Origin of the sequence: Dorea sp. BIOML-A1, assembly GCF_009875615.1 — a bacterium.
GTDB classification, from domain to species: Bacteria; Bacillota; Clostridia; order Lachnospirales; family Lachnospiraceae; genus Dorea_A; species Dorea_A amylophila.
In genome coordinates, this window is the sequence record NZ_WWSA01000001.1 from 1 (window position 1) to 57671 (window position 57671).

The following is a 57671-nucleotide window of genomic DNA, read 5'->3' on the forward strand; positions in this document are numbered from 1 at the left end:
GACGGAACCTGAACAGGAACGGCTTCCTACTTTTTATGCAGGTCCGGGTCGTCGTGCCTTTCTGAATTAAATCCCAAATCTCCCTCTTATCTCAAACCCATGATCCATCGGTCCGCTTCCTTTCCCCAGATCCAGCATGGCGGCAAGTGCACCGCTGATATACTCTTTCGCACGATGAATGGATTCTTCCAGGGAGTATCCTTTTGCAAGATTGGAGGCGATTGCGCTGGATAAAGTACAGCCTGTTCCATGGGTATTCGGATTATTGATTCTTTTTCCGCGGAACCATGTCGCTTTGCCATTCTGGTATAAGAGATCATTGGCATCGTTCAGACTGTGTCCGCCTTTGCACAAAACTGCACAATGATAGATTTCATTAATCTTCTTTGCTGCTTCCACCATATCTTTTTCTGACCGAATCTCCATCTCTGCAAGAACTTCTGCTTCCGGGATATTCGGCGTGATCACGGATGCCATCGGTAACAACTGTGTTTTTAAAGTCTCAATCGCATTTTCACTGATCAATCGGGATCCGCTTGTTGCCACCATAACCGGATCAACTACAATATTTTCTGTATGGTATTCTTTTAGTTTCTTTGATATTGTTTTTATTAACTTTTCAGATGATACCATACCAATCTTTACTGCATCCGGACGGATATCAGTGATGACCGCATCTAACTGATTTTCCAGGAATTCCGGAGATACTTCCATGATCCCGGTAACACCTGTCGTATTCTGTGCAGTCAATGCTGTGATCGCACTCATTGCATAGACTCCGTTTGCCTGCATGGTCTTAATGTCTGCCTGAATTCCCGCACCTCCGCTTGAATCGCTTCCGGCAATTGTAAGTGCTGTCTTTTTTTTCATCAGTTCCCTCCATTCTCTGCAATAGCAGTCTGCTTCTCTCTGAATCTCTTCCTGATCATCCTTACTTGCTTCATCATAGATTCCTATAACCTGGAATCCTGCCTTTTTTGCAGTGCGGACTGCATGGATAACATCCTCGAATACCAACGTCTCTTCCGGTCTGCTTCCAAGATATTCCGCTGCCTGCAGATAAATATCCGGCTTCGTCTTTCCTGCACCTGCTTCTTCACAGGTGAAGATCCGATCAAAATACTTTGCAATTTCCAGACGTTCAAACGCCATCTCTATTTCTTTCTTATTATTGGAAGATGCAATCGTCATTGGAATATTACTGTTACGAAGCTTCTCCAGAAGTTCTACCGCTCCGCTCTTCAGCGGTGCCGTTTCTTTATAATAATCGCTGATAATATCCAAAACGTTCTGTTCAATTTCATCTGTTTCCTGTGACAGATGATAATGCTCTTTTACATATTGCGCACCTTCCTGAATACTCATTGTAAATAATATAGTTCCCAGATCCGGTTCTGCCTCTACGCCGATGCTGTTCAGATAACGCACCCCTACATCTTTCCATATCCCCATGGAATCCAGCAAAGTTCCGTCTACATCGAATATCGCTCCCTTTATCATGCTTCCACCATTTCCTCTGTTAATTTTTTCAGTTTCTTCGTTGCGTTTTTTATATCTTTTTCTGCAAATATTGCACTGATCACTGCGATTCCGCAGATTCCGGTTCCAGAAAGCTCCGATACATTTTCTTTACTGATTCCTCCGATAGCAATCACAGGAATATCTACTGCTTCAGTAATTGCTTTCAATGTCTCATGACTTATATCAGCTGCATCTGCTTTTGAATCTGTATGAAAGACTGCTCCGACCCCAAGGTAATCTGCCCCTCTTTCCTGTGCGAGCAATGCCTGTCTGACCGTTTGTGCAGATACACCAATGATCTTGTCCGGTCCAAGTTTTGCTCTTACATCTCCGGCTTCCATATCACTCTGTCCGACATGTACTCCGTCAGCATCTATCTCCAATGCAATATCAACATTGTCATTGATCACAAATGGCACATGATATCTGTCGCAGAGTTCCTTAATTTTTTTTGCTTCTTCGAGGAAATGTGCTTCATCCAGTTCTTTTTCTCTCAGCTGCACAAATGTTGTACCACCTTCCAGCGTCTTCTCAACCTGACTGTATAACGTCTCACCATTTAACCAGTGACGGTCCGTCACGGCATACAGGAGTAAATCTTCTTTCTGCATCTTTTTGCATGTATGTCCTTCCGGCTTTTTTATCTGATCATTCTCAATATTTCTATCTGATCTCATATTTTGCTCCTTTCTCCAATGTTTCTTTATCCATATTGTAGATTGCATCAATAATACGGTTACGGTAAGTGGCATTACCATCACCTTTCTGCATATATCCCCATCCAATCTCTCCTGCCAGTCCCATCGTGCAGACAGCTGCCGCTGCCGCCTCCAGCTTCTGCTCCGGATTCGCTGCCAGGAATGCTGTCATCATTCCGGACAACTGACATCCCGTTCCGGTAATCTTTCCCATCTCCGGTCGTCCGTTGCGGATTATATAACAGCTGGCACCATCACTTACCAGATCAATTGCACCTGTAATCGCAACAATACATCCCGCTTTTTTCGCAAATGCTTTCGCAAATGCAATACCTTCTTCCAGATTCTCCTCTGTTACGGCATCTGCTACATCTGCATCCACCCCTTTTGTTGTTCCGCTTCCCTGTGCCAGTGTTTTTACTTCTGAGATATTTCCGCGTATAACATCGAATCGGACTTTCTCCATCAGTTCTACGGCGGTATTCGTCCGCAGTCCACTTGCGCCTGCTCCGACCGGATCTAATAACGTCACATGTCCCAATTCATTGGCACACGCTCCGGCTGCAAGCATTCCTTCAATCGTTCTTTTGTTCAAAGTACCAATGTTGATGTTCAGACCTTGACAGATAGATGTAATCTCCTTTACATCTTCTGGTTCATCTGACATAATCGGACTTCCGCCACAGGCTAACAATACATTTGCAACGTCATTTACCGTTACATAATTGGTAATATTATGTACCAGCGGCACACTCTTTCTTACATTTTCAATACAGTTTTCTAACATTATTCTTTCTCCTGTTATCCATATATTTCCGATTTCTTCTATTTAATATTTACGCAATGTATCGTGGCTGTCATCTGTTGTATTGTCAATATTTTTTATCACAACATAATACCCGTCATTTCCGTTTGTCCTGACAAGCACACGGTCTCCGACTTTATGTCCCTGTATTGCTTTTCCGAGCGGCGATTCGATACTGATCAGTCCCTGAAGAGAATTTCCGCGGATACTGGTCACGAGACGATATGTCTCTGTCTCGTCATCGTCTTCGAAGTATACTTCCACTGTATTATTAATTCCAACTTCATCTACCTTAGATGTATCAGACACAATCTTCGCATTCTTAAGCATTCGTTCCAGATAGCGGATACGGCTTTCGTTACGGTTCTTATCCTGTTTTGCTGCCTTATATTCAAAGTTCTCGCTTAAATCACCCTGTGCTCTTGCCTCTTTTACTGCTTCCAGTTCTTTCTTACGAACAACAATCTTACGGTATTCTATTTCTTCTTTAATTTTCTTAACATCGCTTTCAGTTAACTGTTCACCCATGAAAATGCACTTCCCTTCTTATCTTTGTATATTATAATACTCTGGTCTGTACGCTGCAAATTCTAAATCAACCCATAATGCTCCATTGCTTTATAAAGCCCGTCATTCTCTACCGTATCCGTGATATACTCGGCATACGGCTCCAGAACCGGATCATGATGCCCCATGATCACCCCGTGTCCTGCAGCTTTGATCATATCAAAATCATTGCTGCTGTCTCCGAAGGCATATATCTCATCATCCTGCAGAGCCAATTCTTTCTTTATGTACGCAATTGCAGTTGCCTTAGAATATTCTTTCTGTACACATTCATACACTCCACCCAGACGGTCGATATGTTTGAAAACATCTTCTGTTTCTTTAAAAAACCTTTCTTCGTCTGCAATTTTATCTATATAAATCAGTATCTTATCAAAATCATAACCTGTATCTTCCATTGACTGCTCTCTCCCAAGTCCCAGACCAGCCATATATCTTCTACTGCTTTCCACCGACTCCAGCCTTGAGATACGGTTGGAGTAATAGATATCCTCTGTTCCTTCCAGAAAGCCTTCTACCTTGCAGTCTTTCATAGACTTTATAATCCTGCGTCCTCTTTCATATGGGATAGAATGATGAAATACTACCCGTTCCTCATATACCAAATGTGTTCCACATCCACATAAAAAACCATCGAACGGAATTCTTTTTATCATAGGCGGTACGCTGCATATGGTGCGCCCGGTATTGATAAATGTCTTATGTCCGTTCTCCTGTGCTTTGCGTAATGCCACAAGTGCACTTTCCGGTATCTCATGCGTAATCTCACTTAAAATTGTTCCATCAATATCAAAAAACAATGCTGACATAACTTCCTCCATTTTTATACGAAAAAACTGACATCGTTTATTATAATTAAACGTGCCAGTCTTTTCAATAGATATAGCAATTTCATTTTATAATCTGTACGCAGGAACCCATTCCCGTATCATGATCTTACATTAATTTTCTGAACAGATCTTTCAGATCCTCTACACTGGCATCTTTCGGATTACCAGGTGCGCATGCATCTGCGTGAGCAGATTCTGCAAGGAACGAAAGGTCTTCTTCTTTCAAAGCTTCCAGTTTTGTAGGAATTCCTACGTCTACAGATAATTTACGTACCGCATCTACTGCTGCTTTTCTGTATTCTTCTACAGACATATCATCTACGCCTTCAACGCCCATCGCTTTTGCGATTTCTTTATATTTTTCTCCCGTGCATTCCGCGTTGTATTCCATAACGATTGGAAGCATCATTGCACATGCAACACCATGTGGTGTGTCATAGACAGCTCCAAGTGTATGTGCCATAGAATGTGCAATTCCAAGCCCTACATTAGAGAATCCCATTCCTGCGATATACTGTCCAAGAGCCATTCCCTCGCGTCCTTCTTTTTCATTTGCAACTGCGCTTCTTAAAGATTTTGAAATAAGTTCAATCGCTTTCAAGTGGAACATATCTGTCATTTCCCATGCTGCCTTTGTTGTATATCCTTCAATTGCATGTGTCAGGGCATCCATACCTGTCGAAGCAGTCAGTCCCTTTGGCATAGAAGACATCATCTCCGGATCTACGACTGCGATAACAGGCATGTCGTGCGGATCTACACAGACGAATTTTCTCTTCTTCTCGACATCAGTAATAACATAGTTGATCGTTACCTCTGCTGCTGTTCCTGCTGTTGTAGGCACTGCAATAATCGGAACACATGGATTTTTTGTCGGTGCTGTTCCTTCCAGACTTCTTACATCCTCGAATTCCGGATTTGCTATGATAATACCGATTGCTTTGGATGTATCCATAGAAGATCCACCGCCGATTGCGATGATATAATCAGCTGCGGCTTTTTTAAAGGCCTCAACTCCATGCTGTACATTCTGGATCGTCGGGTTTGGTTTGATATCAGAATATAATTCATATTCCAATCCTGCATCCTCAAGTACTTTTGTAACTTTCGTTGTTACATTGAATTTGATCAGATCCGGGTCTGAACATACCAAAGCTTTTTTCAATCCTCTTATTTTAACTTCTGCTGCAATCTCATTGATTGCTCCTGCTCCGTGAAATGATGTCTGGTTTAAATTAATTCTGTTTGCCATGATAACTGACACTCCTTCTATACATAATCTTTATTTGTGATGCGAAACATTTTCTTTTCCTCTTTTGTTTCGTATCTTGTTTCTTTATGTCTTAATTTTAACAATCATTTTCTTTGGATGTAAGTTACAAAGTATATATTTTGTAACATTTGCACGTTACACTTTTGTATTTTTGTAACTTTATATCTTTTATGCACAATATTTCCAAATGTATTGTGTTATTCAAATGACATTTCGCAGATACATATTTTGACATCAAAAAAAGAACTCCATCTTACAGGAGTTCTAATTTCTTAAATAATGTTTCCAGTTCTGCCGGCATCGCTTTTACCAGATTTTCTGCCATTTTTTCCGGACGTTTCTTCATATCCCCCAGTACCCACTGGGTTGTCATATACACCGAGCCCTGACAATACATCTCCAACTGGAAATGCAGATTCTCAGGAATTGGCTGTTTTGTTTTTGCCTGAATCTGATTCTCATAAAACCTCAGAATCAGCTGAAAATCATGATCTCTCAGACAATTCTGATCATCATTACGGAACGCTGCTTTGAAAAATAATTTCTCTTCCTCTATATAGTGGAACTTATTGACCAGTCCTTCATAAGCTGTCTTACCCTCTCCCATGTGCTGGAACGATTCTAACAGGATCCGGTCAAAATACCAGTTAATGAGATCGTATTTATCCTGGAAATTTCGGTAAAATGTCTGCCGCGTTGTTCCACATTCTGCCACAATTTCTTTTACTGTAATCTTTTCTACCGGCATCTTCTTCATACAGTTTTTCATGGCTTCCGCCAGACGATATTTCATCTTATCGTGTTTTATTCCTTCCACTTACATCATCCCCAGTTTATTTTTTCTGACTCTCTAGAATACTTTCGTCGTCCATTTGCTCATGTCCCAGACTTCATTTACCACATCCTGATAGAATTCCGGTTCGTGACAGATCAAAAGGATGCTCCCTCTGTATTCCTGCAAGGCTTTTTTCAGCGAATCCTTTGCATCCACATCCAGGTGGTTGGTCGGCTCATCCAGGAGTAAGATATTTGTATCCCGGTTGATCAGTTTACACAATCTGACTTTCGCCTGCTCTCCACCACTTAATACTCTGACCTGACTTTCGATATGTTTTGTTGTCAGTCCGCATTTTGCCAGTGCCGAACGTACTTCATACTGTGTAAACGACGGAAATTCCTGCCAGATCTCATCGATACAGGTAGTCTTGTTCTCGCCTTTGACTTCCTGTTCAAAGTAGCCGATCTCCAGATTCTCTCCCAGTTCACAACTTCCGGATAAGGATGGAATCAATCCTAAAATGCTTTTTAATAATGTAGTCTTTCCGATTCCGTTCGTTCCAACCAGTGCTATCTTCTGTCCACGCTCCATACTGAAATTTAATGGTTTTGATAACGGCTCATCATATCCCGTTACCAGATCATGTGTCTCAAATAACATCTTTCCAGGTGTACGGCCATAACGGAAATGAAATTCCGGCTTCGGTTTCTCTGCCGCCAGTTCGATCACATCCATCTTGTCCAGCTTCTTCTGTCTGGACATCGCCATATTTCTGGTAGATACACGTGCCTTATTACGTGCCACGAAATCTTTCAGCTCACTGATCTCCTGCTGCTGTCTTCTGTAAGCAGCTTCCAGCTGCGCTTTCTTCACAGCATAGACTTCCTGGAAGTGATCATAATCTCCCACATAACGGTTCAGTTCCTGATTCTCCATATGATAGATGATATTGACCACTTCGTTTAAGAATGGAATATCATGCGAGATCAGAATAAATGCATTCTCATAATCCAGAAGATAGCGCTTCAACCATGCGATATGTTCCTCATCCAGGTAGTTGGTCGGCTCATCCAGAAGCAGGATATCCGGCTTTTCCAATAACAGTTTTGCAAGAAGGACTTTCGTTCTCTGTCCCCCGCTTAAGTCTGTAACATCACGGTCCAGACCCAGATCCAGAAGTCCGAGTGCTCTTGCCACTTCCTCTACCTTTGCATCGATCGTATAGAAATCGTGCAGCGTAAGCTCATCCTGAATGGTTCCAAGTTCGTCCATCAGACGGTTCATCTCTTCTTCATCTGCCGTTCCAAGCAGATCACAGATTTCATTCATACGCTGTTCTTTCTGAAGCAGCGGATCGAATGCAGATTTTAACACGTCACGGATGGTCATTCCCTTTTCGAGGACCGCATGCTGATCCAGATATCCTGCATGTACATTCTTGGACCATTCTACTTTTCCTTCATCCGGCACAAGCTTTCCGGTCACAATATTCATAAAGGTAGATTTTCCCTCTCCGTTGGCTCCTACAAGACCGATGTGTTCTCCCTTTAAAAGTCGAAAAGAAACATCTGAGAATATGGCTCTGTCCCCGAAACCATGTGTCAGATGTTCAACATTTAATATACTCATAAATTTCTCCCTGATTATTCACTTTTTTAATTTGAAAAGATGCCAGCAAACTCTCTGCTGACATCTACATTATAACGTTTCAACCAGAACCTTGCAATCATAATATATTCCGGTTTGATTCGTACATTCTGTATTACATCTGCATTATATCGCTTTACAGAAAATACTCCTCTTCATCCCGCCATACTTTTCCTTCGTCATCACCTGTTCATACTGTAATTTCAGGAATGTATTCACACTTGCCACATTGTCCGGATGTGCCGTTCCAAGCAGATAATGATATCCCTGTTCTTTCAGAATCTGTTCTGACTCTTCCATCATCTTTCTCTGCAACCCCTGTCCGCGGTATTCTTTTCTTACCATGGCAATCTCCATATGTGCCGACTGCTTTCGCTGTTCTTCATCAAATTTCAGATCGTATCCGAGATTCTCATCCCCAAGATTCTTTGCCCGTGCGATAAAGACACCTGCCAGTCTGCCATCACACATTGCCTTTAATCCAAAGCCACCGGTCATCATATAGCTTGTTACTTCCTCATCGCTATCCAGACTGAACCATTCCTTATTCGGAAGTTCACTATAGATTTCATGGATCATTCGAAGAATATCCGGTATATCCTGCTCTGTTACAACTGCTATCTCATTCATATATCTTCTCCGTTCATTTTTGCTGTTTACAGTATCATACTGTAAATATGTTCATCTGTAAATAGATGAACTTTTATCGAATATGCAATGCAAAAAACCCCGTGGGACAGCTTCTTCTGCCTCACGGGGTTCTCCTTTTTCCACTAACCGTTCATTCTATCTACAAAATGCATGACGGTTCAAATGTTCCGGTAAACTTCCATGTCATATCTTCTTCTGCCGGAAGATACGTTACATTCGGTCTCCATGTTCCAACTACTACATTTTCCGAATTCACCCACAGACAATATTCTTCTCTGTATGATGTATTCAGAAGTCCCACAGAAAGATACAATGCATCTTCATCAAACGCATAAGATACCGCATGATATCTCTTCGTAAAATCATTCGGATACATATCATTACATTTCCAGTCCTTATATCCTGCAAAAAGAATCTTCTTTTCTCCTGCCACAGTAAGTTCCAGTTTTAATTCCTCTCCAACCGTTGAAATCACTGCCGACTCAATTTGTCTTGGATTCTCTGTAAACGCAATTCTTTTATTTAATAGTTTCTTTGTTGCTTCATTTGTGTCTTTTTTGTCACCTTCCGGCTTCGGAAGTGTCAGATGTACCAGTTTCTCTTCCAGTTTTTCCTGTGCCTCTTCCAGATTTTCTTTTTCACACGGGATCTGAACTGCTTCTTTTATGTATTTCAGACAGATATCTGCTGCCAGATATTCCGATGCCCCTGCCGTGATTCCGATTGCAACCGGATAATCACGAAAACAGATCAGATACTGTCCAAATGCTCCTTCTGCCGCAAAAATCTCTTTTCCGGCCTTGATATGATAAGCATAATGCGTCAGTGCTTTCTTCTCATCTTCCGGAATCACAACGCGCATCTTTCCTATCTCTTCGGTCCACCATGCCGGTATCAGCTGCTCTCCATTCCATTCACCTTTTTGAAGCAGAAGCTGTGCCAGTGCAGAGATCTTTCCTGCAGTCAGGTACATTCCCCATCCACCGGTGTTGTGTCCTTCCGGACTGGTCAGCCAGTTGATCTCACCAAATCCCATCTTGTCAAATACACGCTCCTGCATCAGTGCCAGACAGTTTTTTCCCATAACCTTTGTGACAATTCTTGAAAGTGTATAACTACATCCGGAATCATAATGGAATGCTTTTCCGATATCTTCTCTTATCTTCGGCTGTTTTAACCAGTTTGTCTCCCAGTCTCTTGTAAGCTTCGAAAACCATACATTATTGCAGCATTCTTTGGAACCTGCCTGCATGGTAAGCAGATGATAGATCGTCAGATCTTCCAGTGCCGGATCGTATTCTTCCGGAAGTTCATCTCTTACATAATCAAGCAGTTTATCTTCCAGATGAATCTTCCCCTCATCGAGTGCAAATCCCAGACAAATACTTGTTCCGATTTTTGAAAGTGAATGCATCATCTGCGGCTTCTCCAGTGAGAACGGCTCCCATGCACCCTCTAAGATAACTTTTCCATCAAACCGTACTGAGATACTGTGGATTTCCACTGTCTGTTCCAGTTCCGTTAACATCTCTGTCAATTTCTCCGGATTCAGTCCCAATTCACCTGGTTTTACATAAGTTGCCGCCATCTTACTTTTCCTCCTTTTTTACAGATGGATCCCAGAGTGAAGTCTCGATACGGATACCACCTTTCTTTGTCAAATAGATTCCGATCAGTATCAGTGCAAGCATAACAATAACCGCTGCTACTGCATAAGATACTTTAATACTGAAAATACCCTTTACAAAGATAACTGTATAAATGATGATACTTACAGTACAGAATGTATATAATGCCCCATTTGAAAAATGGAATTTATTCTTTACCCATGCTTCCGGATATCTTTTTGGAAGTCTTGAAATTGCATATACAACAGTCACATTCATGAAGAATGTAATTACCTGGAAAATGTTTGTGATTGTTACAATGCTCATATCCGAAACGATTGGGATCAGAACAACGATCAGTGTGTATGTATAAATCAGATACGGTGCTCCAAAACGATTCTCTTTTAAAATAAACTTTGGAAGCCATCCGTCTTTTGCAGCCTGTGCAAGAGGATATCTGACATCATTGAATACACCGTTCAGTGTAGTAATGATCGCCATGATTGGTCCGCCGATCATGAAAATCTTATATACTGCACCAGGAAGGATTGCCTGCGCTGCCGGTAAGATTGTCGGTGCTCCTGCAACTTCATCATGCGGAAGCACACCGCCTGTTACCATGGCAAGCCCCACATAGATGAACAGAAGACATGGCACACATGCCATACTTGCAAACGGTACATCCTTTGTCGCTTTCTTTGCATCTTTTCCGTACCAGAGGATATTGTAATATCCATTTGCTGAGTTGATCAGAAGTAATGCAGCAAGCATGAATCCTTTAAAGCCTCCGGTAAACATCTTATCCCCAGAGAACTGGAAGATCGGCTGCTTGATCTGTGTCAGTCCAAAGATAACATAAAGTACCATTGTGATCAGCAGGATCGTTGATAAGATCTTACTAACCTTTGCAAAAATATCCATTCCCAGAAGATTTAATACAAATAAGATGCAGATTCCCACAACAGCAATTGCTTTTACTGTAATTCCCGGAAGAAGATTATTTACATACAAGCCTAATGCCAGTGCAAAAGAGCTGTTCAGGATTGGAGTTACAAGCTTCGTATACGCTACCAGTCCTCCTGCACTTACACCGGATAAATTCGTTACAATCGAGTAAGGTCCTCCTGCCACTCTCATAGTTCCCCCAAGGATAATATACGGAAATACCATAAAAAATCCCATAACGATAGCTGTCAGATATGCCAGCCATACGGAATATCCTGTCATTGCCATCGCCGGTCCGATCAATGTTACCATTCCTGATCCAATTACCATTCCTACCGCAATAGCAAAGAGATCTCCTCGCTCCAATATACCAGGCTTTGGTTCCGGAGTGTTCACGATTAAGTTCTTGTTACTCATTTTTCTCTCTCCTTTGTTTTTACTCTTATCATTTATTTTTTATTATTTATAAATGATAATGTATCCATAATCAAATCATAATTAAAAACGCCAGACTTGTCAATCATTAATCACAAGTTCGACGTTTTACATAATTTTTACCTATTCTTTTTGTGCACTATTACTTCTAAAACTCCGATAATACATCTTCTAAGCTTCGTTCTATATGCTGGTGCATCCTTCTCCATGCCTCCATCGTATCATATTTTTTCATACTTTCAATGATATCTTCATGTTCTTTTATTGACTTTTTTGCATATTCTGCTTCTGTCATCTTAACTCCAAGAGATAATCCGCTCCAGAGTTCAGAAAGCATTTTCTTCAATTTTTCATTACCGGCTGCTGTCCAAATCTCCATATGCAGAGACTGATTGAGCTTCGAATAATTCTCATAATCTTCTTTTTTAATCATCTCTTTTGAGACCGTCAGAACCTGTTCAATCCGGCTCATATCGATGTGATTCCTGCAACACAGCGCACATGCTTCACTTTCCAGTGCTGCCCGGATCTGAAAATGTTCTCTGAGTGTTGTCTCATTGATTCCCAATACCGTTGCACCTTTATTCTGCTTCAGATCGATCAGCCCGTCTCTTTCCAGAATCTGAAAGGCTTCTCTGACCGGTGTGATCGATACGCCAAGTTCCTGAGCCGTATTCTCCAGTGTCAGGACTTCTCCCTCTGTGATCTGTCTTGAAATAATCGCCTTTCTAAGTGCTGCCGCTACTCGTTCCCTTGCTGGCAGCATTTTTATTGGTTTTAAACCAAGCATTTTTATTCTCCTTATCAAAGTTTTTCCATGTACTTATATTTTATATTGTATACATTATTATCTATAATGTAAACCCTTTTCTTTAATAAGTCTTCCTCTGATTTTTACTTATATTCTCGCGTTCTTTCTCTTTTTATGTTATAATTTTCTTAAAAACTTAAGGAGGTTTTACTATGAGCCATATTTCCTATGCCTTTAATCATTCTGACATAGAAGCAACCGCTTATGCTCTTACCGTTCTGCCTCGTCTTGGACTTGCAGAATCAGAAGCCCAGGCAGAAATTAATTATCAACTCTGTTGTTCTGCGGCGAAAAAATTGATTAATCACGCCACAGATATTACACCCGACGAATTTCGTACCATTATTGCAGCACTCCAGGCTGCCAAACTCATCATTCTTGGTGATATCGAAGTCGATGCAAAAACATGCAGCGAATGCAAGAGTTATTTCTTTACGATCAACAAATTATTATCCACCTTTGAAAAGCAATTATTGCAGGAATAAGATCAACTGAACTACAGATAAAGCTGCCGATGGCAGCTTTATCTGTATGCTTTGCTATGCAAAGAAAAACCCCGGAAACATTGCATTTCCGGGGCTGCTGTGTACTTCTTTTTTGTATATCTCGAATGATTCGTATAAATTATCTCTTTGAGAACTGTGGTGCTCTACGAGCTGCTTTGAGACCGTATTTCTTACGTTCTTTCATACGTGGATCACGTGTAAGGAATCCAGCTTTCTTAAGAACTGGTCTGTAATCAGCATCAGCCTCAAGAAGTGCTCTTGCAACACCGTGACGGATTGCTCCAGCCTGTCCTGTGTATCCACCACCCTTAACATTAACGATTACATCGAATTTTCCTTCTGTGTCTGTTGCAGCTAATGGCTGGCGAACAACAACCTTTAATGTCTCAAGTCCGAAATACTCATCGATATCTCTTTTATTGATAGTAATTTTACCTGTTCCTGGTACTAAATATACTCTAGCAACAGATTTTTTTCTTCTACCTGTTCCGTAAAATTTTGCAGTAGCCATTGTAAAATCCTCCTTTTAACCTTTCTTAGAATTTCAGTTCAACCGGTTTCTGAGCCTGCTGAGCGTGCTCTGGTCCAGCATATACGTGAAGTTTCTTGATCATAGATCTTCCTAAAGGTCCCTTTGGAAGCATTCCTTTAACAGCAAGTTCGATAACTTTCTCTGGTTTCTTAGCCATCATCTCTGCTAATGTAGTCTCTTTCATTCCACCTACATATTCAGAGTGATTGTAATAAATCTTCTGATTCAGTTTCTTACCTGTTACATTAATCTTTTCTGCATTAACAACGATTACATAATCGCCTGTATCAACGTGTGGTGTAAACTCCGGTTTGTTCTTTCCTCTTAAAACCTTAGCAACTTCTGATGCTAAACGTCCTAATGTATATTCCGAAGCGTCAACTACATACCATTTTCTTTCAATCTTATCTGGATTAGCCATATAAGTTTTCATTGTGGTTTACCTCCTGTGAATCATTAACATTTTCATGATAATATATCAGAATCAGCAAGATTCCGGGGCTTTGGCCTCTTACTGTTTCTCCTTTTGTCATACTTGCTTATTATATTATACTGTACCGTGTGTGTCAACTATTTTTTCATATGTTTTCACATGTTTTTCTTAAAATCTTGCTAAAATTTCAAATACTGCACACTGTATGGTTTCAGTTCAAGTGAACCATTCATTGTGACTTTTTGCGCTGTCACAAGGTCTGTTGCCGTTCCATTCAATTCTCCTGCATTTGCGGTATATGCATAATCAGCAGCATTAATTGCAACAATCACTCTTTCTTTCTCCGAGCACCGTTCAAATAAGAGCTGGTGATTCTGGATCACCACATTCTTATAAGCACCGTTACAAAGCGCATCACTTCCCTGACGTACACGGATCAGTTTCTTAATAAACTCCGTCAGTTCATTCGGCTTCGGCTCTTCAAAACAAGGACGAAGCGCATAATCATTATCCGGTGCTTTCTCGCCCGGCTCTGCCCATTCACTTCCATAATACAGACACGGAATTCCCGGCATCCCCATGAGCAGTCCGTATGCCAGCGGAATATGCTTTTTATTGGTCAGGATACTTGCCAGTCTGGTAACATCATGATTATCCACGAATGTCATCAGATGCTTTCCTCTGTAAATACACCACTGGTCGCTTCCGAACTGACGATGCAGGGAATGTGCAATCTCGAACATATTCATGCAATTAAAGCTGGAATATAATCCCTTGTAACACTCATAGTTCGTACAACTGTGAAGCATCTCATCATTGACAATGATATTATAATCTCCGAATAATACTTCACCAATCAGCGCAAAGTCCGGTTTTAATTCCTGTGTATAAGAGCGGAGCCGTCTCATAAAATTATGATCCAGACTGTACGCTACATCCAGACGCAGACCATCGATATCAAATTCATCGATCCAGTATTTTACACATTCCATCAGGTAATCAACGACTGCCGGATTCTGAAGATTTAATTTGACCAGTTCAAAATGACCTTCCCATCCTTCATACCAGAAACCGTCATCGTAACAGCTGTTTCCGTCAAAACTGATATGGAACCAGTCCTTGTATGGGGAATCCCATTTCTTCTCCTGCACATCCTTAAATGCCCAGAAGCCTCGTCCGACATGATTGAATACACCGTCCAGCACAATCTTTACATTATGTTTATGCAGATCTTCACAGACCTCTTTAAAATCTTCATTTGTACCGAGTCTGCAGTCGATCTTCTTAAAATCTCTTGTATCATATCCATGATTGTCCGATTCAAAGATCGGATTTAACAGAATTGAATCTACTCCTAATGTCTGAAGATACTCAGACCAGTCCATAAGTTTGCGGATACGAGGAACACACACACCGTCATTGTGCACCGGTGCCCCACAGAATCCGATCGGATAAATCTGATAAAAAATACTATTGTAAGCCCACATTACTCATCCATCCTTTCTGTGTCTGCCATAAACTATGCTCCGGCAGATCACTCACTGTTCTATTATACCACATTTCGTTCTTTAAAGACACAAAAGACACTGCCACTGGCAGTGCCTCTTGCATACTTCCCTATCTGAAAGACCTGCCGCTGGCAGGTTATTTCCTGTTATATATAATTTTCTCTCCCCGCATGAATATGTAGAACCATACAAACAGCAGCACACCTTTCAGAATACTCGAAATCGTAATACTCCACCAGATCCCGTTCAGCGCAAGTGTTGTATGAACCAGTATCAGCGCAAGCGGAATCCTGAGCGTCGTAAATACAATACTGATCACAGATGGCGGCACGGTCTTTCCATACCCCGAAAATGCACCTGCCGTCGTAATCTCAAGACTCATAAAAAGCTGCGATACACCAAGGATCCGAAGATAATCCACTCCAAGCGGAATTACATCTTTTTCTGTAATAAAAATCTGGAATACCGGAGCCGGACAGCATATTAATAATAGCGTACAGAAAATCCCCCATACAAATACTACTTTTAATGCGCTGACATATCCCTGATAGATCCGTCTCTTCTTACCTGCACCATGGTTCTGCGATGTAAATGAATTCACCGCTGCTGCAAAACCATCCGCTGTCATCCACGAAATTGATTCTATCTGTGAACCAACTTTCTGGACAGCCACCGCCGCATCTCCATATCCCGCGACCAGACGTGCAATGATCATCGATATTCCGGTAAACAGCATACTCTGAACAGACGTTGGAAAACCGATTCTGACAATTCCTTTCAGATGATGCAGATCCGGCTTCTTCAGATATCTTACATATTGAAAAAGTACGGTATCCTTCATCGCAAATATAAAAAACATAACTGTAACGATCATCTGCGCGATTACCGTAGCAATTGCTGCACCTGTCACTCGAAGAACCGGAAATGGTCCGATTCCAAAAATCAGAACCGGATCCAGGATGATATTAACAACCAGTCCGGTCGTTGTTGCCAGAAATACCGGCCTGCTGTTACCGATTGCCGTAAATAATCCGGTATACGTCTGATTTAAAAAGGAAAACAAGACAAGACCGCAAGTAATTTCAAGATAATATATGGCATCCCGGATCACCTGTGCCTGATTCAGATGGAAAAAATGAATCAGTGGTTTTGCCCCTAATATACAGACAAGTCCATAAATAATCCCCAAAGTCAACGTAAGCTGTAACGCGTTGGATGCATATTCTGCGGCCTCTTCACTATTAGATGCCCCAAGTGCATGTCCGACATTAACCTGCCCTCCCATTTTTGCAAGCGCGGCAAGTCCGTTGGAAAGCCACATATACATTCCTGCTGCCCCAACAGACGCTACCGCCGAACTTCCGATACGGCCGATCCAGATCATGTCGGTCATATTGTACGCCATCTGGATCAATGACGTCGCCATGATCGGGACAGCCAGTCTGGTAAGAGATGATAATACAGGTCCGTTTACCAAATCAATTTTCTTTTGCATGATTGGCTATACTCTTTTCAATACTTTCACGATCTCGCCCATATACATCGTATGATAATCCTTATCCGGATACCATTTCTCATCATTTTCCTTAACATCGAAACATTCCGGTTTCATATCCTGTGTATACTGAGTCTTGCATACGAAGATCAGATCTGCTTCTTCAACTGCAGTTGTTCCGTCTACCGCATATGGATGAAGACCTGCTTCTTTCCACTTGTCTTCTACGTCTTTTCCCGATACCGAACCACATACGTTTAATGCTTTTCTGTAATCTTCTGACAGGAAAGAAAGTGTGTACATACCCGTCTCATCCATGAATTTCTTTGTATATCTCTGCGGGCGGATATATGCGGTTGCGATATTCTTTCCCCACATGATTCCGACACCGCCCCAGCTTGCTGTCATAGTGTTACTCTTTTTCTCATCTCCTGCTGTTACCAGCATCCATTCTTTGGAAATCTTTTTAAACGGGTTGAATTCCAGGCTTTCAATTGCTACTTCTTCAAATGCCATTTTCATATTCTCCTTATCGTCTTTTTTTAGAATTACAGACAGTGAATATTCACTGCCTGCATTTTTACTATATTCTTTTATAATTATACTACTTTACTAACACTTTACGGAAGTTTTTCTTACCCTTTTTCAGGACTACGCCGTCTCCGCTTAATGCTTCTCCTGCAAATGTCTGGAATACATCTGTAACCTTCTCACCATCTACAGATACTCCGCCCTGCTGCACTGCACGGCGTGCTTCTGACTTGGAAGCTGTCAGTCCTGATTTTACTAACATCGTCAGGATATCGATATTGCCATCTGTAAGGTCTTCTTCTGTCAGTTCTGTCTTTGGCATATCTGCTGCTGCACCTGTTGAGAATAATGCTTTTGCTGCCTCCTGTGCTTTCTGAGCTTCTTCTTCGCCGTGAACCAGTTTTGTGAGTTCGAATGCAAGAATCTCTTTTGCTGTGTTAAGCTGTGCTCCTTCCCAGCTGTCCATCTTGTCGATCTCTTCTAACGGAAGGAATGTCAGCATACGGATACATTTTAATACATCTGCATCTGCGACATTTCTCCAGTACTGATAGAATTCGAATGGAGATGTCTTGTTCGGATCAAGCCATACAGCACCACTCTGTGTCTTACCCATCTTTTTACCTTCTGAGTTCAGAAGCAGTGTGATCGTCATGGCAGAAGCGTCTTTTCCGAGTTTACGACGGATCAGCTCTGTACCCGCAAGCATGTTGCTCCACTGGTCGTCCCCGCCAAACTCAAGGTTACATCCGTATTTCTGGTATAACTCATAGAAGTCATATGCCTGCATGATCATGTAGTTGAACTCAAGAAAGCTGAGTCCTTTTTCCATTCTCTGCTTGTAGCACTCTGCTGTCAGCATACGGTTAACGGAGAAATGTGCTCCGACTTCACGTAATACTTCGATGTAGTTCAGTCCCATCAGCCAGTCAGCATTATTAACCATCAGTGCTTTTCCATCTGAGAAATCGATAAATCGACTCATCTGTTTCTTAAAGCAGTCACAGTTGTGCTGGATTGTCTCCGGTGTCATCATCTGACGCATATCTGTTCTTCCGGATGGATCACCAATCATAGCTGTTCCTCCACCGATCAGTGCGATTGGTTTGTTTCCTGCTTCCTGCAGACGTTTCATCAGGCACAGTGCCATGAAATGTCCTACGTGAAGGCTGTCTGCTGTCGGGTCAAATCCGATGTAAAATGTAGCCTTTCCATTGTTGACCAAGTCTTTGATCCTGTCTTCGTCTGTTACCTGTGCGATCAGGCCTCTTGCAACGAGTTCTTCATAAATTCCCATTTTAAGATTCTCCTTTTATTTATCATAATTGATTGTTTACAGATTTCTTACACATAATAATACAAAAGTCCTTACCCAACATTACATTGGATAAGGACGATATTAACCGTGGTACCACCTTAATTCACTGATCACTTACGCTTTCAGCCTCATTCAGTCTGCGTGTTCACAGACCTTTGCACGATAACGTGTGCCTGACGTCACAGCCTACTTCCGGAAATACTTGTGAAATTAATATTCTACATTTTCATCCGTTTCGGTGTGCGGCTCCAAGATGTATTCGTTCTTCACTCTTTCATGCGCCTCTCATCAACCGGCAGCTTTCTGTATGGGTGTGTGGATCACTACTTCTTCTTTTCTAAGCCTTTGTGATATCTGTATATTATTTTTCTGTCTGTGTTAAAGACTAACTGATTTCGAGTATTTTGTCAATATGCTTTCGCTAATTATCTGCCAAAAACCGCATCAACTCTCCGGCAATAATTTCATTCCCACCTTCCGTCAGATGAATACCATCTGTCGTGATATTTTCATATCCGGCTCTTCCTGCTGCCGATATCATAAGATCCTGTAATTCCAGAAATTCCACATGATATCTTTCTGCAATTCTTTTCTCAATTGCTTCTGCCTGTCTGATTCCCGGAATCCAGTTCGCATACTTTCTTGGATAAGGAAAGATAAATGGTGCCATACAGATAATTCTTGCACGGGTTCTCTCCGTAAGTTCTCTTAGAACGGATTCATAGCCTGCTTCAAATTCCTGTTCTTCCAGACTTTTTCCTGTATTCATCATGACTCCGACATCATTACATCCGATCAGCAGGCTCACAATATCCGGCTGTCTTAAAATGCAGTCATGCTCTAACATACGCTTTACACCCTGGATTGTGAAACCGTCATGTCCACAATTCACAATGTCGTACTTTTTCCCTCCGCCGGTACTGTGATTCAGCTTTTTATCCACCATATCCACATAACCGTTCCCCAGTGGATTTTCAGAAAAGCAGTGCTCTGCGTCTGTAATGCTGTCACCTAAAAATATAATTTTCTTCATTTTTCCTATCTATTTTCCGTATTCGATTACATACGTTAATGCAAATCCACGAATTCTATTATAGCTCCCGGCCATCCTTAATTACCATCTTAAGCTCCAAATTCTCGTCTAATAATACGATATTCGCTTTCTTTCCCGGTGCGATCGAACCATATGTATCTTCAATTCCAAGGCTCTTAGCCGGATTGATCGTCGCACATGCTACAGCCGTCTCAAGCGGGATCTCCATCTTCTTAACTACCGTACGCATACAGTCTGCAAGGTTTGTAACAGATCCTGCAAGTGCTCCATCAGATACCAGTGTTGCATGATTACCGACTACTTTTACATCCAATCCACCAAGTGTATACTGTCCGTCCGGCATTCCGGTCGCACGCATACTGTCGCTGATCAGGATCATACGGTCTGTTCCCATCATCTTGAACGCTGCTCTCACCATCGATGGATGGATATGTACACCGTCACAGATAATCTCTGCCATTACATGTGCACTGTCGGACACTGCTCCTACAACACCCGGTTCACGGTGAGTGAATGCAGGCATCGCATTAAAGAGATGTACGGCATGATTTGCTCCGGCATCGAATGCTGCTTTCGCATGTGCATAATCCGCATTGGTATGTGCAAGCGAAATGTTCACTTTATCTTTCATTGCTTCTACAAATGCAACTGCGTCCTCGCTTTCTTCCGGCGCAAGTCCTACAAACTTCACAAGTCCTTCCGAAGCATCAAGGAATCTCTGACAAATAGCCGTATCACAAGGCATGATATTTCTTTCATCCTGCGCTCCTTTTTTCACCGGGCTGATGAACGGGCCTTCCATGTTCACGCCTACAAGATCCGCTCCCTTCGGATTCTGTTCTTTTTTGTATTCTGCTGCTGTTCTTAAGATATCTTCCAGTTCTTCTACCGGAAGTGTCATCGTTGCCGGTGCGATTGTTGTAACACCCACAGAAGCCTCATATTTTGCAATATTTTCAATAGCCTCTTTACTGTTATCACAGAAGTCATCTCCCATACACCCGTGGAAATGCAGATCGATCAGTCCAGGAATTGCGTATGCCCCCTGTCCGTCAATGACTTCTTCCCCCAGCATATCCGGTACGTTTTCTGTCGTGTAAATGCTTTCGATTTTGTCATCGTGAACAACAATGCCGCCTGCTGTAAATTTTTTGTCTTCTGTATAGACAATTACATTTTTGATTATCATTTTATATATCCTCCATTTTATTTTAACATTCTAAAAACTCCTGTGCATCCCTTCTCCTTCTTCCAGTGCACGCAGTGTATTATCATGCAGAACTTCTTTTTCATATTTATCCTGTTCCAAATAGTAAGAATAGATAATATCAAGCATGACCAGAATCGGGAACTGCGGTGAGATTACATTCCCATGATTCAGGTGTCTGAGTGATGGAATCAGAACAACTTCTGTGCAGAACTGCTCGAAGCCACCCCGGTTGTTCGCCGTAAAAAGAATCGTTTTCGCACCTTTCCGATATGCTTCTTTCAGAAGAAACAAGACCTCTTCCTTGGATCCGCTGATACTGATTCCGAATACGAGGCTTCTTCTGTCCTGGAATACCGCCTGCATACGCATCATATCTCTTTCTACCAGCGAATCAATATCCACACCGATTCGCATAAAACGCAGTTCCATCTCTCTTGCTGCCAGACCGGAACTTCCGGTTCCGCACACGAACACACGCTCCGCCTGATTCAGATATCTGCTGATCCTTGCAATCTGTGCCTCATCCACCAGACTGTAAGTCTTATTCAGAAGTTCCTGATACGCATTCAGGATCATTCGCGTATTACCGGTAATGGATTCCTGCTTTTCTACAAATGTCTCTTCATACTGATAGATGAATTCTCTGTATCCGCGATATCCGCATTTCTTCGCAAATCTGGATAACGACGCTTCTGATACGAAGAGTCTCTCGGAAATGGATTTTGATGAAAAATCCACTTTCTTTCTGTTCTGTATAAAAAAATCTGCGATATTCCGTTCCACTGTCGTAAATTTATCATAATTCGATTCTATGATCGGAACGACTGATTTTACATAATATTCCATATCTTACTATTCCTGCTTCTTTATTTTATAACTCCGGACTATGCATGTCTTCCCTGAAAATGATAGAATGCGCCTAACATACCGGCATTGTTCTGGTTTTTGGCAAATGCGATACTTGTATGCTCCCACATGCTGGACACCAGGTATTTTTCCACTGCTTTTTCAATCTTGTCCTTCAGGAATGCTTCCTGCGCCATGATTCCGCCGCCAAGTACGACAACTTCCGGATTCACTACATAGCAGATATTGGCAATACCTTTCCCAAGTACATCCGTCATCTCATCAATTGCACGGTTACAGATCTTATCACCTTTTTTTGCCTCTTCAAAAATGTGATATCCGCTCCAATTTTCTGCCGGTTCTCCCTTCCATGCAGCAACCTTCTTCGTCAGAATACTGGCTGCTCCGAGTGTCTGGAAATCGCTGTCATCCATATGCATATATCCGACTTCACATGCGCTGTTACTAAATCCGTGGAACACCTCGCCATTCAGCAAAATACAGCCGCCGATTCCGGTTCCGATCGTCAGCATCACAGCCGCCTTACTTCCTGCCGCCGCTCCTGCTTTGTACTCAGCAAGTCCCGCACAATTCACATCATTTTCCACTTCACATGGAATTCTGAATCGTTCTTCTACCGTCTTTTTGAATGCCGTTCCGATATAATTCGGGATCAGCGGTGCCGAATAGAAGATTTCCCCTTTCTCAATGTCAACCATACCGGCTGTAGAAATACACACACCTGCGTCTGCCTCTTCTTTTAATGCTTCTACGATACCGATGACTTTATCAAGGATCGCCGGTCCGCCTTTCTGCGCTTCTGTCTTCATTTCTTTCTTTAACAATACTTCTGCATCTTCGCTCACAATACCATATTTGATTGCTGTGCCGCCGATATCAATACTAATATATTTTTTCATCTCTGCTTTGCCTCTTTCACTTTCCTTCATTATACTCGTTCAGCCAGAAAAGGGCAAACCGTTCTTTTATGGTTTGCCCTCGACTTTTTCTGATTAAATCTTTACTTTAAATATTGCCTTTTTAATGGTTTCCGGTTCCTGAACCTGAACCGCTGTTCTGTGTCCGTCACTCGGATAACAGATCAGGAAATCTCCATCTGTCAGGACTACGGAAGAATTCTTTTCCCCATCCATCGGAAGAAAATCATCTTTTTCCACAAAATCTTTTAATTCCATATTCTGAATGAAGTTCAGATCGATCTGTTCATTTCCATGGATCATTACATGGACATCCAGATAGTTCTTATGTGCTTCCCAGAAACGTTCTTCCGGTGTTGTTGTTGTATATTCTACGATATTGACAAACAGTCTGTCACCATCGATCTCATGACTTCCCTTTTCATAAGATGCAAGGTCGTGTGTCTTTGCATATTCAAAGCACTCTTTTACCTGTTCTTCTAAGAATGGGAATTCTGATAAATTATTGATATTTCCAAAAATCACGAAAATCGTCACTCCTTCTTAGTTTTTGTAAATGGTTGTGTTAGGAGCAGGTACGGAATTGTCTCCTTTTGCCTTTCTCCAGATGATACTTGCCGGGATACCAATTACCAGTGATACTACAATTGAGATGATTGAGTATGACCAGATTGATACGTGATCAGCAGGTACGAAGTATTTGATATATACCATTACTGCAGATGCTGCAACGAATGCACATACTGCTCCGAATGTATTTGCAACCTTTGTAAATGCTCCAAGGATAAATGTTCCGATCAGGATACCAAGTACCAGTCCCATAAATCCATTGAACCATTCGTATGCAGATTTTACTCCGCCATTAGCCAGTACCATAGCAACTACGATTGCGAAGATACCGACGATCAGAGATACATACTGTCCGATCTTTGTCTGTTTCTCAAAGCTTAATTCTTTCTTAGAAAGTCTTGCCTGAATATCCAGTGTCCAGCTTGATGCTACAGAGTTCAGACCTGTGGAAAGTGTAGACTGTGCCGCTGCATAGATAGCCGCTAACAGAAGTCCTGTTACACCAACCGGAAGTTCAAATGCAATGTAAGATGCAAAGATCTGATCCTGTGCTGCTGCCGGCGGAAGTGTATTCTGCTGATAGAATACATATAATCCTGTACCGATCAGATAGAATACTGTTGCGATAAAGATAGATAATCCTCCGTTTGTAAGCATCATTTTGTTCAGTTTTTTAGTATCTGTTGTAGTTGTAAAACGCTGTACAATATCCTGACTTGATACATAGGATCCCATTGTATTGAATCCGGCACCAACAATCATGATAAATACGCTGTCTTTGAAAATGTTAGGGTTGAAGATCGGCTGATCTACAGCAAGGAATTTATGCTCTGTTGTAAGTGCATGCATGATTGCTCCAAATCCACCGTCTAAGTGTACCAGCAGGAAGATCAGTGCGAAAGTAACACCGATCAGAAGTACAGATCCCTGGATGAAGTCTGTCCAAAGTACGGATTTCAGACCTCCTGTGTATGAGTAAATAATAGCAATGATACCCATGATAATGATCAGTAAGTTTACGCTAATTCCAGTCAGACTTCCAAGTACCATACATGGAAGGTACATGATGATTGACATACGTCCGATCTGGTAAATGATGAACATTACAGCTCCAAGTACACGAAGTCCTTTGCTTCCGAATCTCAGTTCCAGATAATGATATGCTGTATCAATATCCAGTTTGCTGTAGATTGGCAGGAAGAATTTAATCGTGATCGGGATAGCTAACAGCATACCAAGCTGTGCGAACCACATGATCCATGTTCCTGCGTATGAGTTTCCTGCTAATGACAGGAATGAAATCGGACTTAACAGTGTTGCGAAAATTGATACGGAAGTTACCCACCACGGTACAGTTCCGTCTCCTTTAAAATACTCTTTTCCTTTCATTTCTTTCTTTGCGAAATGAAGGCCGGCGAACAGTACAGCCGCGAGATAAATTACTAAAATGACTAAATCTACTACGGTAAACCCTTGCATCGTCTCTCTCCTTACAGATATTTTTCTTTCACGTATTTTTTATATAATCTTACAGATATTTAGCTTTTGCGTCGCGAACCATCTTAGCTGCTTCTTCAACGATAGCCATGTCTTCTTCTACTAATGCCGGCAGTGGCTCTCTTACTCCGCCAAGTTCCAGACCTTCGTTGATCTTTAACATGGCTTTGATCACTGCGTACATATTTCCGTGTGCAGAGCACATCTTATAGATAATCTCATCACAAGCATACTGGATTTCTCTTGCTTCTTCCATCTTTCCTGCTCTTACATACTCGTCTAATTTCAGATATAATTCCGGCATAACTCCGTATGTACCACCGATTGCTCCTTCAGCTCCGATGACACGTCCACTCATGAACTGCTCATCTGGTCCGTTGAAGATGATGTAGTCAGGGCCTGCTGCCTGTTTGAACATCTGGATATCCTGTACCGGCATAGAAGAATTCTTAACACCAATTACGTTAGGATTCTTTCTCATCTATGCGAAAAGTCCCTGTGTAAGAGCTACTCCTGCAAGCTGTGGAATGTTGTAGATTACGAAGTCTGTGTTTGGTGCTGCTGCACTGATGTCATTCCAGTACTGAGCGATTGCATACTCTGGCAGGTGGAAGTAGATCGGTGGGATTGCTGCGATTGCATCAACTCCAAGGCTTTCTGCATGTCTTGCAAGCTCCTGGCTGTCTTTTGTGTTGTTGCATGCAACGTGTGCGATAACTGTAAGCTTTCCTTCTGCTGCTTTCATAACGTTCTCAAGGATGATCTTACGGTCTTCTACGCTCTGGTAGATACATTCTCCTGATGAACCGTTAACGTATACACCTTTTACACCTTTTTCTACGAAGTACTTTGTCAGTGCCTGTACGCCTTCCGGACTTACATTGCCTTCGTTGTCATAACATGCATAGAATGCTGGGATTACGCCTTTGTACTTTTCAAGATTTCTCATGGTTTCTTTCTCCTTTTCTTTGTCTTTTTATATAAATTTAATTTAATAAGTTCCTTGCGGAATTATCTTTCCATTTCTTCTACAAATGATTTTGTGATCAGCTGTGGTCTTGTGATAATAGACCCTACAACGACGCTGTATGCACCAAGCTCGATCACATGTTTTGCTTTTTCCGGTGTATTGATGTTACCTTCTGCGATCACTCTGTGTTTTGCTTTTGCAACAATCTTTCTTAAGATTTCGAAATCATTTGCCTCGATCTTATCGCCTTTACTCTGCTCTGTGTAACCAACCATCGTAGTTCCGATAAAATCAAATCCGAGTTCATCGGCATGCAGTGCTTCTTCTACAGTAGAGCAGTCTGCCATAAATAACTGATCCGGATATTTTGCTTTTACTTCCTTAAAGAACTCATCCAGTGTCTTTCCGCCTGGTCTCTTAGAAATAGTAGCATCCATAGCGATGATCTCCGGTTTTACTTCCATCAGTTCTTCGATTTCTTTCATCGTTGGTGTAATGTAAATATCGCTGTCATCATAATCTCTCTTTACGATTCCGATGACCGGAAGGTCAACCTGTGACCGGATCTCCTTGATATCTTCTTTTGTATTTGCACGAATTCCACTAGCACCTCCCTGCTTTGCAGCCAGTGCCATTCTTCCCATAATGAATGAAGAATGTAATGGTTCATCCGGTAATGCCTGACATGATACAATTAATTTACCCTTCAGATTTTCAACTTTCTGATTCATTTTTTTGTTCCCTCCTTCGTTCTGCAATCAGTATAGTATTGTTCGATTTTATTTTCAAGTACCTTTTCAGTTCTTGAAACTTCTTTCATCCTTTTCAATTCTTCTCTCTGTTTTTTCCTATTTTAAAATCCGTTTTTTATGCAATATGCACAATTCCAGGTAGTTTCTTTCCAGTTTCGAAAGTAGTTTCAGTTCATGCTATTTTACTTGAAAATTCATTTATAATGTATATACTAATATTCAGAAACAAAAAAACAATAGAATAAGGAGAGATTTTATTATGGTAATTTATAAAGCAAAAGACTATCAGGATATGAGCCGTAAGGCCGCAAACATCATTTCTGCACAGATTATTATGAAGCCAAACTGTGTACTTGGACTTGCAACCGGATCTTCACCGGTCGGTACATATAAACAGCTGATCGAATGGTATAAGAAAGGGGATCTTGATTTTTCCCAGGTTACAAGTGTAAACCTCGATGAATACAAAGGACTCAGTCCTGAAAATGATCAGAGCTACAGATATTTCATGAATACCAATCTCTTTGATCATGTAAACATCGACAAAACCCGTACTTTCGTTCCGGACGGACTGGAAGCAGATTCCGAGAAAGCCTGCAACGATTATAATGCAGTCATCCGTAAGCAGGGCGGTGTAGACCTCCAGCTTCTCGGTCTTGGACACAACGGACATATCGGATTCAACGAACCAGGTGCCGCTTTTGAGAAAGAGACACACTGCGTAGATCTGACAGAAAGTACAATTGAAGCCAATAAGCGTTTCTTCGAATCTGAAGATGATGTTCCGAGACAGGCTTATACAATGGGAATCAAGAATATCATGCAGGCCAAGAAAATTCTGGTTGTTGTAAGCGGAGAAGATAAGGCGGATATCTTAAAAGAGGTCTTATACGGACCAATTACTCCGGAAGTTCCTGCTTCTATTCTTCAGTTACATAATGATGTTACGATTGTAGCTGATGAAGCAGCACTCAGTAAGATTGATATGTAATATGAATAAAAAATCCCGGTATGTGAATCAGACATTTTTGAGCATCCAGCTCATTGTCATTTCACACACCGGGATCTTTTTCTGTATTCGATTATGTTTGCGGCAACCGGACTATTTTTGTGAAGCTGCTGCTTTTTTTCTTCCTGCAATGATCAGTATAGCAGATATCACTACAATCGTGCCTGCCAACAGCTGAGAGACCGGAAGTCCAACTTTTGGCAGCAACAGCTGATCGGTTCTAAGTCCTTCGATCCAGAGTCTGCCAAGACCATACCCCAAGAGATAGATCAGGAAGACTTCCCCATCGAATTTCTTATGCTTGCGGTACAACAGCATGATGATCAGCACCATCAGACACCACAGGGATTCGTACAGGTAGGTCGGATGAACCTGAATATACATGACTCCTTTGACTGTCTCGGCATGATTCCACATCTTTGTTGTGATGTCCGAACTTCTTACCGCATCCACCGGAAGTCTCATAGCAAACAGTCCATTCGTATATTCCCCAAAGGCTTCTCTGTTGAAGAAGTTCCCCCATCTTCCGATCATCTGTCCGGTGATCAGACCAAATCCGCCGGTGTCAAATAACAGGAACGGTGATAATCCTTTTATTTTTGCAAATATAAATACTACAACAATTGCCGTGATCACACCGCCGTATATGGCAAGACCGCCCTCACGGATGTTAATGATACTCTTAATATCGTCTTTATACATATCCCAGGAGAAGATCACATAATATGCCCTTGCTCCGATAATTGAAAAGATAACTCCATATATTGCCAGATCATAATAATCTTCTACGTTCTGATGCGTACGCTTTGCTTCCATTACCGCCATCATAAGTCCCGCAAGTATTCCGATTCCTATGACGATTCCATAATATGCGATATCGAATCCAAAGACTGTGATATGATCGCCGACAGATTTTAAATGAATTCCCAGATTAGGGAAATCTATGGTTCTGTGCATTGAAACAGCCCCCCTCTTTTCATCCATCTATTCCTGATTATACATTAAACCGGAACAGCATGATATCTCCGTCTTTTACCACATAGTCTTTACCTTCCAGACGGATCAGACCTTTTTCTTTTGCTGCTGTGTGGCTTCCACACGCGATCAGATCATCGTAAGATACAACTTCTGCACGGATGAATCCACGCTCAAAGTCAGAGTGGATCTTCCCTGCTGCCTGTGGTGCCTTCGTTCCTTCTGTGATTGTCCATGCACGAACTTCCGGCTCACCTGCTGTCAGATAGCTGATCAGTCCAAGCAGCTTATAACTTGCTTTGATCAGTTTTTCCAGACCTGATTCCTTTAATCCAAGATCCTCCAGGAACATTTTCTTTTCATCATCATCCAGTTCTGAAATCTCTGCCTCAATCTCTGCACATACAACGAAAACTTCGCTCTGCTCACCTTTTGCATATTCACGGACAGCCTGTACACCTTCGTTATTGGCCGCATCATCTGCAAGATCATCTTCAGATACATTTGCCGCATAGATAACCGGTTTGTATGTCAGAAGATTATAGCTTTCCAGCCATGCCTGTTCTTCCTCGTCATCTGCTTCTTCGAATGTCTTTGCAAGCTTTCCATCTTCCAGATGCGCCTTGATCTTGTTCAGAAGTGCAAGTTCTTTTGCTGCAGATTTGTCATTTCTTGCAACTTTGGAAACTTTGGAAATTCTTCTTTCCAGGATCTCAAGGTCAGAAAAGATCAGCTCTAAGTTGATCGTCTCGATGTCACGAAGTGGGTTGATGCTTCCGTCTACGTGTACAATATTACTGTTCTCGAAGCATCTTACTACGTGTACAATAGCATCTACTTCACGGATATTGGCAAGGAACTGGTTTCCAAGACCTTCTCCTTTGGAAGCTCCTTTGACAAGTCCGGCAATATCAACGAATTCAATTGCTGCCGGGATGATCTTCTTGGTATGATACATCTCTCCCAGTACATTTAATCTCTCATCCGGTACGGTTACGACTCCTACGTTCGGGTCAATGGTACAGAATGGATAGTTTGCTGATTCTGCGCCTGCCTTTGTAAGTGAGTTGAACAGTGTACTCTTTCCTACATTTGGTAATCCAACGATTCCTAATTTCATTTTTTCTATTTCCTCCTATAAATCCTTTGATTTCAAGGGATTTCAGCATACTTATTTTTGCAAGTGGGCCATTTAGTGGGCCATTACATTGCCATAAGTGCTTCTGCTACCAAGTCCATTTCTTTTTTCTTTTCTTCCTCGGTAGTATGAACATATAAGTTCATTGTAATTCCAATATTCGAATGGCCCAGTAACATCTGAAGTGTTTTCGGTTTCATTCCTGCTTCAATACATCTGGTAGCAAAAGTATGTCTCAAGATATGCATCGAAAATCTTGGAATTTTTGCTTTGTCACAGATTTTAAACAGCGCTGTATCATATGTACTGTTCTTGACAGGTGTTCCTTTTCGACACAGAAACACAAATTCTTCCCATTCTGTTGAAATTTCTGAAATCCTCTTATTCTTTTCTTTTTGTTTTTTTAGTATAGAAACCGCTTCTTCTGTTAAGGGTATCGTACGGTAACCTGATTTACTCTTTGGTTCTCCGATACGCCACTCCTTTGCACTGTAACGATATTCCATACTTCTGCGAATCTGAATTGTTTTGGATTTAAAATCGACATCTCCCCATTTCAATCCTACCAATTCGCCTGTTCGCAATCCGGTTTGTAGTATAAAACGATACTGATTTTCATAGCTTTGATTTTCTGCATATTGTAAAAATGTTTTTTGTATGTCTCTTGTTAAAGCAACCTTCTTCTCAGAAGGCTTTCCCATATCACTTTTCACAGATTTTTTACAGGGATTGCTACGCAAGACTTCATTCTCTTTTGCATACTCAAACATATTGTATAATGCAATTCTTGCCTGATAAATTGTAGATGTGCGATACCCCTGATCTGCCATATCATAAAATATTTTCTGACATTGAAGTGGTTTCACGTCTGATAGTGTCATCTTCCCAATTACCGGTTTAATATTTTTAATATATCTCTCCGTATAATTGCGAACAGTATTTGAACGGACTGTTTTCTTTTTTATCCCAATCCAATAATCAAACCATTGATCGACCAGCATATCTGATGGCATTGAAATATCACTGTGTTCATCCACATAAGTCGCATCAGCAATCCATGCTCTGCACTCTTGCAGCTTTTTGAATCGTTTATGTTTTCTCTTTCCAAACCGATCTACAAATCTGGCTGAGTATAATCCCGTACTTTCCTGGGATATTCCCTTGCCAAGTTCTTTGCCTTTTAAATCTTTTCCCATATTTCAGCTCCTCTCATAAGAAGCCCTAATACAGTACCTTGTATTATACCATAGCATCTTATTTTTGTGAATATTCATTTTCATCTCATCTCCTGCCCCATCTCCTGTCAATCATTTATATTTCCACACTTTCCGAAATGAATTTTTCAAATTCTTTTCTCTTTACAAGTTTTTTCGTGCCTACGTAAAGCACAAACGGACATCTCGGTTCTTTCAAAAGACCACTTATTCTGTTTTGTCCAATATTACTGTATTCTGCTGCCTCTTCAATTGTAAGAGCCACTTTTTCACATATCGCAACATGTTGTTTGCTCATAAAATCCTTCCCTTATTATTTAACGTGCGTAGCATACACTTCTATCCGCAATACACACGATCATTCTTTGTATTCAACAACGTTTTCGCTTTCTCCATTTTCATACTTGCAATCGCTTCTCGTTTACTTGTACCTCCAACATACATTGGTGTACACATTTCTAAAATACGATCATAGATACGCCTTTTGTCCAACATGGTCTCGCTTTTTATTTCTTTCAGCGGAAGATTGGTTGTGATGATCAAAGGTCGTCCCGAACGGATCCTGCGGTCTATGACGCTAAAAACAATTCCTAACGCATATTCTGAATTTCGTTCCACTCCAAGATCATCAATAATCAAAAGCTGGTAAGAAGCCAATGCATTGATATATTCCGTTTTGTCTGCCAGTGGAAATATATCATCAATAATGGTATTGAAATTTGTCATCTTTACCGTTACTTCCCGCTTAAGAAGTTCATTGGCAATACACCCGGCAATATAACTTTTCCCGGTACCAACCGGTCCCCAGAACAAACAGCCTATATGATTTCTTTTCATTTCCTCCCAGTTATCAACATAGCTTTTTGCCTTATGCATTACTGCATCTGACATATCTGCATTCTCAAATGTCCACTCTTCCATCCTGCTCTCGTCAAAACAGATGCTCGTATTTCTACTGACTAATTCCCGGTGTTCTTTCTCTTTAAAATATTTTTGTTCTTCTTCATACGCTTTTCTGTCACAGGCACATTGCCTAGTATGTTTTTTCATCCCCATAAAGCCACCCTCGGGGAAAAAAGCTTCTTTCGCTTCCCCACAGACTTTGCAGTATTGCAAACCATCACTGCCTACACATACGATATCTTCTTCTCTCATCACAAACTCTCTCCTTCTCCATAGCAATAATTTACTTCATGATATTTATTTCTTTTATATTTCTCAGTTACTTTACTAGGTGCCACATTTCCGACTCCTGCACAGCCATTTTTACGACCAGATGAAGGTTGCTTTTCCGACTCTGTTGCAACCATCTTTTCAACCGCCTTATTCTCAACCAGCTGTAAACCAATCTCATCAGATGGAATTTTTATATATAAATGATTGGGTTTTGAAAAACCACCAGATCTGCGAACCAATAGTCCCACATCATCTAATTCCTTCAATGCTGTTTTTACAGAAGATTTACATTTACCGATTTGAGCAGACAATTCCTCTATCGGAAAAATCAGATAAACATTTCCATACTTGTCTATCCAACTATTCATTCTCGATATCCGTGCCCGGTCATACAAAATCATATAAAGGAATTTTGCAGTTTGAGAAATTCGCAGTTTTAGCAAAAACTTCGGAAACTGGAAGTACTGAAGCATCTGCTCTGACTCCTTCATGTATTCATATTTCATTCTTTTCTCGCCTCGTTTCTGTTTCTAACTGTTGTAAAAATCATTTTTATGCCGGCTCAAAAAATGTCCTTACACATATTCAAAAGATGAAGGGCATAAATACAGGCTCTTGATGAAAATTTTTTATTTTTCCTGCAAAAAATACCCTTTCATTAATACGAAACGCTGAGAGGCATTTTTACAGCCCCCTGAGGAAAACTTTTTTATTTTTTCTGTTAATTAAATATTTGAAAATAAAAAAACACTCACCTATCCAGGTGAATGCCTTATCAAAATTTTCTTATTTTGTTGTCTATGACGCTTACTCAGAAACGCTTGCGTATCTGCTAAAATGTAATTGCCTGCAATTATATTTTCACGTGGGTATGGGGACGTAACCCCCATCAAGTCTGCTACTCGTAAGTAATACAAAATTGTCAAAATGACAATACTGTAATACACGGGTGGATCTTGCTCTGGTTGTAACGTATGAATTCATACAATAATAGGCCCAAATGGGCACTTTCACCATTTGAGCCTATATATTATATATGTCTTTCAAATGATAGCTTAAAAAATAGCTGTCTAGACGGTATGTTTTTAACGTAGAATTGATTTTATGGAAGACAAGGCATGGAATGCTTTGTACCTTTAATGGAAAAATTTAATGATATTTACCATGTACAAAAAAGAAACGGCAGATAAAAAACATCACACGAATCCTTATCGTGCTGTAAACTATATAAGAGATGAGAACGGAAATCCTATATGCCCTATTGGACGTAAATTTCTTTTCAAACGAAAACAACATGTAAGATATAAAAAATATGGACGTACAGAAGAAATCTATCCAAGCTTATTAAGTGTACCCTTTTTACATAAAACAGTGACGATTTTCAAAAAACATATATTAATGTAAAGAAACGCCAGAACCAGCATTTGTCGGAACTAGCGTTTCTTTAGCAGAGACTTATTTTACAGCCCCGTTTTTTGCTTATATTATTTTCCTCCGTTGGATCTCAATTTTGGAAAGAAGATGACTATCTTAAAGCCCTTTTCCCACGGGGAAGCAGCTTCCAGACGAAGGTTTAGATCGTCAGCCATCTTCTTAACCAGGTAAAGCCCTATACCGGTAGCTTTCTTTCTGCTGTCAGTAGAATCCCCGGTAAAGCCCTTTTGAAAAATATACGGCAGATCATATTTTTTTACACCGATGCCATTATCCTCAACTGAAAGAACATCTGCGATCTCCGAATGTATCATAGAGATTGTTAGCATGGGACTATCGCTGCTATATTTTATGGCATTGCTCACGATCTGTCCCAACATAAACTGAAGCCCTCTACGGTCTGTATAGACTGTTTCAGATTGCAGTTTATTGATAATTACAAACTGCTTTTCTTCCAGAAGTGGGGCATAGTCCTCCAGAACTTCCCCCAAGCAGTCATTCAAATTGATATCCTTAAACTGATAATCCTTTGTACTGCTCTTTAACCGGGCATAGTATAACATCTGAGTGACATCCTCCTGAAGCTGACTGCGGACATAATCCAGTTTTGCTTGCAGGGGAGGAGACATTTCGTTGCTCCGATTATCCAGGAGCATGGTCAACAACGATAGGGGCGTTTTCGCTTCATGTGCCCAGCCCTCCACATATTCTTCATAGTCCTGTAGGGCATCTGCCATACTGTTACTCTCAGTTTTGTGTTCCTGTAAAACTGATGCCAGAAGCCGGATAGATTCTCCTTCTTCCCGGCTGATGGCACTGAGCAGCCGTTCCTCGTTGCAGATGGTAGGATCACTGAGGAAATCCCGGAACAGCTCTCGGCGGGTGGTCTCCCGCTTGTTTAGTACAAACAGAATTGCTGAAAACAAAAGGAGGCTTGTCAGAACTACTAACCCACTCAAGGTTTGAAATGCCTGAATGTCAGAAATCCAAAGAATGATAGCACAAAAGCAATCCACGCCCAACAGCAACAGCAGCCAGGGGTAGTACCGTTCTATCATGCGCCAAAGCCGCTTCATGGAGCCACCCCCGTTTCCAGACGATAGCCCATCCCACGAACCGCAACGATTCGCTGCTTCATCTCAAGACCGGACATCGTCTTTTTCAGCCTGGTCAGATTAACCTGCAAGGCATTTTCGTCTATGTATTCCGTGGTTCCCCATAGTGCTATGCAAAGTTGCTCCGTCGTGGCCAGAGCATCGCCGCCGGACAAAAGAGCAACCAACAGTTTTCCCTGATTTTTTGGAAGCACGACAGAGGTATTATGAATATAAAGCGTGTAGGTCTGCTGGTCTAACAGGAAATCTGGTCCCTCTATGAGATTGGTACGGCCTTCATACCTTTTGAGAATATTGGATACCCTGGCAAGAAGTCGATCTTTTCTGCACGGCTTCGTCAAATATTCATCAGCACCCAAGTGGAACGCTTGCAGTTCATCCTTTACCTGATCTCTGGAAGTCAGTACCAGGACGGGGATAGCGGTTTTATTCTTTAGTTCCTGGCAGATTTGAAAGCCACTGATCTCCGGCAAATTCAGGTCTAAGATCACAAGGTCAGGACGGAGGGCTGCCAGGAGCCGAACGGCATCTTCCAACTCGGTGATTGCCTCCGCAAGATACCCGTCCTTTTGAAGCATATTGCAGAGTTCTTCCCGCATATAGACTTCATCTTCCACAACAGCAATTCTTTTCACGGCAGCACCTCCTTCCAAATTATTCTTCTCTCTGTGGCTGCATCAGTGTCAGCAAATACCGATCACTGGAGCGCTTGACCACTCTCATATAAATATATTCTATCACGCAAAGCAGCAAAATCATAGTAGCAGATACAAGTAGCATTTCAGACACTGTCCCACGGGTTCGAGACGAGAGTATCCCTGTAAATAACGCCCTGACTCCAAACAGACTGCTGACAGCCGCAACCAATACAGGAAGTCCCATAAACCAGGTAATTTGCTTTCCAGCAGACTGGCAAAGGGTTTCGTAAGTAGCTCCCAGGCGGATCAGAGTCTGGTATCTGCGCCCGGTTTTCTGCTGACTCATCAGGAACTGAACACCCACGATGGTGTTGGCAACTACCAGGAAAACAATTGCTAGATATAGGGTAATATAACTGGATGCTATGGTGTAGAAAAGCTGACGACCCATATTCTGAAGATAGCTTTCATATTCAATGCCAGTTTCGTCCAGCTTCTCGTTCAAATCCAAATATGCAGTCATAAGGCTATTTCCATCCAGAGCCTGTTCACTGAGCACCGCATTGACATAGGTATCATACATCCCCTGGCTATAATATAGGAATGCTTCATCCGGAAGAATCAATGCAAAGGACAAGGTTATAGAACGGTCCGTGACCAAATTCACAGACTGAACCTCTCCTGTAAGATGAATCGGACTACCATCCAGTTCCACCTTGGGATGCCCGGCCAATACTTGGTTCAGCATTGCGGTACGGCTTACCGTAGTAAACTCTGTATCAATATAGACAGCGGCCTCCTTTTCGCCTAATTGGAGAGCCGGATTGCCGGACAATTCCAACAAACGATTATAGTCCGATAAACAAATCAAATATGGGTATGTGGCATAATCAAGATTGTTCAAAAGGACATCCCGGTCTTCCGACTGGGGCAGGCTTCGAAGAGAGTCCATAACAACGTCCATGCTGTAGGCATTATCATAATCTTCTGTGGTGTGAATACTCCCAACCCTCATTTCAAAAAGCTCTGAAAATTGATTTTCCAAACCGTTTTCTTTCAGGGCTGCCTTTATATTCGGAAGAACCTGCGATGAATCTTCTGCAGTATGATCTTCAAAAGTATAGTCGATTACATGGTCAGAAGACAGGCTATTCGTTCCTGCAATTCCTACGCCCGCACCAAAACAACACAGCGCTGCCAGAATCAGCAGGGAGCTGATGGCAATGGAGTTTGACTGATGAATGACATTCTCCTGAATCTGCCGGAAGGTAAATACATGCAGCTGCTTATTTCCTTTTCCTTTCTTAACAATCAAAGCAATCAGCGCACGCATCCCATAGAAAAGCAGCATCGTACCAACTATGCCCAACAGCAAAGTCAGTCCCATCATACTTACCTTTGTCCATGCAATTCTCTGAATCGCCATGTAGTAAGCCACTGCCAACATCACACTTCCGCATATAGCAGCCAGTCCATAGATAACAGATGGCATTTGCTTTTTGGGGTGGTTCGTTGGCTGGGATAGCAAAGTACCGATCTCTTGGCGGCTGATTCGTCCACTCAAAATCAGAAGTGCCGTCAGCTTAATTGCCAGAAATCCTGCCAGCGTCCATTCAATCGCAGACCAGGATAAAGAAAACTGATGACCGATGATCCCCATGCCTACCAGTTTGGCGGTGACAAGACTGACAATTTCTGAAAGCACCACAGCCACAGGTAATCCTATGAGCATGGCAAGAATACTGGTCAGGAAATCTTCCGCCAGAAGCATACCAAACAGTTTACTTCTACGCATCCCCAACATTAGATAAACACCAAACTCATGCCGTCTGCGCTCGAACTGATACTTGCAGGCAAAATAGATCAAAAAGAACAGAATACCGAGGGTCATCCCATAAAACGCAGGAATCAGAAGCAGGAGTTTGTCAACTGCGTCACTCTCCATTTTCTGCAAAAAGAGCATCACATCTTGAGTGGAGATGGAAAGAATCATGTAAAATGCAACAATAGAAATCACCAGGGAGCTGAAAAACAGACCGTTTTCCTTTCGGCTGCGGCGACTGTTCCGAAGAATGAGATTAGAGAACATTTGCGCTGCCCCCTCCCAGTTGCGCCATCACCTTCAGGATGCGCCCGTAGAACTCCTGCTGGCTTTCGTCTCCACGCCGAAGCTCATGAAAGATCACGCCATCCTGGATGAACAGGATGCGCTTACAGAAACTGGCGGCATTGGAATCATGGGTTACCATCAGGATCGTAGCTTGTTCGTCACGATTCAGGCCGGACAGCTTCTCCATAAGACTTCTTGCGTTCTTAGAATCCAGCGCACCCGTCGGTTCATCGGCAAGGATCATTTGGGGATGTAAGATCAGAGCCCTTGCTGCCGCAACACGCTGACGCTGGCCACCGGACATCTTGGACGGAAACTTATCCAGAACATCAGAAATTTCCAGATAGTCAGCCAACTGCTTCAGCCGCTGGCTGCTTTCTGTTTCGGCTACCCCATGCAAGGAAGTCGGGAGCAGGATATTTTCCCTGCCAGTCAGGTTGTCCAGCAATTCAAAGTTCTGGAATAGATAACCAACTTTTTTGCCACGGTACTCGGCAAGAGCCTTTTCCTTGAGGGATTGCAGAGTATCTCCCTCCACCTGAATGCTTCCACCTGTAGGCTGAATCACAGTTGCAATACAGTTGAGAAGCGTGGATTTGCCGGAACCACTGCTTCCCATAATACCGAGAAACTCTCCCGGCATGACCTGAAAAGTGATTCCGTTCAGTGCTCTCGTCTGGTTTGGCAACGCCCCATAGACTTTGGTAAGATTTTCAATATTCAAAATTGGTTTCATGTGAATGCCTCCTATCCATTTCTGGGTAAATGATAGCACAGAAGCACAATAAATAACACTTACAGTCGCTGTAAGGATTCTGTTCCTGTTTTCAGAACAAGAATGACGCATCAAGCGGAATAAGTATATGTTTTGTATAAACGTCGGGTGACAATGAAAAAATATGCTGGACTACCGGATTGGCTAACTTGCATTTCTTTGTCAATTCTGGTAACCGCTTCAAACATGGAAGTTTCTGTTCTTACTTTTATTATACTCAATCAATAAAATCAACACGGTTCAGCAAATTTTAATTATTTCCAATATGACAAAATTGCTTCCTGTTATATTTATCTATTTCTTTATTTCTCTATTATTCCGATCCGGTCTTCCAAAGGTATAAATAAGGTGTAAATTATTCGTCAATCATCAAAAAATCCTTTAAAGCCTAGGCTTTCACAGCATCCATTAAACACTGCCGTGACAATTAAAAGCAAATCATAATACAACAACGTTCTGTTCGATACTAGAAATATATCATCAGCATGCAGTTTGAGTGAAAAAAGTCTCATGGTCATGAGCAAAAATGAAAGCAAAATTTATTAGATGGTACAACATACTATGCCTTTAAAATTCCAGTTACATATTCATATTGGAACCTAATCACCAGTTATTTTTATTATAATACTTGCAAAAAAGAAGCGCTCATACAAGCACTTCTCCTTACCATATTAGGACTTCAATCAAAAGTTAATGGGCCACAAAGTGGGCCATTTTTCAAAAACTTACATGAATTTATATAGAGTTTTATCCAAGTCGGAAATCCGTTAAATGCTCTAGCTATCAGCATTTAAAGGCATTTAACAACTTATATGGACATTTATGAAATCGGTCTCGTAATAACGATTCCTAATTTCATTTTTTTATTTCCTCCTATAAATTCCTTGATTTCAGCATACTTATTTTTGCAAGTGGACCATTTAGTGGGCCATTATTTTCTCTTTCCAAACCAATCTACAAATCTGGCTGAGTATAATCCCGTACTTTCCTGGGTTATTCCCTTGCCAAGTTCTTTGCCTTTTAAATCTTTTCCCATATTTCAGCTTCTCTCATAAGAAACCCTAATACAGTAACTTGTATTATACCATAGCATCTTATCTTTGTGAATATTCATTTTTATCTCATCTCCTGTTTGTGATAACTCTTTCCCTTCGTTTCTTTTGCAATAATTTCCATTATTTTAGCCATCGCACTTGCCCAACCTTTTTTATAACAGTCCTTTTTCATTGACTTCATTACAATTTTTGCCTCCTGTTCTCTGCATGCGAAGCGAATATTCACGAACCACTTCGCTAAAATAACTGTCCCGGCAGTTTCTTTTTCTCTTTATTTAAAAACTGCTTATCAAACTCTTCTGCTTCCTGCTCATCTACAAGATAGCCTTCCGGTGTGGCATACTCTCCGGTAATCCCTCAAGATAACCTGGTACAAGTTCTTTACACAAAAAGAATGATGCATCTTCTCCCTCCGGCAATCCATGATAACGGATACCATACTCGCTTGCCTGTCTGAATCCACTCTTACCGTAAAAATCAATATTTCCTTCAAAGCATAATGCTCCACAGCCAAGCTCTGCTGCTTTCTCCAATGAATAATCAAGCAGGATTTTACCATATCCTTTCCGCTTATATTCATTCTTGATACAGATTGGTCCCATCGTCATAATTGGAATATATCTTCCATCATCCGATTTAATACTCGTTCTCATAAACATATTCTGACCAATCAGCTTACCCTCTTCATCATTTTCTTTAAGAAGCATCACAAAATCCAGTTCTGGAACAAATGCCGGATCATTTCTGAGCTGATGCAATACATAATGCTCAAGGCATCCCGGACGATACACATTCCAAAAACTTTCTCTTACCAGATTTTCTACTTTCTGATGCTCTTCCTTTTTCTCTAAACGAATCATAATATTATTTTTTTCCATTTCTTTTATGTCCTTTCTTAAAAATAAAAACCGATAATCCTGATTTTTCAGTATCAGAATTAACGGCTCTGCGTCTTAAGCGTCTGGTCCTTATTTTACTGTTTCATTTCTTCTACAATTTTGTCCAGCATCTGTTCAAACTGACATTTCACTTTCGCCTTATCTGCTGCTCCATCATACACACTATAATAGATAAACATATTCGCATAAAATTTAACTGCATTCTCCTCTGGATTTTTTATTTCCATATTTTTGAACAGGTCCTTCACGTATTCTGCCGGTCCGGATACCAGATATTGCTGATATAAATTCTGCATCTCTTCACTGCGAAACTGCTCTATTGTGAGCATCTTCCGAAACGATGATGCAAAATCATCCTCTGTCCAGTATTCAAACATAGACTTGCTGTATTCCGCCAAACCATCCAGTGATACATTCTCATACTTTTCAGGCATTTTTTCTTTTTCATCTTCCGGCATATCATATTCTGTTGCCTGTTCGCCATCCTGCTGCTCCACGGTCGTTTATTTGTCAAGACTTTTATTTTTGCTTATATTATCTCTTTTTATAAATCAGAAGCTCCGGATTTTCACCATTCTTCTCATATGTACATACCAAAATAAAATCCATGCCTGCCAGAATACCGAAGCACCTGTCTCCTCCAAATTCAGACTCCAGTTGATTCCCCAGATATGTTTTCTGATCATCAAGGAATTTCACTTTTTGTCCATTAGGCAGAGTATATTCCAGATTCACATATTTCCCCACAAGTGCATTTAGTTTGTCTACCCTTGGAAGTCCGTCTATATGCAGATCATTAATTTCATTTATCAATTGCTTTTTAAACTCTTCAAACTGCCCATTGTCACTAAGTTCATCATACCTTTTCCAGTAATCTAACTTTGGAAGCATTTCTTTCAGATAAGAACGTGCCTGTTCTTCGGTAAAGTTTTCATTTACCATATTCTTTACACATACATCAATCAATTCATCCATATCATTATATGTGTATGTTCCATCTGCATAGCACCATTTACAATACTCCTCATTTAATGTGCCATCCTTATCACGTCCCAATATGGAATCATCATCAATTGGCATCCCGCAACACTGACAGATCAGCTTTCTAGGTTCTCCCAAAAGCGTATTGATGGAAACATCAAATTCTTTCGATAAGAGCTTAAGTGTATCAGTATTTGGAACTGTATCTCCATTTTCCCAGCGTGATACTGCCTGCCTTGTTACCATGATTTTATCTGCCAGTTCGTCTTGTGACATTCCTCTTTCTGTACGAAGTTTCAAAATAATATTTTTTGTTTCCATAGTCATCACCTCCATAAGCATATCATATAGATAAATTCATGTTCTGAAAAGCAACCTGCTGTTGCCATACCCTGTCTATATGATTTAATTATCACTCTTTGGTCATGACTTTCCTGCACCAGGTTCTTGTCTTACAGTGAGGACATTTTAAATATCTTAGTAATGTCACAAACGTAATTGTTGATATTACGCCAATAATTCCAGTTGCATAATCATATCAGAACCTAAACACCAGTTATTTTTATTATAATACTTACAACTATAAAAAAGAAGCACTCATACAAGCGCTTCTCCTTACCACATTAGAGCTTTGATCAAAAGGTTAATGGGCCACAAAGTAGGCCATTTTTTCAAAAACTCACATGAATTTATATAGAGTTTTATCTGTCTTTCGTTTCCATCAGAATCACAATTCCATTCAGGAAGCTGATTGTCACTTCATCCTCCTGGAACTGATTGCTGACGCAAAGGCTGTCATATGGTATCAGTGTATGATTCGTCAATGGATACTTTGCCCCTTTGATACTGAAACCAAATACTTCCTCGCCTAACGGAAACACAGAAAAATACGGTCCGTAAGTTTCTCCTTTTTTCAGATGGGTTTCCCCGCCTCCGATCAGACGGATCTTATTCTGGCGATCCATGATCACAGCATTAATTCCGGCTTTAAACGGGATTGCAAGGCTCTGAACATTTGCCCAGAGGTGATCGATACGACCTCCGGTTGCTCCCAGGATCAGAATCTCACCTGCCCCTAATGTCATAGCCAGTCTGATTGCAATCTCTGTATCAGATGCATCTTTTACCGGATTAAATTCCCTGATCGGAACATCTGTCTCATTACGGTAATAATCTCCAATCTCTTTTTTTACACTGTCAAAATCTCCGACAATATAATTTGGCAGAATCTGATGGCTGTAAAGGAACTCCATACCTTTGTCCACACCGATCACATACTGATTTTCCTCTTTTTCAAGGATTGATAATACAAATTCTTCTTCCAGCTCCCCACCGCTGATAATCACAATCTTCTTATTCATAACTTTTCAATATCTCCATGAATTTTGCAGTATTTTCCCCGGCATCTCCTCTGAACACAGCAGAACCGGCCACAATTACATTTGCGCCTGCATCCAATACTTCTCTGACATTCTCCACATAGATTCCTCCGTCTACCTGAATATCTGTCTCCAGATTTTTTTCATTCAGCATCGCACGGACCGCACGGATCTTATCCAGTGATTCCGGAATAAATTTCTGTCCTCCAAATCCCGGATGCACGCTCATGATCAGGATCATCTCCACGTCTTCCAGATATGGAACAAGCTCTTTTACATCTGTCTCTGGATTAACAGCCAGTCCTGCCTTCATGCCACATGCATGGATTTTATCCAATGTCGTTTTTACGTCTTCACACGCCTCCAGATGTACCGTTACATAGTCAGCTCCCGCCTTCTGGAATGCTTCTACATAGCGGATCGGCTCCTGCACCATCAGATGTGCATCCATGAATTGCTCCGTTGCATCATGGATTGATGCCAGAACCGGCATACCAAATGATATACTTGGTACAAACATTCCATCCATAACGTCAAAATGAATATACGCTGCCCCATTTTCTTCTGTCTTCTTCATTTCCTGACCCAAAACTTTGAAATCTGCCGCCAGTATTGACGGTGACAATACATAGTTCCTCATCAGTACCTCCTTTTATTCTTCAATTCCTCATACATTTCTATATAATTCTGATAACGGATTTTATGAATTTTATCCTCTTCCAGAGCTGCCTTTACGGCACACCCCGGCTCATGCACATGATCACAACCGTTAAACTTGCACATTCCTTCGTATTTCCGGAATTCCGGAAAGAAGTACTTCAGATCTTCTTTTTCATAATCATTCACATATAACGAACTGAATCCCGGTGTATCCATGATATATGAATTTTCATCAATGGCGAACAATTCCGAATGTCTGGTGGTATGTTTTCCCCTCTCAATCTTCGTACTGATTGCCCCTGTCTCCATATCTGCCTCCGGCTGCAGAATATTAATGATCGAAGATTTTCCCACTCCGGACGGACCTGCGATCGCTGTTGTCTTTCCTTTCAGAAGTTCACGTATAGTTTCAATCCCCCGTTCTTTTTTCGCACTGACAAATACCAGCGGATAACCGCATGATTCATAGATTGATTCCAATTCCTTCACCTGCGGATCTGTCGCAATGTCTTCTTTATTAAAGCATAACACAACCGGAATCTCTTTGCTTTCCATCATAACAAGAAAGCGGTCCAGCAGATTAAAGTGTGGATTCGGCTTCGTGATTGCAAAGACTACCAATGCCTGATCGATATTGGCCACAGCCGGGCGGATCAGCTCATTCTGCCGTGGCAGTATCTTCACTATATTTCCTTTTTTTTCCGATTCATCAAGAATCTCTATCTCTACATTGTCTCCCACCAAAGGCTTGATCTTTTCTTTCCGGAATACACCTTTGGCTTTGCATTCATAAACACCGAATTCTACTACGTGAACGTAGTAGAATCCGGCAATTCCTTTTATAATTTTTCCCTGCATAATCTTTTACTGGCCAGTCGTGGTTCCATCATTTGTATTAGACCCATTCTGGTTATTGTTATCTCCTGTGGTTCCTCCATTTGTCGGCTCCTGTGGTTTCGCCCCGAGGCTCACCACATAGCTGATCGTACCTCCCTTGGAAATATTTCCAGAAGAAGGACTCATGGAGATGATACATCCTTTTGCATAACTGCTGCTGTACTGTGAATCCGATACATTTGTATACAGACCATTCTGGGATGCCCAGCTCTTAAGTGCTGACTCCTGCTGTCCTACAAAGCTCTGGATATCAATCTTTTCTTCCGGTTTCGGTCCGTTACTTACCGTGATTGAAATGGTTGTTCCGGCTGCCGCCTTACCTCCAGGTGTTACAGTCTGGCTGATAACCATTCCTTTTTCCACACTGTCACTGTAATCATATGTTACAGTTCCTACATTGAATCCATAATTCTTGATCGTACTCTGTGCAGTTGCATCTGCCATGCCTCTTACATCCGGCACCGTCTTCTTATCTGTTCCCTGACTTACCAGCATGGTAACTGTAGAACCCTTTTCAGCTTTTGTTCCGGCAGAAGGTGTTGTATTGATGACATTACCGCTTGCTACACTGTCATCATACTGGAAACTTGAAATCACCTTAAATCCTGCATCTTCCAGTTCTTTCTGTGCTTCCGTTTCACTCATACCGCTGACATCCGGTACCTGCTTTTTACTTTTTACCAGTCCCGAACTAATAACAACTTCTATAGTTGTATTTTTCTTTACCTTTTCACCGGCTTCCGGAGTCTGTTTAGAGACCAGTCCGGCTTTATATTTTTTAGATTCTGTTCTCTTAATCGGTTTTATTCCAAGATCTTTCTTTTTCAGTGCAGCCTTTGCCTGCTCCTCTGTCATACCACGGATATCTGGAACTGTAACTTTTCCTGACGTATCTGCATCATCCTCTGTAGTAATTCCGCCAAACGACTTGAAAACCCCCGCTGCCTTTCCCACTGTAAATACAAGGATCAGCACAATGATCGCAATTACCACAATCGTCAGAATCTTCATGAGCTTATGCATATGCGGATTTACTTCATCTGAATCTCTCCCTGATGCATAATCATCGTATTCGTCGTCACCATCTTCTCTGTCGTTATATCCTTTTCCCGAATATACATCTGCAGTATCATATTCATCATCATATTCGTCGTCATCATCGTAACCGTTACGGATATCATCCAAATCTTTATCTGTCATAATAACCGTATCGGAATCCCCGCCTGCCGACGCTATTCTTACAAAATCTCCATCCGGATCTACCAGTGAATGCTTCAGATCCTGAATCAGGGCTTCTGTACTCGCATATCTTCTCTCAGAACTCTTCTGTGTACATTTCAGAATGATCTGTTCCAGGCTGTAAGGAATATCCGGAACCAACTCCGACGGCGGTGTAATTTCCTGCTGCAGATGTTTCATCGCAACTTCTACCGTTGTCTCGCCATCAAACGGAACCTGCCCTGTCACCATCTCAAACAAGGTAATACCAATGGAATAGATATCACTTCTCTGATCACTGAATCCGCCTCTCGCCTGTTCCGGTGATGTATAATGCACGGATCCCATTGCATTCGTACTTACTGTATTCGAAGTTACAGCTTTCGCAATTCCAAAATCTGTAACCTTTACCTTTCCATCCTTGGAAATGATAATATTCTGCGGCTTGATATCACGATGGATAATTCCTGATGCGTGCGCCGCACCGATACCACTGCACATCTGGATTGCAATACTGATTGTCTCTTTGTGAGACAGTCTTCCTTTTCTCTCTATATATTCTTTTAAGGTAATCCCCTCTACAAGCTCCATGACCATATAATTAAGGCCACGGTCTTCTCCGACATCATATACATTCACGATATTCGGATGCATCAGTCCGGCTGCAGCCTGTGCTTCCGAGCGGAATTTTCTTACGAAATTTTCATCTTCTTTATACTGCTTCTTTAATACCTTAATCGCCACATAACGGTTCAGCATCTGATCCCGGCCCTTATAGACATCCGCCATTCCACCGGCACCGATCTTACTAAGTACAGCATATCTCTTGCCTAGTACGATTCCATCTTTTACCATACACTCACCTCATCAGCAAGTGGCTCTGCTACGATAACCCCTATATTATCTCTCCCGCCATTGCTGTTTGCTTTTTCTATCAACATCTGAACAGCTTCTACTACATCCCTGGAACCCTTGACAATATTGAACATATCTTCATCCTCAACCATATTGCTGAGTCCATCTGTACACATCAAAATGATGTCACCCTTTTTCAAACGATATTCATAAATATCTGGTTCCACATTTTCCTTTACACCGATTGCCCGTGTAATAATGTTCTTATCCGGATGGTTTCTTGCTTCTTCTGCCTTGATTCCGCCGAGTCTTACCATCTCTTCTACCAGCGAGTGATCCTTGGAAAGCTGCCGGATCTTGTCATTGATCAGGTAAAGTCTGCTGTCTCCCACATTGGCAAAGTACAATGTATTGCCAACAACAGTTGCCACTACCAGTGTTGTTCCCATACCTTCCAGCTTGATATCTCTTGAAGCTGCCTCGATTAATTTATGATTTGCAATACTGACTACGCTTCTGAGAATCTCCTCGGGTTTATCCATCGGTGTCTTCTTCAACTCATCTTTTAATACATTTACCGTATAACTGGACGCAAAATCTCCCGCCTTATGTCCGCCCATTCCATCGGCGACCGTAAGGAGGTTTGGAAATGGTCCTATTGGTCTGTCTGTAACGTATACATAGTCCTGATTGACCTCACGTCTTCTTCCTACATCAGTCATTGCATATATTTTCATCTGTCTCTCCCTCGCTTTTGGCTGCGTGTCTACGGCGCAGCTGTCCACAAGCTCCGTCTATATCAGAGCCTCTTTCCCTTCTTATAGTAACATTAATTCCGTTTTTTTCAAGTTTATTTTTAAATTCCAAGGCATTTTTGCGGTCTGGCTTTTTAAAATCGCGCTCTTTGATCGGATTCACCGGGATCAGGTTCAGATGGCAGTTTCTTCGTTTTAAAATCGCCGTCAGTTCTCTGATATCATCCGGCTGGTCATTAACTCCTGCCACCAAACTGTATTCGAAGGTAATTCTTCTTCCTGTCTTATCAAAATAATAGTCACAGGCATCCAGTACATCAGACAATTCATATTTATTTGCTACCGGCATCAGCTTCTTACGTTTTTCCTGGCTGGATCCATGGAGTGACAGAGCCAGTGTGATCTGCAGTCCCTCTTCAGCAAGTCTTCTCATATTCGGGACAATCCCGCAGGTAGATGCTGTAATATTTCTCTGGCTGATATGAAGCCCGTGTTCATCACTCAGCATATGGATGAATTTTATGAAATTATCATAATTGTCCAACGGTTCTCCGGTTCCCATAACCACCACATTGGAAACTCTTTCTTCTGTAATCTTCTGAATATGATAGATCTGACGGAGCATCTCCGATGTCTCCAGACTCCTGACGAGTCCTCCGATCGTTGATGCACAGAACCTGCACCCCATACGGCATCCGGCCTGCGAAGAGATACACACAGAATTGCCGTAATTATATTTCATCAGAACACTTTCTACCATATTACCGTCTTCCAGTTCAAACAGGAACTTCTCAGTCGGATCCACTTTCGATATCTGATGATCGATCATCTTCACTTTCCGGATCTCATAGTTTTCTTTCAACTTCTCACGCAGCCCTTTGGACAGATTTGTCATCTCATCAAAATCATCTGCCAGCTTTACATGAAGCCATTCATAGATTTGTTTGCTCCGGAATGCCTTTTCTCCGATTGCAAGCATCTCTTCTTTTAATTCATCATAATTGTAGGAACATATATCTTTCTTATTCATGATTCACCCTTTTTAATATTGCTATGTAGAATCCGTCTCCCGCATCTCTTCCCGGAATCATCTGTTTTTCTTTCACCAGTTCAAACTCCGGATATTCTTTCAGAAACCACTCCACATTCCCCTCATTCTCTTCTCTGTGTATCGTACAGGTACTATATAAAAGCTTTCCACCTGACTTTACATAATCCTTTACTACCGACAGGATCTTCTTTTGTAACTCCACCAGATCTGCTTCTGTCTTTTCATTCATCTTATAGCGCAGATCCGGCTTCTTTCCAAGTACACCAAGCCCGGAACACGGAAGATCTGCAATTACAATATCGGCCGTTTCTTTCTTATGTGGATCGTATATTGCAGCATCCTGACATACTGCATTAATATTTGTAAGACCGCTTCTTTCAATATTATCCCTGATCAGCGCCACCTTATACTCTGTCAGATCTCTCGCTTCCACATGACCGGTTCCGTTCAGAAGTTCTGCAATATGTATCGCCTTTCCTCCCGGTGCGGCACACACATCCAGCACCTGGTCTCCTGCTTTCACTTCCGACCATAATGCTACCTGCATAGAACTTAAGTCCTGTACCTGGTAAAGTCCCTCACAAAAGCTTGGAAGTGCAGACAGATGATCATATCCGGACAGATACAGTGCACATGGAATCTCTGGCACTTCCCCTGCCGTCACACCTTCTTTTTCCAAAATTGAGATCAGTTCTGCTTTTTTTATCTTATGTTCATCAAACCGGACTGTCAGCGGCTTTTCTTCCAGAAATGCTTTTCCGATCATCTTTACCGTCTCTTCATCATATACTTTCAGCCACTGCTTTACCATCCATTCCGGCAATGAATACTTTATGGAAATGAAGGCCTCTTGATCTTTCTCATCCGGATAGCTGATCTTGTCCAAATTTCTGCCGATATTACGAAGTACTCCATTGACAAATCCCTTCAGGTTCACAAACCCTCTTTTTCCCGCAAGTTTTACTGCTTCATTACAGATTGCCGAATCTGGTACGCTGTCCATATATTTCATCTGATACACCGAACTTCTTAAAATCGTGCGGATCACAGGTTTCATCTTATTTACTTTTACTTTGGAAAACTGATTGATGATATAATCGATCTCAATCATACGCTCCAGTGTTCCATTTACTACTCTTGTAATAAATGCGCGTTCCCGTTTGTCCAGATATTGATATTTATCCAGAACATTCTTTATCACGATATGGCTGTACTCACCGTCTCTTGTAATCTGAAGCAGCATGTCCAGCACTAATTCTCTTTCATTTACAGACGCCTGCATACGTCCCCTCCTCTTTCCATAGATATACAATCAGGGAAGCGGCTTATATCCCCTTCCCTTTCGTTAATTAATCGTTTCTTCGATTTCCAGTCAGAAGCAGTATACGCAGAAGCTGCAGAATTGCAGATGCTGCTCCGGCTACATAAGTAAGTGCTGCCGCTGTCAGCACCTTTCTGGTATCTCTGACTTCATCCTCATACAACATGCCTGTATTACCAAGGATCTTCAATGCCCTGTGTGACGCATCAAATTCCACCGGTAATGTCACAATCTGGAATAACACTGCAAGCGAAAATGCAAGAATTCCGAGATTGATAAACAACACAGAGGTTGTACTGCTGTTGAAGAAAAATCCAAGGATGATCAGCGGCCATGCGATAGAACTTCCGAAATTTGCTACCGGTACCAGACTGCTTCTTAACTTCAACGGTACATATCCGGTCGCATGCTGTACCGCGTGTCCGCATTCATGTGCTGCTACTCCAAGTGCAGCTACCGATGTGGAATTATAAGTTGCATCCGAAAGTCTCAATGTCCTGGTTCTCGGGTCATAATGGTCGGTCAGATTACCGGAAATGTGCTCGATCCGCACATCATACAGGCCTTCTCTGTGAAGAATCTGTTCTGCCGCATCCCTTCCTGTCATACCGGAATGATTCCTTACTCTGGAATATCTGCTGAATGTGGAATTCATCTTCGCTGATGCGATCAGGCAGATCACGACACCGATCAGCACTAATATATACGTTGGATCAAAATACATTGGATAATACATCATTATCAGCCTCCTTGCTCTCTATGACCTGCATTATATACGAAAATTTACCCTAATAGCAGCTTTTCATACATTTTTAACAATTCTTAATCATTTGTGAAGAAAGTTCACATCCTGTTTCGATCTGATAACCGCGTAAGAAAGCGTCCGCTTCCATTCTCTTCTTTCCCGGGATCTGAAGTGCCAATACTTTCAGGAGTCCGTCTCCTGTCTGTACAAAAAATCCATCTTTTTCCACTTTCACGATTGTTCCCGGTTTTGCATCTGTGTTCTCGTCCAGTACCCCGGCTTCCCATATTTTCATAACTTTACCGTTCCAGTCCGTGTAAGCACTCGGCCATGGATTCAATCCACGGATCAGGCATTCGATTGACTTTGCAGATCTACTCCAGTCGATATCTCCAAGCTTCTTATCCAGCATCTTCGCATATGCTGTCGGACTTTCTCCCTGTACTTCCCAGGTTGCTGTCTTATCTTCCAGTGCCTTTAATGTCTCAACACAGAGTTTTGCACCAGCCTCTGCCAGCTTGTCATGAAGACTTCCTCCTGTTTCATCTTCCGACAAAGGAACTTCTGTCTTCATGATCATATCTCCGGTATCCAACCCCTCATTCATCTGCATAGTCGTTACACCGGACACTTTATCTCCGTTGATGACCGCCCACTGGATCGGTGCAGCACCACGGTAGCTTGGCAATAAAGATGCGTGTACATTGATACATCCGTAAGGCGTCATATCAAGAATCTCCTTCGGAAGGATCTGTCCAAATGCAATGACTACCATGATATCAGCATTATATTTGCGAAGCTCTTCTACGGCTTCCGGCTCTCTGATCTTCACCGGCTGAAAAACCGGAATTCCATGTGCCACGGCTGCCTCTTTAACCGGTGTATACTGCATCTTGCCGCCACGTCCTTTCGGCTTATCCGGCTGTGTGACTACAAGTACAACTTCATGCCCGGCCCCAATCAGTGCTTCCAGCGTTCCGACCGAAAAATCCGGGGTTCCCATGAATATTACCTTCATGTTACTCTTCCTCCTCATAATTTACGTCATGTACTTCGCCTTCTACAAGTCTGGTATATAATTTACCATCCAGATGATCGATCTCATGACAAAATGCTCTTGCAAGAAGTCCTTCTCCTTCTAAGATTACTTCTTCCATATCTTCATTCAATGCTTTTACCTTTGCGTAATTCGGTCTTGTAACAGTTCCTGCTTTTCCGGGAAGGCTTAAACATCCTTCTTCGCCTGTCTGTTCTCCGGATGTCTCTATGATTTCCGGATTGATCAGGATGATCGGACCTTCTCCGATATCAATAACTACGATGCGCTTCAGGATTCCAACCTGTGGTGCCGCCAGACCTACTCCCATTGCCTCATACATTGTATCCAGCATATCATTGATCAGTACTTTTGTACGGATTGTCATCTTTGTTACTTCTTTGCATTCTTTGTTCAGAACTTCATCACCAAATTCCCTGATTTTTCTAAGTGCCATCTCTTTTGTCTCTCCTTTATCACTATTACTTATCTATTTCTTAATTCATAAAATACTTTTAAAAAATATTCATCGGATTAAAATCAAACTGTATTCTCATGTCCGCAAATCCTCTGTTGATCTCTATATAACGTTCCATATGATTTTTGATCCACACAAGTTCCTTATATTCTCTGCTTTTCAGATATAGAACCTTCCGGTATACATCATTCACTTTCCCGACTGACGGACTTGCCGGTCCTATCACCTGTATCTCTTCACCTGTATTTACCCTGACTGCGTATTTCTTCAGATATTCTGCTGCTGTTGCAAGCCTGACCTCATCAGCTCCTGTCATCAAAACTGCCATCAGTTGTGACGCAGGCGGATATCCCATCAGATCCCGGTAGTTCATTTCTTTTTCATAAAAGCCTTCATAATCCTGTCTTGCAGCCATTTGAATACTGTAATGCTCCGGACTGTAAGTCTGTATCACTACTTCCCCGGGACGTCTTCCCCGTCCTGCACGCCCTGCTGCCTGTGTCAGCAGCTGAAACGTACGTTCTCCCGAACGGTAATCATCCGAATACAGAGACATATCTGCTGCCAGGACTCCGACCAAAGTCACATTCGGAAAATCATGCCCTTTTACGATCATCTGTGTTCCAATCATAATGTCTGCCTCTTCATCTGCAAACTTCGACAGAATCTTCTCATGTCCGCCTTTGTTCTTTGTGGTATCCATATCCATCCTCAGAACCCTTGCCTGCGGAAACTTGCGCTTCACTATTTCTTCAATCTGCTGTGTTCCTGCCCTGAAACCACCGATATACGCCGAACCGCAAGATGGACAATTCTGAACTGTCTGTGTCTCATAACCACAGTAATGACAGACCATCTTACCACCTCTGTGTACCGACAAAGACACATCACAGTGAGGACATTTTACTACATATCCACAGGCTCTGCAAGAAACAAAACCTGCATATCCCCTCCGGTTAAGGAAAAGCATCATCTGCTCCTTCTTATCCAGACGATCCTGCATCAATTCTATCAGCCGGTCACTTAAGATTGACCGGTTCCCGTGCTTTAATTCTTCCCGCATATCTGCCACATATACCTGCGGAAGTTCCTGCTTCCCGGTACGCATCTTAAGCCGTAACATCTGATATCTTCCGCATTCACATGCATAAAATGCTTCCAGCGAGGGAGTTGCCGAACCCAGTACCACACTGGCACCTTCCATCCGTGCCCTTTCGATTGCTGTCTCTCTTGCATGAAATCTTGGTACCTGTTCACTCTTATAGGTCGGTTCATGTTCCTCATCAATCACGATCAGTCCCAGTTTCTCAAATGGGGTGAAAAGTGCAGATCTCGGACCGATCATGATATCAACCTCACCTTTTTTCACACGTTCCATCTGATCATAGCGTTCTCCCTGGGACATTCTGGAATTCAGAATAGAGACACGTTCTCCGAATCTTGTATAAAACCGCATCACCGTCTGATATGTCAGTGCGATCTCCGGAATCAGTACAATCGCCTGTCTGCCTTCACTTAAGACTTTGGCGATCATCTCCATATATACTTCCGTCTTACCGCTTCCAGTCACACCATATAACAGATAGGTCTTACGAAGTCCCTGTTCATAATCCCTTGAAAATGTCTGGATTGCCGTCCGCTGTTCTTCTGTATAAATGATCTCTTTTTGCTCTTTCTGCTGACAGATTACCGGATTACGGTATACCTGTTCCGATTCCAGTATCAGAACTTTTTGTTCTTCCAATGCTTTTATCACACTTCTTGTCAGATTCAGCTTATGGATCAGAAAATCATAGTCCTGTTCCGGCTGATCCAGAAGTGCTGCCAGAAGTCTTGCACGCGCTCTCTGGTTCTTATGCAGGTACAGCTCCAGCTTTTCTTTTCCTTCTGACTCTGTCAAAAGCAACCTTACCTTCTGCTTTTCTTTCGCACGTTCCTTCTTCTTGATAGGAAGGACGGTCTTCAGCGCCTGGATCATTGTTCCGCCATAAGACTCTTTCATCCAGGCTGCCAATGCAACCAGTCTGCTCTCGATCGCTACACTTTCTTCGGCAATCCTTAAGATCTCCTTGATCTTCTCCGGTGCATACTCCGCACGCTCAGAGAATCCTGTCACATAGCCGTTGATTTCTTTATTTCCTTTACCAAACGGAACCACAACTTCTGTTCCAACCTTAAGCATCCCCTCCAGATGAGAGGGGATGCGGTATTGAAAGACTTTATCTAATTTTTCATGCGTAATATCGATGATAATATCAGCGTACATCTATTTCTTTAATTCCTCTAATACTTCCTTAATCAGAACACGTTCATCCATATCATACTTGACACCCTTGATTTCCTGATATGTCTCATGTCCTTTTCCTGCCAGGATGATGACATCTCCCGGCCGGCCATGTTCGATTGCATATTTAATTGCTTCTTTTCTGTCACAGATGGTGATATATTTACCATCTGTCTTTTTCATACCAACTACAATATCATCAATGATTGCCTGCGGCTCTTCAAATCTCGGGTTGTCCGATGTGATGATCGTAAAGTCCGATAATTTACCGGATACTTCTCCCATCTCATAACGTCTTGTCTTAGATCTGTTGCCACCGCAGCCGAATACGGTCACGATTCTTTCCGGATGATAGTCTCTTAATGTATCAAGAAGACTTTCCAGTGCCATTGCATTGTGTGCATAGTCGATCATCAATGTGAAGTCGTCAGATACCTTGATCATCTCAATACGGCCTTTAACTCTTGCAACTTTCAGTGCCTTCTTGATATCTTCTACCGGCACACCAAAATGTCTGCATACTGCGATTGCTGTCAGTGAGTTATATACGCTGAAATCTCCCGGAATATCAATCTCTACGTCAAAATCCATAAGACCTGCCACATGATACTGTACTCCCAGATATCCTGGTCTGGAGATATGTTTTACATCTGTGGCACGGATATCTGCTTTATCAGAAAATCCGAATGTCTCAACTTCGCATGTCGCATCTTTGAAAATGTCTTTGAACCATTTATCATCCACATTGCCGATTCCGATCTTGCTCTGTTTAAACAACAGGCTCTTACAATACTTATACTCGTCAAAGTCTTTGTGTTCGTTCGGTCCGATGTGATCTTCGCCAAGGTTCGTAAAGATTCCGATCTCAAACGGAATGCCGGCTGTACGGTCAAGCTTCAGTCCCTGTGAAGACACTTCCATGACAACGCATTCGCATCCTGCTTCTACCATCTCTGCAAAATATTTCTGAATAGTATAAGATTCCGGTGTTGTATTATTCGCCGGAATGCTCTTGTCTCCGATGATTGCCTCGATCGTACCGATCAGTCCGACTCTGATACCGACTTCTTCCAGGATAGATTTGACCATGTATGTTGTTGTTGTCTTGCCTTTGGTTCCTGTGATTCCGATGACTTTCAGTTTTTCTGCCGGATATCCGAAATATGCTGCTGATGTCATTGCCAGCGCATAACGGGTATCCTTTACTTTGATTACTGTCAGTCCTTCCGGTGCTTCTACATCCTTTTCTACAATGACAGCTGCTGCACCTTTTTCTGCAACCTGCTCTATATATGTATGTCCATCAGACACTGCTCCGCTGATACATACAAATACGCTGCCTTCTGATACTTTTCGGGAATCATTGATCAGTTCTGTAACTTCAATCTGGTCATCTCCCTGTACTACTTCATATTCTAAACGTTCCAGTAACTGGGTTAATTTCATCTGATTGCCTCCTATTTTCCTACAATATCTTAAGTATACCATCATTTTCCCATGCAGCAAAGGAAAAATTATGTTATAGTAGTAGTTAGAATATTTTGAAAATATAGAAAAGGGGAATGTAACTTATGAAAGCTTATGAACGATTACTGAATTATGTTGTTGTCCGCACACCAAGTGACGAAAACAGCGAAACTGTACCATCTTCCGCATGCCAGTTCGATCTTGCAAGACTTCTGGAAGCGGAGATGAAGAAACTGGGACTTACAGATGTTATTCTGGATGACCAGTGCTACCTGTACGGAAAGCTTCCGGCTACCGAAGGCCTGGAAGACAAGCCGGCGATCGGATTCATCGCACACATGGATACCGTATCAGACTTCTGTGACCATGATATCAAACCAATTGTTACTGAAAATTATGACGGTGGTGAACTTAGGCTCGGAACAAGTGATACTATTTTAAGTCCTAAGAACTTTCCGCATCTGGCAGGTCTGAAAGGACGTACACTGATCACTTCTGACGGCACGACTGTTCTCGGAGCTGATGACAAAGCCGGAATCGCAGAGATCATGACAATGATCGAACGCGTTCAGGAAGAAAAGATTCCTCACGGACCTCTGTGCGTAGCATTTACACCGGATGAAGAGATTGGTACCGGTGCTTCTCACTTCAACGTAGAACAGTTCGGTGCTGACTACGGCTATACACTGGACGGTGATACCGAAGGAGAGATCCAGTACGAGAACTTCAACGCATGCAAAGCGGATTTCGTGATCAAAGGATTCAACGTACATCCTGGTTCTTCCAAAGATACTATGATCAATGCAAGTCTGGTTGCTATGGAGATCAATAATGCTCTTCCATCTATGGAGACACCTCGCGGAACAGAGGATTATGAAGGATTCTATCATCTGATGAGCATGTCCGGAGAAGTTGCGGAAGCTGAGCTTCATTATATTGTAAGAGACCATGACAAAGATCTCTTTGAAGCAAAGAAAAAAACTTTGAAATTAATCGAGAAAGATATGAATGAAAAATGGGGCGAAGGCACTGTAGCGCTTACAATTTCCGAGCAGTACCGCAACATGGCAGAGATCATTGCTACCTGTATGCACCTGATCGACAATGCGAAAAAAGCGTGTGAGAATGCAGATGTGGCACCACTTGTACTTCCGATCCGCGGCGGCACAGACGGCTGTCAGTTAAGCTTCAAGGGGCTGCCTTGCCCGAATCTCGGAACAGGCGGACATGCTTATCACGGTCCTTACGAACATATTACAGTTGAGGGTATGGATAAGAGTGTGGATGTTGTTACAGAGCTTGTGAAATTATATGCAATGTAAAGATTTTCTTTTTAAAGCAAGAAGACCTGCCGGTAATCGGCTGGTCTTCTTGCTCTTTTATGTCTCTTCTAATTTTTTACTGTCTTATTTTACAGTTCAATATCCGGAAGTTCTTCTTTGAATCCTTCTCCTACTACTTCGTTCGATTCTACGATAATAGTGAATGCTTTCGGATCGATGGTATGTACCATCTTCTTAATGGTATACATCTGCTTGTTATTGCAGGCGCACATTACAACATCTTTGTCTTTCTTTGAATAACTTCCGATTCCTTTTAAGATTGTAGATCCTCTTCCTGAGTAAGCGTCAATCTGTTCTGCAATCTCAGCACCTTTGTCGGTTACGATCAGGGTCATCTTACCTTCATCGATACCGTACATGATTCTGTCCATTACCATTGCCATCAGATAAGTAACGACGACACCGTAGATCAGGCCGTCTATATCCTTGAATACCAGTGCTGTTCCAAGAATGATCGTGCAGATATCAAGGACAAATGTTATAATTCCAAGCGTAATATGTGGTTTTACTTTCTTGATTGCCACGCTGATGAAGTCCTGTCCGCCTGTTGAAGAACCTCTCATGAAGATCATGGCATATCCGATTCCGCATAATACGCCCATACACAGAGCTGCCAGCAGTCTGCTTCCGTCATAGACCGGAAACAGTGGTGCTACGTAGTCCATCAGTAATGATGAAATGATCATCGATTTCATGGATTTTAAGAAAAATTCTTTTCCTAAAAATTTATAACAGAAGATTGCAACAGGTACATTCAAGATGATGGTTCCGGCACCGACCGGCAGTCCGAATAAGTGATACAGAATGATCGCGATACCGGAAAATCCAGCTACCGGGAAATCTGCATTCAGCGCAAAGTTATAAATACCAACTGCGATGATCATACCTGCTACGATATCAATGATAATATCTATGAATAATTCTTTCCAATTTAC

General features: G+C 41.8%; 54 protein-coding genes and 2 pseudogenes (1 of these 56 running past the window's edge). 3 read left to right on the top strand and 53 right to left on the bottom strand.

Going from position 1 to position 57671, the window contains the following annotated elements; all coding sequences use genetic code 11:
- Positions 1-66: 66 nt before the first annotated feature.
- From thiD to GT508_RS00060, 13 genes and pseudogenes are all read right to left on the bottom strand, one after another.
- Entirely contained in the window at positions 67-870 is an 804-nt protein-coding gene (gene thiD / locus GT508_RS14985; RefSeq protein ID WP_243144037.1) for a bifunctional hydroxymethylpyrimidine kinase/phosphomethylpyrimidine kinase, read from the bottom strand.
- Between the two features lie 90 nt (positions 871-960).
- Positions 961-1500 (bottom strand): annotated as a pseudogene (locus GT508_RS14990) (HAD family hydrolase); the annotation flags it as partial.
- Positions 1497-2132 carry a thiamine phosphate synthase gene (gene thiE / locus GT508_RS00010; RefSeq protein WP_055284315.1) on the bottom strand — a complete coding sequence of 212 codons (636 nt, stop codon included), beginning with the start codon at positions 2130-2132 and terminating at the stop codon, positions 1497-1499. The gene thiE and the pseudogene GT508_RS14990, both read right to left, overlap by 4 nt.
- 52 nt (positions 2133-2184) lie before the next feature.
- Positions 2185-3006, bottom strand: a complete 822-nt coding sequence (gene thiM / locus GT508_RS00015; RefSeq protein WP_161143293.1) for a hydroxyethylthiazole kinase — start codon at positions 3004-3006, stop codon at positions 2185-2187.
- Positions 3007-3048: 42 nt separating this feature from the next.
- The gene (greA, locus tag GT508_RS00020) at positions 3049-3552 is read right to left on the bottom strand and encodes a transcription elongation factor GreA (protein ID WP_055284286.1); all 504 of its coding nucleotides are present in this window, start codon (positions 3550-3552) and stop codon (positions 3049-3051) included.
- Positions 3553-3614: 62 nt separating this feature from the next.
- The gene (locus GT508_RS00025) at positions 3615-4400 is read right to left on the bottom strand and encodes a Cof-type HAD-IIB family hydrolase (protein WP_226851768.1); all 786 of its coding nucleotides are present in this window, start codon (positions 4398-4400) and stop codon (positions 3615-3617) included.
- A gap of 127 nt (positions 4401-4527) precedes the next feature.
- Positions 4528-5673 carry a lactaldehyde reductase gene (gene fucO / locus GT508_RS00030; protein WP_117597018.1) on the bottom strand — a complete coding sequence of 382 codons (1146 nt, stop codon included), beginning with the start codon at positions 5671-5673 and terminating at the stop codon, positions 4528-4530.
- A gap of 274 nt (positions 5674-5947) precedes the next feature.
- Positions 5948-6487 carry a TetR/AcrR family transcriptional regulator C-terminal domain-containing protein gene (locus GT508_RS00035; protein WP_055284316.1) on the bottom strand — a complete coding sequence of 180 codons (540 nt, stop codon included), beginning with the start codon at positions 6485-6487 and terminating at the stop codon, positions 5948-5950.
- A 57-nt stretch (positions 6488-6544) separates the two neighbouring features.
- Positions 6545-8101, bottom strand: coding sequence for an ABC-F family ATP-binding cassette domain-containing protein (locus tag GT508_RS00040; RefSeq protein ID WP_006427804.1), 1557 nt, complete (start codon positions 8099-8101; stop codon positions 6545-6547).
- A gap of 144 nt (positions 8102-8245) precedes the next feature.
- Complete coding sequence (locus GT508_RS00045) at positions 8246-8749, bottom strand: GNAT family N-acetyltransferase (protein ID WP_022416368.1); 504 nt, start codon at positions 8747-8749, stop codon at positions 8246-8248.
- 160 nt (positions 8750-8909) lie between these two features.
- Positions 8910-10358, bottom strand: coding sequence for a serine hydrolase domain-containing protein (locus GT508_RS00050; RefSeq protein WP_161143294.1), 1449 nt, complete (start codon positions 10356-10358; stop codon positions 8910-8912).
- Between the two features lies 1 nt (position 10359).
- On the bottom strand, positions 10360-11739 hold the full coding sequence (locus GT508_RS00055; RefSeq protein ID WP_161143295.1) for an APC family permease: 1380 nt from the start codon (positions 11737-11739) through the stop codon (positions 10360-10362).
- 166 nt (positions 11740-11905) lie between these two features.
- Positions 11906-12547, bottom strand: coding sequence for a GntR family transcriptional regulator (locus tag GT508_RS00060; protein ID WP_022416371.1), 642 nt, complete (start codon positions 12545-12547; stop codon positions 11906-11908).
- A 173-nt stretch (positions 12548-12720) separates the two neighbouring features.
- On the opposite strand from GT508_RS00060, the gene GT508_RS00065 reads away from it, so the two are divergent.
- A complete protein-coding gene (locus GT508_RS00065; RefSeq protein ID WP_006427799.1) occupies positions 12721-13053 on the top strand; it encodes a hypothetical protein in 333 nt (110 codons plus the stop codon).
- Positions 13054-13192: 139 nt separating this feature from the next.
- Here the strand turns inward: GT508_RS00065 and rpsI are convergent, their stop codons facing one another.
- The 14 genes and pseudogenes from rpsI to GT508_RS00135 form a co-directional block, all read right to left on the bottom strand.
- On the bottom strand, positions 13193-13585 hold the full coding sequence (gene rpsI / locus GT508_RS00070) for a 30S ribosomal protein S9 (protein WP_006427798.1): 393 nt from the start codon (positions 13583-13585) through the stop codon (positions 13193-13195).
- 25 nt (positions 13586-13610) lie between these two features.
- Positions 13611-14039: a 50S ribosomal protein L13 gene (rplM, locus tag GT508_RS00075; protein ID WP_028087194.1), complete on the bottom strand. Its 429-nt coding sequence runs from the start codon at positions 14037-14039 to the stop codon at positions 13611-13613.
- A gap of 179 nt (positions 14040-14218) precedes the next feature.
- Positions 14219-15526 (bottom strand): alpha-amylase family glycosyl hydrolase, encoded by a 1308-nt coding sequence (locus GT508_RS00080; RefSeq protein WP_161143296.1) that lies wholly within the window; start codon positions 15524-15526, stop codon positions 14219-14221.
- A gap of 157 nt (positions 15527-15683) precedes the next feature.
- A complete protein-coding gene (locus GT508_RS00085; RefSeq protein WP_161143297.1) occupies positions 15684-17042 on the bottom strand; it encodes an MATE family efflux transporter in 1359 nt (452 codons plus the stop codon).
- A 6-nt stretch (positions 17043-17048) separates the two neighbouring features.
- Positions 17049-17558, bottom strand: a complete 510-nt coding sequence (locus GT508_RS00090; RefSeq protein ID WP_138375448.1) for a flavin reductase family protein — start codon at positions 17556-17558, stop codon at positions 17049-17051.
- Between the two features lie 88 nt (positions 17559-17646).
- Positions 17647-18870: a tyrosine--tRNA ligase gene (gene tyrS, locus GT508_RS00095; protein ID WP_117596930.1), complete on the bottom strand. Its 1224-nt coding sequence runs from the start codon at positions 18868-18870 to the stop codon at positions 17647-17649.
- A 442-nt stretch (positions 18871-19312) separates the two neighbouring features.
- A complete protein-coding gene (locus GT508_RS00100) occupies positions 19313-19924 on the bottom strand; it encodes an SGNH/GDSL hydrolase family protein (protein ID WP_161143298.1) in 612 nt (203 codons plus the stop codon).
- A gap of 58 nt (positions 19925-19982) precedes the next feature.
- Complete coding sequence (gene nagA, locus GT508_RS00105) at positions 19983-21134, bottom strand: N-acetylglucosamine-6-phosphate deacetylase (RefSeq protein WP_161143299.1); 1152 nt, start codon at positions 21132-21134, stop codon at positions 19983-19985.
- A 30-nt stretch (positions 21135-21164) separates the two neighbouring features.
- Positions 21165-22001: a MurR/RpiR family transcriptional regulator gene (locus GT508_RS00110; protein WP_055171847.1), complete on the bottom strand. Its 837-nt coding sequence runs from the start codon at positions 21999-22001 to the stop codon at positions 21165-21167.
- Positions 22002-22039: 38 nt separating this feature from the next.
- Positions 22040-22921 (bottom strand): ROK family protein, encoded by an 882-nt coding sequence (locus tag GT508_RS00115; protein ID WP_161143300.1) that lies wholly within the window; start codon positions 22919-22921, stop codon positions 22040-22042.
- A gap of 93 nt (positions 22922-23014) precedes the next feature.
- Positions 23015-23464, bottom strand: a complete 450-nt coding sequence (locus GT508_RS00120) for a YhcH/YjgK/YiaL family protein (RefSeq protein WP_055284298.1) — start codon at positions 23462-23464, stop codon at positions 23015-23017.
- A gap of 18 nt (positions 23465-23482) precedes the next feature.
- A complete protein-coding gene (locus GT508_RS00125) occupies positions 23483-24988 on the bottom strand; it encodes a sodium:solute symporter (RefSeq protein WP_055284299.1) in 1506 nt (501 codons plus the stop codon).
- 49 nt (positions 24989-25037) lie between these two features.
- Positions 25038-25955, bottom strand: a pseudogene (locus tag GT508_RS00130) (dihydrodipicolinate synthase family protein).
- 62 nt (positions 25956-26017) lie between these two features.
- Entirely contained in the window at positions 26018-26707 is a 690-nt protein-coding gene (locus tag GT508_RS00135; protein WP_117596920.1) for an N-acetylmannosamine-6-phosphate 2-epimerase, read from the bottom strand.
- Between the two features lie 280 nt (positions 26708-26987).
- Here GT508_RS00135 and nagB point away from each other — a divergent pair, with 280 nt between their 5' ends.
- Positions 26988-27719, top strand: a complete 732-nt coding sequence (gene nagB, locus GT508_RS00140; protein ID WP_055284301.1) for a glucosamine-6-phosphate deaminase — start codon at positions 26988-26990, stop codon at positions 27717-27719.
- 111 nt (positions 27720-27830) lie between these two features.
- On the opposite strand, the gene lgt is transcribed toward nagB, so the two are convergent.
- From lgt to GT508_RS00265, 25 genes are all read right to left on the bottom strand, one after another.
- Positions 27831-28694: a prolipoprotein diacylglyceryl transferase gene (gene lgt / locus GT508_RS00145; protein WP_028087181.1), complete on the bottom strand. Its 864-nt coding sequence runs from the start codon at positions 28692-28694 to the stop codon at positions 27831-27833.
- A gap of 37 nt (positions 28695-28731) precedes the next feature.
- On the bottom strand, positions 28732-29832 hold the full coding sequence (ychF, locus tag GT508_RS00150) for a redox-regulated ATPase YchF (RefSeq protein ID WP_055284303.1): 1101 nt from the start codon (positions 29830-29832) through the stop codon (positions 28732-28734).
- An 83-nt stretch (positions 29833-29915) separates the two neighbouring features.
- The gene (locus tag GT508_RS00155; RefSeq protein WP_117980708.1) at positions 29916-31046 is read right to left on the bottom strand and encodes a tyrosine-type recombinase/integrase; all 1131 of its coding nucleotides are present in this window, start codon (positions 31044-31046) and stop codon (positions 29916-29918) included.
- Positions 31047-31161: 115 nt separating this feature from the next.
- Positions 31162-31362 (bottom strand): excisionase, encoded by a 201-nt coding sequence (locus GT508_RS00160; protein ID WP_008372088.1) that lies wholly within the window; start codon positions 31360-31362, stop codon positions 31162-31164.
- A gap of 41 nt (positions 31363-31403) precedes the next feature.
- Positions 31404-32219: an ATP-binding protein gene (locus GT508_RS00165; RefSeq protein ID WP_161143301.1), complete on the bottom strand. Its 816-nt coding sequence runs from the start codon at positions 32217-32219 to the stop codon at positions 31404-31406.
- A complete protein-coding gene (locus GT508_RS00170) occupies positions 32219-32746 on the bottom strand; it encodes a replication initiator protein A (RefSeq protein WP_161143302.1) in 528 nt (175 codons plus the stop codon). The genes GT508_RS00165 and GT508_RS00170 overlap by 1 nt, the downstream gene beginning before the upstream one ends.
- 978 nt (positions 32747-33724) lie before the next feature.
- Positions 33725-34750: a sensor histidine kinase gene (locus GT508_RS00175; protein WP_008372095.1), complete on the bottom strand. Its 1026-nt coding sequence runs from the start codon at positions 34748-34750 to the stop codon at positions 33725-33727.
- Positions 34747-35424 (bottom strand): response regulator transcription factor, encoded by a 678-nt coding sequence (locus tag GT508_RS00180; RefSeq protein ID WP_161143303.1) that lies wholly within the window; start codon positions 35422-35424, stop codon positions 34747-34749. The genes GT508_RS00175 and GT508_RS00180 overlap by 4 nt, the downstream gene beginning before the upstream one ends.
- Positions 35425-35443: 19 nt before the next feature.
- Complete coding sequence (locus tag GT508_RS00185) at positions 35444-37390, bottom strand: ABC transporter permease (protein ID WP_334296709.1); 1947 nt, start codon at positions 37388-37390, stop codon at positions 35444-35446.
- Between the two features lie 115 nt (positions 37391-37505).
- Positions 37506-38273 (bottom strand): ABC transporter ATP-binding protein, encoded by a 768-nt coding sequence (locus tag GT508_RS00190; RefSeq protein ID WP_161143304.1) that lies wholly within the window; start codon positions 38271-38273, stop codon positions 37506-37508.
- A gap of 1408 nt (positions 38274-39681) precedes the next feature.
- Positions 39682-40245 (bottom strand): GNAT family N-acetyltransferase, encoded by a 564-nt coding sequence (locus tag GT508_RS00195; RefSeq protein WP_319017353.1) that lies wholly within the window; start codon positions 40243-40245, stop codon positions 39682-39684.
- A 95-nt stretch (positions 40246-40340) separates the two neighbouring features.
- The gene (locus GT508_RS00200) at positions 40341-40763 is read right to left on the bottom strand and encodes a TetR/AcrR family transcriptional regulator (RefSeq protein ID WP_227097583.1); all 423 of its coding nucleotides are present in this window, start codon (positions 40761-40763) and stop codon (positions 40341-40343) included.
- Between the two features lie 37 nt (positions 40764-40800).
- Positions 40801-41568, bottom strand: coding sequence for a zinc ribbon domain-containing protein (locus tag GT508_RS00205; RefSeq protein ID WP_161143305.1), 768 nt, complete (start codon positions 41566-41568; stop codon positions 40801-40803).
- 380 nt (positions 41569-41948) lie between these two features.
- Positions 41949-42608: a thiamine diphosphokinase gene (locus GT508_RS00210; protein ID WP_028087178.1), complete on the bottom strand. Its 660-nt coding sequence runs from the start codon at positions 42606-42608 to the stop codon at positions 41949-41951.
- Entirely contained in the window at positions 42601-43266 is a 666-nt protein-coding gene (gene rpe / locus GT508_RS00215; protein ID WP_161143306.1) for a ribulose-phosphate 3-epimerase, read from the bottom strand. The genes GT508_RS00210 and rpe overlap by 8 nt, the downstream gene beginning before the upstream one ends.
- A complete protein-coding gene (gene rsgA, locus GT508_RS00220; protein WP_161143307.1) occupies positions 43266-44144 on the bottom strand; it encodes a ribosome small subunit-dependent GTPase A in 879 nt (292 codons plus the stop codon). Before rsgA ends, rpe begins: the two co-directional genes overlap by 1 nt.
- 6 nt (positions 44145-44150) lie before the next feature.
- On the bottom strand, positions 44151-46256 hold the full coding sequence (gene pknB / locus GT508_RS00225) for a Stk1 family PASTA domain-containing Ser/Thr kinase (protein ID WP_161143308.1): 2106 nt from the start codon (positions 46254-46256) through the stop codon (positions 44151-44153).
- A complete protein-coding gene (locus GT508_RS00230; protein WP_118378247.1) occupies positions 46250-46993 on the bottom strand; it encodes a Stp1/IreP family PP2C-type Ser/Thr phosphatase in 744 nt (247 codons plus the stop codon). Before GT508_RS00230 ends, pknB begins: the two co-directional genes overlap by 7 nt.
- Positions 46971-48041, bottom strand: a complete 1071-nt coding sequence (rlmN, locus tag GT508_RS00235; RefSeq protein WP_028087173.1) for a 23S rRNA (adenine(2503)-C(2))-methyltransferase RlmN — start codon at positions 48039-48041, stop codon at positions 46971-46973. The genes GT508_RS00230 and rlmN overlap by 23 nt, the downstream gene beginning before the upstream one ends.
- Positions 48034-49344 (bottom strand): 16S rRNA (cytosine(967)-C(5))-methyltransferase RsmB, encoded by a 1311-nt coding sequence (gene rsmB / locus GT508_RS00240; protein ID WP_118309238.1) that lies wholly within the window; start codon positions 49342-49344, stop codon positions 48034-48036. Before rsmB ends, rlmN begins: the two co-directional genes overlap by 8 nt.
- Before the next feature lie 67 nt (positions 49345-49411).
- Positions 49412-50119: a zinc metallopeptidase gene (locus GT508_RS00245; RefSeq protein ID WP_028087171.1), complete on the bottom strand. Its 708-nt coding sequence runs from the start codon at positions 50117-50119 to the stop codon at positions 49412-49414.
- 76 nt (positions 50120-50195) lie between these two features.
- Positions 50196-51146, bottom strand: a complete 951-nt coding sequence (gene fmt / locus GT508_RS00250) for a methionyl-tRNA formyltransferase (protein WP_161143309.1) — start codon at positions 51144-51146, stop codon at positions 50196-50198.
- Between the two features lies 1 nt (position 51147).
- Positions 51148-51621 carry a peptide deformylase gene (def, locus tag GT508_RS00255; RefSeq protein ID WP_028087169.1) on the bottom strand — a complete coding sequence of 158 codons (474 nt, stop codon included), beginning with the start codon at positions 51619-51621 and terminating at the stop codon, positions 51148-51150.
- Between the two features lie 58 nt (positions 51622-51679).
- Entirely contained in the window at positions 51680-53908 is a 2229-nt protein-coding gene (priA, locus tag GT508_RS00260; RefSeq protein WP_161143310.1) for a replication restart helicase PriA, read from the bottom strand.
- Positions 53909-55372, bottom strand: a complete 1464-nt coding sequence (locus tag GT508_RS00265; protein WP_028087167.1) for a UDP-N-acetylmuramoyl-L-alanyl-D-glutamate--2,6-diaminopimelate ligase — start codon at positions 55370-55372, stop codon at positions 53909-53911. It abuts the gene before it with no gap.
- A gap of 125 nt (positions 55373-55497) precedes the next feature.
- On the opposite strand from GT508_RS00265, the gene pepT reads away from it, so the two are divergent.
- Complete coding sequence (gene pepT, locus GT508_RS00270) at positions 55498-56715, top strand: peptidase T (protein ID WP_161143311.1); 1218 nt, start codon at positions 55498-55500, stop codon at positions 56713-56715.
- Between the two features lie 89 nt (positions 56716-56804).
- Here the strand turns inward: pepT and GT508_RS00275 are convergent, their stop codons facing one another.
- Positions 56805-57671: the 3' portion of a YitT family protein gene (locus tag GT508_RS00275; protein ID WP_117596899.1), read on the bottom strand. Its footprint extends 9 nt past the window's final position; the window shows 867 of its 876 coding nt (coding positions 10-876); its start codon lies beyond the right edge, outside the window; it ends in the stop codon at positions 56805-56807.

What these genes read in the sequence shown, in the direction of transcription:
- rsmB (WP_118309238.1), bottom strand. Translation starts at nt 49,344, where the DNA reads ATGCAGGCGTCTGTAAATGAAAGAGAATTAGTGCTGGACATGCTGCTT.
- rpe (WP_161143306.1), bottom strand. Translation starts at nt 43,266, where the DNA reads ATGAGGAACTATGTATTGTCACCGTCAATACTGGCGGCAGATTTCAAA.
- nagA (WP_161143299.1), bottom strand. Translation starts at nt 21,134, where the DNA reads ATGATAATCAAAAATGTAATTGTCTATACAGAAGACAAAAAATTTACA.
- fucO (WP_117597018.1), bottom strand. Translation starts at nt 5,673, where the DNA reads ATGGCAAACAGAATTAATTTAAACCAGACATCATTTCACGGAGCAGGA.
- GT508_RS00050 (WP_161143294.1), bottom strand. Translation starts at nt 10,358, where the DNA reads ATGGCGGCAACTTATGTAAAACCAGGTGAATTGGGACTGAATCCGGAG.
- GT508_RS00205 (WP_161143305.1), bottom strand. Translation starts at nt 41,568, where the DNA reads ATGGAAACAAAAAATATTATTTTGAAACTTCGTACAGAAAGAGGAATG.
- thiD (WP_243144037.1), bottom strand. Translation starts at nt 870, where the DNA reads ATGAAAAAAAAGACAGCACTTACAATTGCCGGAAGCGATTCAAGCGGA.
- GT508_RS00190 (WP_161143304.1), bottom strand. Translation starts at nt 38,273, where the DNA reads ATGAAACCAATTTTGAATATTGAAAATCTTACCAAAGTCTATGGGGCG.
- fmt (WP_161143309.1), bottom strand. Translation starts at nt 51,146, where the DNA reads ATGAAGGTAATATTCATGGGAACCCCGGATTTTTCGGTCGGAACGCTG.
- GT508_RS00055 (WP_161143295.1), bottom strand. Translation starts at nt 11,739, where the DNA reads ATGAGTAACAAGAACTTAATCGTGAACACTCCGGAACCAAAGCCTGGT.
- GT508_RS00210 (WP_028087178.1), bottom strand. Translation starts at nt 42,608, where the DNA reads ATGAATAAGAAGATTGTGATTATCAGCGGTGGGGAGCTGGAAGAAGAA.
- GT508_RS00090 (WP_138375448.1), bottom strand. Translation starts at nt 17,558, where the DNA reads ATGGCATTTGAAGAAGTAGCAATTGAAAGCCTGGAATTCAACCCGTTT.
- GT508_RS00040 (WP_006427804.1), bottom strand. Translation starts at nt 8,101, where the DNA reads ATGAGTATATTAAATGTTGAACATCTGACACATGGTTTCGGGGACAGA.
- GT508_RS00025 (WP_226851768.1), bottom strand. Translation starts at nt 4,400, where the DNA reads ATGTCAGCATTGTTTTTTGATATTGATGGAACAATTTTAAGTGAGATT.
- lgt (WP_028087181.1), bottom strand. Translation starts at nt 28,694, where the DNA reads ATGCACAGAACCATAGATTTCCCTAATCTGGGAATTCATTTAAAATCT.
- GT508_RS00170 (WP_161143302.1), bottom strand. Translation starts at nt 32,746, where the DNA reads ATGAAATATGAATACATGAAGGAGTCAGAGCAGATGCTTCAGTACTTC.
- GT508_RS00265 (WP_028087167.1), bottom strand. Translation starts at nt 55,372, where the DNA reads ATGAAATTAACCCAGTTACTGGAACGTTTAGAATATGAAGTAGTACAG.
- GT508_RS00185 (WP_334296709.1), bottom strand. Translation starts at nt 37,390, where the DNA reads ATGCTCTTTTTGCAGAAAATGGAGAGTGACGCAGTTGACAAACTCCTG.
- GT508_RS00245 (WP_028087171.1), bottom strand. Translation starts at nt 50,119, where the DNA reads ATGTATTATCCAATGTATTTTGATCCAACGTATATATTAGTGCTGATC.
- GT508_RS00125 (WP_055284299.1), bottom strand. Translation starts at nt 24,988, where the DNA reads ATGCAAGGGTTTACCGTAGTAGATTTAGTCATTTTAGTAATTTATCTC.
- GT508_RS00080 (WP_161143296.1), bottom strand. Translation starts at nt 15,526, where the DNA reads ATGTGGGCTTACAATAGTATTTTTTATCAGATTTATCCGATCGGATTC.
- rlmN (WP_028087173.1), bottom strand. Translation starts at nt 48,041, where the DNA reads ATGAATAAGAAAGATATATGTTCCTACAATTATGATGAATTAAAAGAA.
- GT508_RS00165 (WP_161143301.1), bottom strand. Translation starts at nt 32,219, where the DNA reads ATGAGAGAAGAAGATATCGTATGTGTAGGCAGTGATGGTTTGCAATAC.
- thiM (WP_161143293.1), bottom strand. Translation starts at nt 3,006, where the DNA reads ATGTTAGAAAACTGTATTGAAAATGTAAGAAAGAGTGTGCCGCTGGTA.
- pknB (WP_161143308.1), bottom strand. Translation starts at nt 46,256, where the DNA reads ATGGTAAAAGATGGAATCGTACTAGGCAAGAGATATGCTGTACTTAGT.
- GT508_RS00035 (WP_055284316.1), bottom strand. Translation starts at nt 6,487, where the DNA reads ATGAAATATCGTCTGGCGGAAGCCATGAAAAACTGTATGAAGAAGATG.
- priA (WP_161143310.1), bottom strand. Translation starts at nt 53,908, where the DNA reads ATGTACGCTGATATTATCATCGATATTACGCATGAAAAATTAGATAAA.
- GT508_RS00230 (WP_118378247.1), bottom strand. Translation starts at nt 46,993, where the DNA reads ATGAAAATATATGCAATGACTGATGTAGGAAGAAGACGTGAGGTCAAT.
- rplM (WP_028087194.1), bottom strand. Translation starts at nt 14,039, where the DNA reads ATGAAAACTTATATGGCTAATCCAGATAAGATTGAAAGAAAATGGTAT.
- GT508_RS00175 (WP_008372095.1), bottom strand. Translation starts at nt 34,750, where the DNA reads ATGAAGCGGCTTTGGCGCATGATAGAACGGTACTACCCCTGGCTGCTG.
- GT508_RS00160 (WP_008372088.1), bottom strand. Translation starts at nt 31,362, where the DNA reads ATGAGCAAACAACATGTTGCGATATGTGAAAAAGTGGCTCTTACAATT.
- GT508_RS00060 (WP_022416371.1), bottom strand. Translation starts at nt 12,547, where the DNA reads ATGCTTGGTTTAAAACCAATAAAAATGCTGCCAGCAAGGGAACGAGTA.
- greA (WP_055284286.1), bottom strand. Translation starts at nt 3,552, where the DNA reads ATGGGTGAACAGTTAACTGAAAGCGATGTTAAGAAAATTAAAGAAGAA.
- ychF (WP_055284303.1), bottom strand. Translation starts at nt 29,832, where the DNA reads ATGAAATTAGGAATCGTTGGATTACCAAATGTAGGAAAGAGTACACTG.
- rpsI (WP_006427798.1), bottom strand. Translation starts at nt 13,585, where the DNA reads ATGGCTACTGCAAAATTTTACGGAACAGGTAGAAGAAAAAAATCTGTT.
- GT508_RS00085 (WP_161143297.1), bottom strand. Translation starts at nt 17,042, where the DNA reads ATGCAAAAGAAAATTGATTTGGTAAACGGACCTGTATTATCATCTCTT.
- pepT (WP_161143311.1), top strand. Translation starts at nt 55,498, where the DNA reads ATGAAAGCTTATGAACGATTACTGAATTATGTTGTTGTCCGCACACCA.
- tyrS (WP_117596930.1), bottom strand. Translation starts at nt 18,870, where the DNA reads ATGGGAATTTATGAAGAACTCGTTGCAAGAGGCCTGATCGCACAGGTA.
- rsgA (WP_161143307.1), bottom strand. Translation starts at nt 44,144, where the DNA reads ATGCAGGGAAAAATTATAAAAGGAATTGCCGGATTCTACTACGTTCAC.
- GT508_RS00155 (WP_117980708.1), bottom strand. Translation starts at nt 31,046, where the DNA reads ATGGGAAAAGATTTAAAAGGCAAAGAACTTGGCAAGGGAATATCCCAG.
- GT508_RS00195 (WP_319017353.1), bottom strand. Translation starts at nt 40,245, where the DNA reads ATGGAAAAAAATAATATTATGATTCGTTTAGAGAAAAAGGAAGAGCAT.
- thiE (WP_055284315.1), bottom strand. Translation starts at nt 2,132, where the DNA reads ATGCAGAAAGAAGATTTACTCCTGTATGCCGTGACGGACCGTCACTGG.
- GT508_RS00135 (WP_117596920.1), bottom strand. Translation starts at nt 26,707, where the DNA reads ATGAATCAGAAAGTTGAAAATCTGAAGGGTAAATTAATTGTATCATGT.
- GT508_RS00110 (WP_055171847.1), bottom strand. Translation starts at nt 22,001, where the DNA reads ATGGAATATTATGTAAAATCAGTCGTTCCGATCATAGAATCGAATTAT.
- GT508_RS00045 (WP_022416368.1), bottom strand. Translation starts at nt 8,749, where the DNA reads ATGAATGAGATAGCAGTTGTAACAGAGCAGGATATACCGGATATTCTT.
- def (WP_028087169.1), bottom strand. Translation starts at nt 51,621, where the DNA reads ATGGCACTTAGAAAAATCAGGGAATTTGGTGATGAAGTTCTGAACAAA.
- GT508_RS00100 (WP_161143298.1), bottom strand. Translation starts at nt 19,924, where the DNA reads ATGAAGAAAATTATATTTTTAGGTGACAGCATTACAGACGCAGAGCAC.
- GT508_RS00065 (WP_006427799.1), top strand. Translation starts at nt 12,721, where the DNA reads ATGAGCCATATTTCCTATGCCTTTAATCATTCTGACATAGAAGCAACC.
- nagB (WP_055284301.1), top strand. Translation starts at nt 26,988, where the DNA reads ATGGTAATTTATAAAGCAAAAGACTATCAGGATATGAGCCGTAAGGCC.
- GT508_RS00115 (WP_161143300.1), bottom strand. Translation starts at nt 22,921, where the DNA reads ATGAAAAAATATATTAGTATTGATATCGGCGGCACAGCAATCAAATAT.